This window comes from Pseudanabaena sp. SR411 (assembly GCF_002251945.1).
Lineage (GTDB): Bacteria > Cyanobacteriota > Cyanobacteriia > Pseudanabaenales > Pseudanabaenaceae > Pseudanabaena.
On record NZ_NDHW01000066.1, the window covers coordinates 1 to 52086 of the forward strand.

Annotated in this window: 48 protein-coding genes and 2 pseudogenes; 31 read left to right on the forward strand and 19 right to left on the reverse strand. The window is 40.2% G+C overall.

The window, feature by feature from the left end; genetic code table 11:
* Positions 1–286: 286 nt before the first annotated feature.
* The 19 genes from B9G53_RS05785 (at position 287) to B9G53_RS05875 (ending at position 16289) form a co-directional block, all read left to right on the forward strand.
* Entirely contained in the window at positions 287–763 is a 477-nt protein-coding gene (locus B9G53_RS05785; protein ID WP_094530111.1) for a hypothetical protein, read from the forward strand.
* A gap of 109 nt (positions 764–872) precedes the next feature.
* Positions 873–1358, forward strand: a complete 486-nt coding sequence (locus B9G53_RS05790; protein ID WP_094530113.1) for a DUF1269 domain-containing protein — start codon at positions 873–875, stop codon at positions 1356–1358.
* A 74-nt stretch (positions 1359–1432) separates the two neighbouring features.
* On the forward strand, positions 1433–1903 hold the full coding sequence (locus B9G53_RS05795) for a DUF1269 domain-containing protein (RefSeq protein WP_094530115.1): 471 nt from the start codon (positions 1433–1435) through the stop codon (positions 1901–1903).
* 331 nt (positions 1904–2234) lie between these two features.
* A complete protein-coding gene (locus B9G53_RS05800) occupies positions 2235–2426 on the forward strand; it encodes a hypothetical protein (protein WP_094530117.1) in 192 nt (63 codons plus the stop codon).
* A gap of 31 nt (positions 2427–2457) precedes the next feature.
* On the forward strand, positions 2458–3864 hold the full coding sequence (locus B9G53_RS05805) for a PRC-barrel domain-containing protein (protein ID WP_094530119.1): 1407 nt from the start codon (positions 2458–2460) through the stop codon (positions 3862–3864).
* Between the two features lie 100 nt (positions 3865–3964).
* Positions 3965–5686 carry an HAD-IIB family hydrolase gene (locus B9G53_RS05810; RefSeq protein ID WP_094530121.1) on the forward strand — a complete coding sequence of 574 codons (1722 nt, stop codon included), beginning with the start codon at positions 3965–3967 and terminating at the stop codon, positions 5684–5686.
* Between the two features lie 390 nt (positions 5687–6076).
* Positions 6077–7117, forward strand: coding sequence for an iron-containing redox enzyme family protein (locus B9G53_RS05815; RefSeq protein WP_369682994.1), 1041 nt, complete (start codon positions 6077–6079; stop codon positions 7115–7117).
* Between the two features lie 78 nt (positions 7118–7195).
* Positions 7196–7453: a DUF3891 family protein gene (locus B9G53_RS05820; RefSeq protein ID WP_176453110.1), complete on the forward strand. Its 258-nt coding sequence runs from the start codon at positions 7196–7198 to the stop codon at positions 7451–7453.
* A 14-nt stretch (positions 7454–7467) separates the two neighbouring features.
* A complete protein-coding gene (locus tag B9G53_RS05825) occupies positions 7468–8226 on the forward strand; it encodes an SAM-dependent methyltransferase (protein ID WP_094530128.1) in 759 nt (252 codons plus the stop codon).
* 212 nt (positions 8227–8438) lie between these two features.
* Positions 8439–9200: a fatty acid desaturase gene (locus B9G53_RS05830; protein WP_217901517.1), complete on the forward strand. Its 762-nt coding sequence runs from the start codon at positions 8439–8441 to the stop codon at positions 9198–9200.
* 258 nt (positions 9201–9458) lie between these two features.
* Positions 9459–10973: an FAD-dependent oxidoreductase gene (locus B9G53_RS05835; RefSeq protein ID WP_094530131.1), complete on the forward strand. Its 1515-nt coding sequence runs from the start codon at positions 9459–9461 to the stop codon at positions 10971–10973.
* A 97-nt stretch (positions 10974–11070) separates the two neighbouring features.
* The gene (gene rd, locus B9G53_RS05840) at positions 11071–11274 is read left to right on the forward strand and encodes a rubredoxin (RefSeq protein WP_094530133.1); all 204 of its coding nucleotides are present in this window, start codon (positions 11071–11073) and stop codon (positions 11272–11274) included.
* Between the two features lie 134 nt (positions 11275–11408).
* Positions 11409–11945 carry a Dps family protein gene (locus tag B9G53_RS05845; protein ID WP_094530135.1) on the forward strand — a complete coding sequence of 179 codons (537 nt, stop codon included), beginning with the start codon at positions 11409–11411 and terminating at the stop codon, positions 11943–11945.
* Between the two features lie 105 nt (positions 11946–12050).
* The gene (locus B9G53_RS05850) at positions 12051–13184 is read left to right on the forward strand and encodes an alpha/beta fold hydrolase (protein WP_094530137.1); all 1134 of its coding nucleotides are present in this window, start codon (positions 12051–12053) and stop codon (positions 13182–13184) included.
* Between the two features lie 31 nt (positions 13185–13215).
* Positions 13216–13560, forward strand: a complete 345-nt coding sequence (locus B9G53_RS05855) for a hypothetical protein (RefSeq protein ID WP_094530140.1) — start codon at positions 13216–13218, stop codon at positions 13558–13560.
* Positions 13561–13573: 13 nt separating this feature from the next.
* Positions 13574–14245: a glutathione S-transferase gene (locus B9G53_RS05860; RefSeq protein ID WP_094530142.1), complete on the forward strand. Its 672-nt coding sequence runs from the start codon at positions 13574–13576 to the stop codon at positions 14243–14245.
* A gap of 93 nt (positions 14246–14338) precedes the next feature.
* Positions 14339–14758 (forward strand): DUF1772 domain-containing protein, encoded by a 420-nt coding sequence (locus B9G53_RS05865; RefSeq protein ID WP_254923571.1) that lies wholly within the window; start codon positions 14339–14341, stop codon positions 14756–14758.
* A complete protein-coding gene (locus B9G53_RS05870; protein ID WP_094530146.1) occupies positions 14758–15030 on the forward strand; it encodes a hypothetical protein in 273 nt (90 codons plus the stop codon). Before B9G53_RS05865 ends, B9G53_RS05870 begins: the two co-directional genes overlap by 1 nt.
* Positions 15031–15554: 524 nt before the next feature.
* Positions 15555–16289, forward strand: coding sequence for a hypothetical protein (locus tag B9G53_RS05875; RefSeq protein WP_094530148.1), 735 nt, complete (start codon positions 15555–15557; stop codon positions 16287–16289).
* A gap of 115 nt (positions 16290–16404) precedes the next feature.
* Here the strand turns inward: B9G53_RS05875 and B9G53_RS05880 are convergent, their stop codons facing one another.
* On the reverse strand, positions 16405–17664 hold the full coding sequence (locus B9G53_RS05880) for an aspartate aminotransferase family protein (RefSeq protein ID WP_094530150.1): 1260 nt from the start codon (positions 17662–17664) through the stop codon (positions 16405–16407).
* A 199-nt stretch (positions 17665–17863) separates the two neighbouring features.
* Here B9G53_RS05880 and B9G53_RS05885 point away from each other — a divergent pair, with 199 nt between their 5' ends.
* The gene (locus B9G53_RS05885) at positions 17864–19549 is read left to right on the forward strand and encodes an adenylate/guanylate cyclase domain-containing protein (RefSeq protein WP_094530205.1); all 1686 of its coding nucleotides are present in this window, start codon (positions 17864–17866) and stop codon (positions 19547–19549) included.
* A gap of 19 nt (positions 19550–19568) precedes the next feature.
* Here B9G53_RS05885 and B9G53_RS05890 read toward each other — a convergent pair whose 3' ends face one another.
* Positions 19569–19709: a chlororespiratory reduction protein 7 gene (locus B9G53_RS05890; protein WP_094530207.1), complete on the reverse strand. Its 141-nt coding sequence runs from the start codon at positions 19707–19709 to the stop codon at positions 19569–19571.
* 452 nt (positions 19710–20161) lie between these two features.
* Positions 20162–20765 (reverse strand): annotated as a pseudogene (locus B9G53_RS05900) (hypothetical protein).
* Positions 20766–20968: 203 nt separating this feature from the next.
* Between B9G53_RS05900 and B9G53_RS05905 the strand changes: the two are divergent.
* The 3 genes from B9G53_RS05905 to B9G53_RS05915 all read left to right on the forward strand — a co-directional run bounded on the left by B9G53_RS05905 (position 20969) and on the right by B9G53_RS05915 (position 24942).
* Positions 20969–21886 (forward strand): NAD(+) kinase, encoded by a 918-nt coding sequence (locus B9G53_RS05905; RefSeq protein ID WP_094530154.1) that lies wholly within the window; start codon positions 20969–20971, stop codon positions 21884–21886.
* A gap of 62 nt (positions 21887–21948) precedes the next feature.
* Positions 21949–22707, forward strand: a complete 759-nt coding sequence (locus B9G53_RS05910) for a pentapeptide repeat-containing protein (protein WP_094530156.1) — start codon at positions 21949–21951, stop codon at positions 22705–22707.
* Positions 22708–22962: 255 nt separating this feature from the next.
* Positions 22963–24942, forward strand: a complete 1980-nt coding sequence (locus B9G53_RS05915) for a CHASE2 domain-containing protein (protein WP_094530158.1) — start codon at positions 22963–22965, stop codon at positions 24940–24942.
* A gap of 6 nt (positions 24943–24948) precedes the next feature.
* Here the strand turns inward: B9G53_RS05915 and B9G53_RS05920 are convergent, their stop codons facing one another.
* Positions 24949–26019, reverse strand: a complete 1071-nt coding sequence (locus B9G53_RS05920) for an undecaprenyldiphospho-muramoylpentapeptide beta-N-acetylglucosaminyltransferase (RefSeq protein WP_369682995.1) — start codon at positions 26017–26019, stop codon at positions 24949–24951.
* 293 nt (positions 26020–26312) lie between these two features.
* Between B9G53_RS05920 and B9G53_RS05925 the strand changes: the two genes are divergently transcribed.
* Positions 26313–27104, forward strand: coding sequence for a VanW family protein (locus tag B9G53_RS05925; RefSeq protein WP_094530162.1), 792 nt, complete (start codon positions 26313–26315; stop codon positions 27102–27104).
* Between the two features lie 64 nt (positions 27105–27168).
* Here the strand turns inward: B9G53_RS05925 and B9G53_RS05930 are convergent, their stop codons facing one another.
* Complete coding sequence (locus B9G53_RS05930) at positions 27169–27867, reverse strand: pirin family protein (RefSeq protein ID WP_094530164.1); 699 nt, start codon at positions 27865–27867, stop codon at positions 27169–27171.
* A gap of 53 nt (positions 27868–27920) precedes the next feature.
* On the reverse strand, positions 27921–28157 hold the full coding sequence (locus tag B9G53_RS05935; protein WP_094530166.1) for a CDGSH iron-sulfur domain-containing protein: 237 nt from the start codon (positions 28155–28157) through the stop codon (positions 27921–27923).
* A gap of 103 nt (positions 28158–28260) precedes the next feature.
* On the opposite strand from B9G53_RS05935, the gene B9G53_RS05940 reads away from it, so the two are divergent.
* The gene (locus tag B9G53_RS05940; RefSeq protein ID WP_094530168.1) at positions 28261–28641 is read left to right on the forward strand and encodes a helix-turn-helix domain-containing protein; all 381 of its coding nucleotides are present in this window, start codon (positions 28261–28263) and stop codon (positions 28639–28641) included.
* A gap of 121 nt (positions 28642–28762) precedes the next feature.
* Here B9G53_RS05940 and B9G53_RS05945 read toward each other — a convergent pair whose 3' ends face one another.
* Positions 28763–34939, reverse strand: a complete 6177-nt coding sequence (locus tag B9G53_RS05945; protein ID WP_094530170.1) for a CHAT domain-containing protein — start codon at positions 34937–34939, stop codon at positions 28763–28765.
* A 44-nt stretch (positions 34940–34983) separates the two neighbouring features.
* Positions 34984–36060, reverse strand: coding sequence for a DUF1822 family protein (locus B9G53_RS05950; RefSeq protein ID WP_094530172.1), 1077 nt, complete (start codon positions 36058–36060; stop codon positions 34984–34986).
* A gap of 206 nt (positions 36061–36266) precedes the next feature.
* On the opposite strand from B9G53_RS05950, the gene B9G53_RS27210 reads away from it, so the two are divergent.
* Both B9G53_RS27210 and B9G53_RS27215 read left to right on the forward strand, forming a co-directional pair.
* Complete coding sequence (locus B9G53_RS27210) at positions 36267–36434, forward strand: hypothetical protein (RefSeq protein WP_176453111.1); 168 nt, start codon at positions 36267–36269, stop codon at positions 36432–36434.
* 380 nt (positions 36435–36814) lie between these two features.
* On the forward strand, positions 36815–37375 hold the full coding sequence (locus B9G53_RS27215; protein ID WP_176453112.1) for a hypothetical protein: 561 nt from the start codon (positions 36815–36817) through the stop codon (positions 37373–37375).
* A 75-nt stretch (positions 37376–37450) separates the two neighbouring features.
* Here the strand turns inward: B9G53_RS27215 and B9G53_RS05955 are convergent, their stop codons facing one another.
* The 10 genes and pseudogenes from B9G53_RS05955 to B9G53_RS05995 form a co-directional block, all read right to left on the reverse strand.
* Entirely contained in the window at positions 37451–39193 is a 1743-nt protein-coding gene (locus B9G53_RS05955; RefSeq protein ID WP_094530174.1) for a DUF3352 domain-containing protein, read from the reverse strand.
* Positions 39194–39565: 372 nt separating this feature from the next.
* On the reverse strand, positions 39566–40318 hold the full coding sequence (locus B9G53_RS05960) for a M48 family metallopeptidase (protein ID WP_094530176.1): 753 nt from the start codon (positions 40316–40318) through the stop codon (positions 39566–39568).
* A 17-nt stretch (positions 40319–40335) separates the two neighbouring features.
* On the reverse strand, positions 40336–41259 hold the full coding sequence (locus B9G53_RS05965; RefSeq protein WP_141211719.1) for a hypothetical protein: 924 nt from the start codon (positions 41257–41259) through the stop codon (positions 40336–40338).
* A 301-nt stretch (positions 41260–41560) separates the two neighbouring features.
* Positions 41561–44131, reverse strand: a complete 2571-nt coding sequence (locus tag B9G53_RS05970) for a fimbria/pilus outer membrane usher protein (RefSeq protein WP_094530180.1) — start codon at positions 44129–44131, stop codon at positions 41561–41563.
* A 156-nt stretch (positions 44132–44287) separates the two neighbouring features.
* Complete coding sequence (locus B9G53_RS05975) at positions 44288–45043, reverse strand: molecular chaperone (protein ID WP_094530181.1); 756 nt, start codon at positions 45041–45043, stop codon at positions 44288–44290.
* A gap of 127 nt (positions 45044–45170) precedes the next feature.
* A complete protein-coding gene (locus B9G53_RS05980) occupies positions 45171–45632 on the reverse strand; it encodes a hypothetical protein (protein ID WP_141211720.1) in 462 nt (153 codons plus the stop codon).
* Between the two features lie 489 nt (positions 45633–46121).
* Complete coding sequence (locus B9G53_RS05985; protein ID WP_094530185.1) at positions 46122–46619, reverse strand: hypothetical protein; 498 nt, start codon at positions 46617–46619, stop codon at positions 46122–46124.
* A gap of 369 nt (positions 46620–46988) precedes the next feature.
* Positions 46989–47165 carry a hypothetical protein gene (locus B9G53_RS27220; RefSeq protein WP_176453113.1) on the reverse strand — a complete coding sequence of 59 codons (177 nt, stop codon included), beginning with the start codon at positions 47163–47165 and terminating at the stop codon, positions 46989–46991.
* 462 nt (positions 47166–47627) lie between these two features.
* Positions 47628–48197 (reverse strand): annotated as a pseudogene (locus B9G53_RS05990) (hypothetical protein); the annotation flags it as partial.
* Between the two features lie 108 nt (positions 48198–48305).
* Entirely contained in the window at positions 48306–48638 is a 333-nt protein-coding gene (locus tag B9G53_RS05995; RefSeq protein ID WP_094530189.1) for a DMT family protein, read from the reverse strand.
* 351 nt (positions 48639–48989) lie between these two features.
* On the opposite strand from B9G53_RS05995, the gene B9G53_RS06000 reads away from it, so the two are divergent.
* Together B9G53_RS06000 and hisI are read left to right on the forward strand one after the other, a co-directional pair.
* On the forward strand, positions 48990–50006 hold the full coding sequence (locus tag B9G53_RS06000; RefSeq protein WP_094530191.1) for a GTP-binding protein: 1017 nt from the start codon (positions 48990–48992) through the stop codon (positions 50004–50006).
* Between the two features lie 28 nt (positions 50007–50034).
* Positions 50035–50379, forward strand: coding sequence for a phosphoribosyl-AMP cyclohydrolase (hisI, locus tag B9G53_RS06005; RefSeq protein ID WP_094530193.1), 345 nt, complete (start codon positions 50035–50037; stop codon positions 50377–50379).
* A 62-nt stretch (positions 50380–50441) separates the two neighbouring features.
* Here hisI and B9G53_RS06010 read toward each other — a convergent pair whose 3' ends face one another.
* A complete protein-coding gene (locus B9G53_RS06010; protein WP_094530195.1) occupies positions 50442–50621 on the reverse strand; it encodes a (2Fe-2S)-binding protein in 180 nt (59 codons plus the stop codon).
* A gap of 382 nt (positions 50622–51003) precedes the next feature.
* Between B9G53_RS06010 and bfr (B9G53_RS06020) the strand changes: the two genes are divergently transcribed.
* Positions 51004–51468 (forward strand): bacterioferritin, encoded by a 465-nt coding sequence (bfr, locus tag B9G53_RS06020; RefSeq protein ID WP_094530199.1) that lies wholly within the window; start codon positions 51004–51006, stop codon positions 51466–51468.
* A gap of 64 nt (positions 51469–51532) precedes the next feature.
* Entirely contained in the window at positions 51533–52000 is a 468-nt protein-coding gene (gene bfr / locus B9G53_RS06025) for a bacterioferritin (RefSeq protein ID WP_094530201.1), read from the forward strand.
* Positions 52001–52086: the final 86 nt, after the last annotated feature.

The window sequence follows — 52086 nt, forward strand, 5'->3', positions numbered from 1 at the left end:
TGGTGCTGTCATGCACAAGCTATTGCGGCAGGTCTTTGGTGTTCTCAAGTCTCAGCGTTCTTTCGATCCTAATTTTGTCCAAATTCCCTCTTGACTTTTTGGTGCTTAAGACAGTATCTACGGGGCAAACTCTCACAACCCATTTAGGATTGCTATAGCTATTTTGTGTTTTGGTATTACAGTTTATTTCGTACTCAATCAACTCATTCATGAAGTTAAACACTGGCTTGCAATAGTGTTTATAGGAAACAGTTTCCAAGTATTAATTAAATTAGGAGGAAATTCTATGAAAGTTGCTCAATTTCTGAAGCGATTTCTGATTATGGTCGTTGTCTGTGGATTAATCTCTTTTGCCAATGTCACTCCTGCGATCGCATCTCAGGACAATCAAATCATTGACAACCTGACTATGCCGAACATTCAGAAGAAAGCTGAAGATGCATTAAAGGGTAGTACCTACGATACTAATCAAGAATATACGTCTGATGATGGATCGAATCAAGGGCTAAATGAGATTCAAGGAACTGCTGATTTCAACAAAATGAAGCGAAGTTCCAATGAAAATACACCACCTGTTGTAAAGCAAGTAGAAAAGGCTTTTGATAAAGCTGGTGACAAGATGAACTCGGCTACAGATGGCTCCTTAGATAAGGCTGGTGATGCAGCTAACTATGTTAAAGACAAGGCAGGAGATGTTCTGAACTCTCTGACTGACAAAGCTAGTGATGCCGCTAAAGCAATCAAAAACAAAGTTAAATCTTAAACAAGATTAGAACTTACTTCTTAGCAGTAAAGTTGTGTGCGGCTGAGCCGCACACAACTTTACTACTAAGAGCTTATGTATCAAGAAAAATTATAAACTGGAGAAATGAATGAGTAGTCTAATTGCGGTTGGCTTTAAAGATGAATTCACTGCTGACGCAGTTTTACTGGAACTCCGAAAGCTGCAAAAGGAGCATCTAATTGATTTAGAAGATGCGGCAGTCGTGATTAGAGATAAAGACGGAAAAGTAAAGATTAAACAAACTCAGGAACTGACTACTGCTGGAGCATTAAGTGGAGGTTTTTGGGGTCTATTATTTGGTTTCATCTTTTTTAATCCTCTTTTGGGTTGGGCTGTTGGCGCGATCGCAGGCGGGATTTCGGGAGCATTGTCAGATATTGGGATCGATGACAACTTCATCCGCGAAGTGGGTAGTACCATTGAGCCTAACACCTCTGCTATTTTTGTACTTGTAAGAAGAGCCACTCCTGACAAAGTATTAGAAGATCTCAGTAGATTTAAGGGCAAAGTTTTGAAGACTTCTCTATCTAATGAAGATGAGGAAAAGCTACAAGCCGTCCTCACTAAAGCATAATCTATAAAACAGTCGGTACTTTGTGCCGACTGTTCTCATCCTAAAATTATTCATGTTAGAAACTTAAGAAATGAATGAATACTTTAATTGCGATTGGTTTTAAAGATGAGTTTGCTGCTGATGAGGTAATACTAGAACTGCGAAAGTTAGGACGAGATAATCTAATTAACTTAGAAGATGCGGTGATCGTGATCAAAAATAAAGATGGAAAAATACGAATTAAGCAGACTCAAAGAATCACTACTGCTGGTGCATTAAGTGGAAGTTTATGGGGGATATTAGTTGGTGCGATCTTTTTTAACCCTGTTTTAGGCTTGGTAGTTGGCGCTTTAGTAGGAGCAATTTCTGGATCTTTGACAGACAACTTCATCCGAGAAGTGGGCTGTACTATTTCACCTAGTACTTCGGCGATGTTTGCGTTAGTAAGAGAATCTACTCCTGATCAAGTATTAACCGATCTCAGCAGATTTGAGGGCAAAGTTCTTAGAACTTCTCTATCGCATGAAGATGAGGCAAAGCTACAAGCTGTTTTGACAGCAGCCTAACCCATTGCATTTTAGAGCGTGTTTGAGAAGTTTTGCTTTAGCCCCCCTAGCCCCCCAATTCTGGGGGGAACCAGATTCAAGTCCCCCAGAATTGGGGGATTTAGGGGGCTAAAACATTGGCTTTAGCTAAAAACTGCATGTATATTAACTTCTCAAACACGCTCTTATTCTTGAATTGGTGCTTATTTTAGAAGTGAACTTTGTAACACTTTATTTCATATTAACCCAATTCAATCAAATCACCCAAGAGGCTAAACATTCTTCTGTAATGGTATGAACATAGAGAAGTTTAGAATTTCTCTATAGAAACATATAACTTGCGAGGAAATATATGCCTAGACTTGTAGGAAAGAAAAGTAATTCGGCTTTATATACTGGCTTAGCGATGTTGATAGCTGCGGCAGGAGTCGTCGCATTAGAATACTTTGGAGTAATTGATCTGGTTCCTAATTTTGGCAAAGATGCTGAAGTAAAGAGTAATTCGACTAGTCAACCTGTAAGAACTAACAAACCTGTCAATTAAGGTTAACTTTCACCAAATTTAGGAGAATAAAATGCGTAACGGTAAAGGGATGATTGGTAAACCTGTAGTCGCTTATGACTCAGGGGAAGAATTTAGAACAATTGTAGACCTGATTTTTGACCAAGAGAATAATCAATTATTAGGTTTCCTTGTTGATGAAGGCGGTTGGTTTAGTAATGCGTTGGTACTACCCTTAACCAATATTCAGGCGATCGGTGCTGATGCCGTAATTGTTGCCTCTAGAGAGGCGATCGCTTCTGCTACCGAATTCCCCGCAATGCAAAGTATTTTGGAAAGAGATAATATCTTGAAAGGTACGCGAATTATGACCCTTGATGGTCGTGATTTGGGAACGATGGTTGACCTTTACTTTGATGACACTACTGGTGTGATCGAAGGGTATGAAGTGTCGGGGGGTATCTTTGCCGATGCTTATTCTGGACGTTCTTTTGTACCTGCGCCTGACACTTTGAAGATTGGTGAAGATATCGCCTTTGTACCTTCAGAAACTGCGGACTTGATGCAAGAGCAAGTTGGTGGGATTAGAGGTGCGATGAATACTGCAAGTGGCAAAGTGCAGGAAATGGCACAATTTACAGGTGAAAAAGCTCAAGAAGCAGCACAATTTACGGGCGAGAAGTTCCAAGAAGCGACTACCTTTGCAGGTACTAGCTTTACTAATGCTGTTGTTGATCCTGAAGAACAAGAAACTTTTGTATTAGGAAAAGTTTCTCAAAAAACTGTAGAGACTACCGATGGTATAACCTTAATTCATGAAGGACAGGTTGTGAATTCATCACATATCTTGGCTGCTCGGAACCTGAATATGACCAACGATCTCTATCATGCAACGGGAGGACTGGTGACAGAGAGACTGGGCGAAAGATTGTCAGGGGTGGTTACAGGGCTGGGTGCAAATATCGGTATTGAGCAAGCCCAAGGTCGGCGCGTGAATAGAATGATTTTTACGCCTGAAGGCTCAGTTGTGGCTGTAGAAGGTCAAATTGTAACTCCAAAGGTCATCGAAAGAGCAAAAACTCACCATCAAGAACAAGCTCTATTAGAAGCAGTGGGTCTAACTACGGGTGATGCTTTGCGTGTTACTGGTTCCAATGTTGGACAACAAGTAAAGGATGGAGCAAAGGGACTGTGGGAGCAAGTAAAAGAAACTGCAAGCAATTTGCAGGATCATGGCACTCAAGCGATTGAAGAAAAAAGGATTAAAGGAGCTTTGGGTCGTCCTGTCACTCGCGTGATTCTCGATCGCAATGATGAGGTGATTCTCAATGTTGGCGAATTAATTACGCATCAAGCGATCGCAATTTCCCGTGATGCTGATGTCTTAGAAGTCTTACTTGATTCAGTTTATACAGAGACTCCAAATTTATCTCTAGATGATTTACGCGCTCCTGAATCTGGCAAAGCAGCTTTAAGCTAAATTAATCACAAGCCCAAAGTTGTAAAGTTTCGCTCCTTACGGAGCGAAACTTTACAACTTTGGGCAATTTGTTTTCTACAAATACTTTTATTCAAAACTTATGCACTATTTAATATTAGCCACAGATTACGATGGAACCTTAGCCAAGGATGGAAAGGTATCAGAGGCAACTCTAGATGCCCTCAAGCGCCTCCAAAAATCAGGACGCAAGCTGATCTTAGTGACAGGAAGACAGCTAGAAGATCTGATTGAAGTCTTTCCTGAGACTAGCCTATTCGATTGTGTTGTAGCTGAAAATGGAGCCGTAATCTACTTTCCCTCAACTCGCGAAGAATTACTACTTGGTGAATTACCACCTGAGAAATTTGTCAATGCTCTGCGATCCCGTAATATCGATCCCCTCTCAGTCGGTAAAGTGATTGTGGCAACATGGGAACCCAACGAAACTGAAGTACTGACTGTAATTAGAGAACTAGGATTAGATCTACAGGTGATCTTTAATAAAGGCGCAGTCATGGTCTTACCCGCAGGAGTTAACAAAGCTTCGGGGCTGAGTGCTGCTCTGGATAAGATGGGTCTATCTGTCCGCAATACAGTAGCCGTTGGTGATGCGGAAAATGATCTTTCCTTCCTGAAATTATGCGAGTTTTCTGTCGCAGTCGCGAATGCTCTACCATCGGTTAAGGGTGAAGTGGATTGGGTGACAGAAGCGAGCCGAGGAGAGGGTGTAGTCGAATTAATCGAGAGATTATTAACCCTAGACCTAACCGAAGACCTGCGAGAATCCTCAATTTTGCCAGATCGACATCGCATTGTCTTGGGTAATCTTGATGGCGATCGCGAAACCTATATTCAACCACTTAACCGCAATATTTTGTTGGCGGGAATCTCTGGTGGCGGTAAATCAACCTTAGCGACAGGATTAATTGAAAGGTTTATCGATAAGGGCTATCAGGTTTGTATTATCGATCCCGAAGGAGACTATCAAAGCTTTGATCGGACGGTCATTTTGGGAAATGCTCAGCAGATTCCTAGTTCCGCAGAAGTTTTAACCGTCTTAAGTAAGCCAGAACAAAATCTAATCGTCAATTTAATGGGAGTGAAAATTGACGATCGCCCGCTATTTCTCGCGCAACTCCTACCTTCTCTGTTAGAAATGCGGGTGCGAACTGGTCGTCCCCATTGGATCGTCATTGATGAAGTGCATCATATGTTTCCTTCATCGTGGAACGCGGCGGTGACTTTGCCTCAATCTGTTAATGGCATTTTGATGGTAACCGTTCATCCTGAGCATGTCGCAACTTCGGCTTTGTCGCTCATTGACACGGTGATTGCTGTCAAGTCTCCAATGCAGACCTTTACAGATTTTTGCAACACGGTAGGACATCAGCTACCCAATGCTCCACTTCCCTCAGAACTGGCTTCAGGCTCGGGAGTAGCTTGGTTTCTTAAAACTGAAGAACAGCCATTTCAATTTAAGGTGATCTTACCTGTGCAAGAACGTCAACGACATATGCGGAACTATGCAGAAGGGAATTTGGGCAACGATCGCTGTTTCTTTTTTAGAGGCGAAGATGACAAGTTAAATCTCAAAGCACAGAACTTGATCATGTTTATGCAACTTGCCGCAGGAGTGGATGATCGCACTTGGTTACATCATTTGCATCTGCAAGATTACTCGAATTGGCTCCAGAATTCAATTAAAGATGAATCCTTAGCGAAGGAGGTCAGCGAGATCGAAAAAACTACGGAGCTATCGCCTGCTGATAGTCGAGATCGCATAAAAACAGCGATCGAGAAACGCTACACATTACCTGCTTAAGACAATTTGGATATAGCGCTTTACGCTTTGTTAAAACCCAAAAAAAATCTTAAAAGGCTTGCAAAGCAAGCCTTTTAAGATTTTTTTGTACTATATAAAGCCTCAATAGACTGTAATCATGCATCTCAATTCTTAAGCTGCCATTAAACCTTAGACGTAATCAATCAATTCATTCACTAACTCAAATAGGACTATGTCAACCTAGTGAACTATTAGATCTAATACTTCACTAAGTTGACCTAATTTACGGTAGCGGTCTAACAATTAGTGAGTTAATTCTTTCTCAATAACATTTTTTATAAACTCTATTAAATAAATTCTATTAAAATTATGATTTCATATGCAACTTCAACATTAACAAGTAGAGTAAGGTTAGGCAACTTACAGCCTATGGTGGGCATCTGTAGTTATGAACAAGCCGATCAACAATTTGCTTGGCTTATTAATCTGCAAAATTTAGACCCGCGGGTAAAAAGAGAACCCATTCTAATTAGAGAGTTTGAAAAATTTCTCTCTTTAGCCTTAACTGAAGCGTATACAGAAAACTCGCAAGCTGAACGAGCAAATTGGTTTTTACAGCGATCGCTATATAGGATAAATCGACTCAAGCTGTTTTGGTATGACTCTTTAGAGCTATATACAAATGAGCGCTCTACTTATATTGAAGAAATACGCGATCGCATTGAATCGGTCTGGCAAGAATGGGAATTAACCCAACTAGATATCCAAAAAATCCAGCAATTAGATGTCAAGCAAGCTCTGCAAGAACGAGCAGATATAGACTTAAATCCTCCTATATCTGAGTCAAAACGTTATCTGCGAGACGGGATTGATTTAGAGGGATACAAATTGCTACTAGCGATCGCCTCTTTAGATGGATTAGTCGAAGCGAGTCGTCTTTCAAGAATTTTGGGTGGTGCTAGCAACGAAATTCAGGCAACTCTGATGCGCGTACTACTCGAAGAATATGGCAACGGTCGGCTGTCCCGTAAGCACTCTACTTTCTTTGCTCAGATGATGGCAGAATTTGGGTTGAGAACTGAACCAGAAGCTTATCTTGATCTCGTGCCGTGGCAAGTTTTGGCAAGTATCAATCACAATTTTTTGCTAACAGAACGAAAACGACATTTCCTTAGATATAACGGGGGATTGACATACTTTGAAATAGCGGGCCCTGCAATTTACACCGACTACTTGGAGGCAGCGAAACGAATGAGACTTTCAGATGCGGCGATGAGCTATTGGGAGTTACATATTCGGGAAGATGAACGTCATGGGCAATGGATGCTTACAGATGTTGCTTTCCTCCTAGCCGATATGTATCCCAATGATGCTTGGGAATTAGTACTGGGCTATGACCAAGAAAAATTGATGGGCGATCGGGCTGCGGCGGCAGTCATGACGCTAATTCAAAATTCTAATTTTAAATAACTGATGTTACCGTGAGTTGCTAAAGATCCCCCTCAATTCCCCTTTACAAGGGGGAAGAAGATAATTCTCTCCCTAATCTTGGTACAAAGACAAGTGCCAGAAGATGGGAGAGCCTTAGAGATTACCAGTGGTATCAGCCAGCAGCGTTACGATCTGCTCTGTTTGGAGAATAAACATTTAACTTTAGAACCTTGGCTCTTTGAGGATCATGAGTTTACCGTAAATGTGGAATGCTGCCATTTGTCAGATCTTAAATACGATGACAATCAAACCTTGATCAAAGCTCTCAAGCAAGCCCCGATCACCAGTCTGGAATGGATATTTTCTAAACAATAAATATTGAGAATGATATGAATAGACTTTTATTGCGTTCTAAACCGATAGTTAAAACCTATACAACTAACTATGTAGCTCAGGAGGTGTTTTTCTGTCCTGAAGAATCACTGTTTTATTCTCAATGTCTCGAGAGAATGGTTTTGAACACCTGCGAGGATTGCAACTCCATTGTGGAGTTTGGCGCAGGCGATGGCAGTCCCGTGATTAATAGTCTCCTCAAAAGTCAATTTTGTGGGTTAATTCAGGGTTATGAGTTAAACGCTAAATCCTGTGAAGTAGCTCAGTTTCGGATTGACCGCTATAACCTTAGCGACAAGTATGTTGTGCATAACTCTTGCTTTTTCCAAAGAGATTGGCAATCTGAAGGCAGCTATTTGATCTCTAATCCTCCCTATTTGCCAGCAATCACCAACGATCTCTATATGCCTACTTTGCATGGTGGAACTGACGGATCATCGATAACTAAGCAACTTCTTGGTTTGGATTGCCCAAGTGCGATGTTGATGATTTCGGCATATTCTGATCCTGTGGACACAATTGAGTATGCGATCGCCCAAGGCTATCAAGTGCAAGACTTTATGACTTCACCGATGAATTTTGGTTATTACAGTTCTGAACCCAAGGTAAAACAAAGAATAGCCGAAATGCACAGGCATGGTAAAGCTTTTTATTCCTCAAACATCTATATTCTCGCGGGTGTTCTGTTTAAGAAAAGCCACAAATTGAAAGCAGATTTGTCTATGGAATTGATTAAAATGATGACCGCCTTATAGCGCGTAAAACGCTAGATGAATCTCTTCATCTTGATGATTTTCATTAATAACTGGTGTTACGTGGAACCCTTATCCCCCTCTCCGTCAGTCTATCGTGTAACACAGCAGGGGCGAGTTTAGTTGAGAATTCTGTGCTAAAGCCAGATCTATATGCAAAACCTGCCCCTACTTTAGAAACTTCCACATAACGTCAGTAATAAATAAAACTACCTATGAATTTATCTTCAGAAAATTCCGACACTTCAGTTCATACCATATTTGATGACTCGAAAATTGGTATGGCTGGAGTAGCGATCGCTCTGTTGATTATTACAATTTGGGCGATTAGTTTTTATTTTTTATTGAATTCTGTATCGGTGAGGGAGATTTCTTTGGGTTGGGTCGGAGTGATCATACTATGGCAAACTTTTCTTTGTACTGGGCTTTTCATTACTGCTCATGATGCTATGCATGGAGCAATTTTGCCGAAGCATTATCAAACAAATAACTTTATTGGTTCTCTTGCCCTTTTGCTTTATGGCTTTTTCTCCTATGAGCAAATATCAAAAAAGCATTTGCAGCATCATCATGCTCCCGCTAGTGAATCTGATCCTGACTTTCATGACGGTACACATAAAAAAGCGATCGCTTGGTACATCTGCTTTATGCAGAGGTATTGGAGTTGGTGGCGGTTGACAATTTTACTGTTGGCATATGTCAGTATGCATAGCTTTCTGCATATTGCCTATGCCAATCTAATTCTATTTTCGGCAGTTCCCGCGATTTTAAGCTCGGTTCAGGTTTTCTACTTTGGGACTTTTCTCCCCCATCGAGAACCCATCGGTGGTTACCAAAATCCTTCTCGCGCCCAAAGTATTTATCGCCCTTTCCTATGGTCATTCCTCACTTGCTATCATTTCGGCTATCACCAAGAGCATCATCTACAACCCAATATACCTTGGTGGAAACTTCCTTCAATTATTACAAAAAGATAAAGATAGTATAAAGCGTCGCTAAAGAACCAATTTTTGATGGCACAGCTTCGCCGCACTATCAAAAATTGGTTCTTTATATTACTGCGCGTTTTTTCTTTCATTACAATTTATTTCATAATCAATCAACTCATTCAAGAAACAGAACACTGACTTGTGATAGTTAGCGAAGGACATACCTTCCAAATTCCAAAGTATTAAATTAGGAAGATATTCTATGAACTCTGCACAGTCTTTTCACACATCAGTTTTTAATTCGCCATGACAAATCTATCTGGAAAACATGCCTCCTTTTGGATTGAGTCCACTCCTGCAACTACCTATCCCTCTCTTGAAAATAGGGTTTCAGTGGATGTGGCAATCATTGGCGGCGGTATTGTCGGACTGACCGCAGCGACACTGCTAAAACGGGCTGGAAAAACCGTCGCGATCATTGAGTCTAGACAAGTTGCCGCAGGTGTCAGCGGTCATACTACTGCTAAAGTTACAGCATTACACCAATTGATATACGCTGATTTAATTAAGCAAATCGGCGAGCAAAAAGCAAAACTTTACGCAGAATCTAATCAAGCTGCGGTTGAGCAAGTAGCAACTTTTGTTGCTGAAGAGCATATTGATTGTGATTTTAGTCGTCAAAGCTCTTACACTTTTGCGGAGCCAGATAGTGAGCTAGATCAAATTAAAGATGAAGTGGAAGCCGCTCTTAAACTTGGACTTCCCGCCACCTTTGTGACAGAAACATCACTGCCCTTTGCGATCGCTGGAGCGATTAAGCTGGATAACCAAGCTCAGTTTCATGTTCGTAAATACTTGCTACATCTTGCTAAAAATATTGCTGGCGATGGCAGCTATTTATTTGAAAACACCCGAGTGCAGAAAGTTGATGAGGGTGATTCCTGTTACGTTGAGACGGATCTGGGAGTAATTACTGCTCATGATGTAATTGTCGCAACAAATCTCCCGATTTTAAACCTAGGGCTTTTCTTCGCCAAAACCTATCCCGAACGTTCCTACATCGTGGGCGCAAAAATCGATCCCTCGAACGCTCCTGTGGGAATGTATATCGGCAGTGGCGAATCTTCTCATTCGATTCGTACCACTCCCTATGAGGATGGACTACTCCTCTTAGTTGGCGGTGAAGGGCATAAAGTTGGCACAGTTACTAATACTGAGGACTGTTATCAAAAACTAGAATCCTATGCTCGCGATCGCTTCAACATTGACACATTTGCCTACCGATGGTCAAACCAAGATATGGTGTCATTTGACAAGCTTCCCTACATTGGCAACTTGACTCCTTTCAACAAACATATTTATGTTGCCACGGGATTTAGTCTCTGGGGCATGTCAAAGGGAACCATGTCTGGCATGATCCTGACTGACTTAATTCTCGGAAAAGAAAATCCCTATACAGATCTGTATGATTCACTGCGTGCGACTCCATTTGTAACAGTGGAATCGGTCAAACAAGAAGCTGATGTGGTAACTCGTTGGATCGGCGATCGCTTCAAAGGTTTGTTGTCTAATTCTTTTGCTGAGGTGGCAAAAGGTGAAGGCAAACTACTAACCATCGATAATGAGAAAGTGGCTGCTTACCGCGATGAAGAGGGAACTGTCCATGCTGTTTCCGCGACATGCACTCACCTCGCTTGTATCGTGAGTTGGAACAGCGCTGAGAAAAGTTGGGATTGCGCCTGCCACGGCGCAAGATTTAGCTGCGACGGCAAAGTGATTCAAGGACCTGCTGTCAAGGACTTGGAGCAAGTCGTTAGCTAAATTCACCACCTTGGTGGTGGGCATAGTGTGTGGCTCTTTGCACTTCACATTATGCGCTTCTAAAATCATTTTTATATTTAGGAATTTGGAGTCAAAAATGGAAAAGTATATCTGTAAAACCTGTGGATATGTCTACGATCCTGCGATCGGCGATCCAGACTCAGGAATTGAGCCTGGTATTCCCTTTGGAGCTTTGCCCGATGATTGGGTTTGTCCCAAATGCGGAACCCCCAAGGCTGACTTTGAGCCAGAAGATGCGCCAGCAACTGATGTCCCATTAATGGAACCAGCCCTAGTCTAATCTTCCATTTACAGAAGATCCCCCCCAGCCCCCCTTAAAAAGGGGGAAGAATTTTCTTCTTTCCCCTTTTTAAGGGGGATTGAGGGGGATCTCTTCGAGTCTTTAACCAACACCATTAATTCAAGAAAATCATTATGAAAACCATCAATATTGGACTAACCGATACTCAACGACAAGGCGTAATTGACCTCCTCAACAACGATTTGGCTGACAGCTATTTGCTGCTAGTCAAAACAAAAAAATATCATTGGGATGTCGTTGGCCCCCAATTTATGACCTTGCACAAACTATGGCAAGCGCATTATGAAGCCCTCACCCTCAATGTCGATGCGATCGCTGAACGGATTAGAATGCTCGGAGGCTACCCTGTTGGCACGATGGAAGGATTTCTGAAAATCTGTTCTCTCAAGGAAAATGCTGGCAAGGTTCCAACCGCAACAGGCATGGTATCGCAATTGCTAGATGATCACGAACAGGTGGTACGGAACTTGCGTGAACACATCGAGAAATGTTGTGAGAAGTTTAAAGATGATGGAACTGCTGACTTTTTGACTGGTTTAATGGAGCAGCATGAAGAGATTGCATGGATGCTTCGTTCTTTTGTCGAAGGTGAAGCGCTTGAATCCAATGGTGCAAAGCCAGAACCTAGTAAAAAAACTGTGGGAGTTTAAAAAACTCCAATATTAAACAAGAAGGGGCAATTCCTGAATTGCCCCTTCTTGTTTAATTCGTAAGGGATCATCCTGAAAGCCCAGATCAACCTAATAACTAAATATATGTCTATTTTTCCCTTAGCTCCGCTAATTGTCTTGTTGTTAGGATTACTTTCTACAGCATTGCTTGGTTTCGGTATTTATTTTGTAATTGGTTGGTTTCTGGGTTCGATCACAGTTGTCGCTTTACTTATCTCAGGGCTCGTCATGTTAGTTTTTAGCCTATTAGGACGATTTATAATCCTATGGTTGCTAGCTAGTCCAGCCGAGAATGAACCAACGCCTTCTCGTTCTAGAGAGGTTAGACAAATTCACCGACCCGATGGAAGAGATATTCACGTTGAATTCTTCGGTGATAAAAATGCTCCACCGATCATTTTTACCCACGGATGGAGTTGTAATAGTACGCATTGGTATTACATTAAACAAGCTTTAGAGGATGAATTTCGATTAATCCTATGGGATGTACCAGGGACAGGGAAATCTGAACAAATCCCTGATAATGACTATAGTATGAAGAACTTAGCGACTGATCTCGAAGCTGTCCTCGATTTAGCAGGAGATAAGCCAGCGATTATCTTTGGACATAGTATGGGTGGTATGATTTTATTAACATTCTGTCGTCTATTTCCTCAACATTTAGGAACGCGCGTGGCTGGTATTGGTTTGGTTAATACCACTTTTACTAATCCAGTACATACTGCTCCATTCGCAAATGTCTTGCGAGTCTTACAAAAGCCCTTGTTAGAGCCAATACTTTACTTGATGATTGGTTTATCGCCAATTGTCTGGGTGCAAACTTGGATGAGCTATTTGAATGGAACTGCACATATTTCTGGAAGATTTTCTTCTTTTGCGGGTCGTCCAACTATTGGACAGTTAGACTATGTAACTAATCGCTCCGCACGAGTCTCTCCCTCAGTTTTAGGGCGACAAATGTTAGGGATGATGCATTACGATGCAACTGAAGTTCTCAAGAAGATTCAGATACCAACCTTGATAATTTCTGCGAATAAAGATGGGGCTACGGTTGTCGAAGCAAGTCACTACATGCACGATCAGATAGAAGATTCAGAATTAGTGGTTCTCGCGCCTTCGGGACATATGAGTATGATGGAACAACATCAGCAATTTGTTGAGGCAGTGGCTAGTTTTGCGAGACGCTGCTCTCGTTCAGCTTTTTCTTCCGTAAACTAATGGAAAACAAATTTTTAATAAAGATTAGATAATGTTTAAACTATCTACTAAGTTATTTGTGGCACTATTGGCGATCGCAACAACATTCTTAATGCTCTATTTGCAGCCATTGTCAGCGAAGGCTATTCTGTCCGATTCAGTGACGACTCCTCAACCTGAATTGATCGCAACTGCCGAGACTGCTCCTTATCTCGAAACCGCAGTCTTGGGAGGTAAACCGATCAGTGTGCTATACGTAACTCGTGATGGTGATACGGTTTTGGTTCGTTGCTATCCAAACTATCAGCCAATCATGAAGGTTCGAGCGATGGGTAGTAACCCTGATGCAAACACTCAAAAAGAAGGAGTTGTGACCTGTCAACCTGCTTCAACATAATAAGAGAAATTTTATGATCACCGTTCACCACTTAAATAACTCTCGCTCCCAACGTGTACTTTGGCTACTAGAGGAACTTGGACTCCCATACGAAATTAAGCGCTACGAACGTGATCCCAAAACTATGTTGGCTCCCTCTTCTCTACGTGAGGTACATCCACTCGGTAAATCACCTGTGATTACTGATGGTGAACTAACCTTGGCTGAATCGGGAGCTATTGTCGAGTACTTAGTCAGATGCTATGGCAACGGACGACTAGTTCCTGCTCTAGACACGCCAGAACATTTGCGCTACACCTATTGGTTGCATTACGCCGAAGGTTCGGCGATGCCACCGCTATTGCTGAAGCTGATCTTCGATCAAATTGAGAAGAATCCTATGCCCTTTTTTGTGCGCCCGATCGCTAGATCAATTACAAATCGCGTCAAAAGCTCATTTATTGAACCTCAGATTACCCAACACCTAGATTATATGGAAACGGAGATTAGCAAAAGTACATGGTTTGCAGGCAATGAATTTACCGCAGCCGATATCCAAATCAGTTTCCCTCTAGAGGCGGCGGTAGCAAGGGCTGGACTGAACGAGAGTCGTCCAAAACTTATGGCATTTTTGAATCTCATCCACAGCCGTCCTGCATATCAGCAAGCACTAAAGCGTGGTGGAGCTTACGATCTTTTGAGTTAATCGGAATACCTATTGTGAGGCAAAGCAAAATCATTTATCCGATTTTGGCGATTCATTACGCTGATGCTGGCTTCATTTAGTCTTAGTTTGTCGATGACACATTTGCTAGAGTTACCGCAAAGAATGCAGTTTGACCAACAACTTTGGATCAGAGTGACAGTCATTGAAAATATTTATCGGTTGTTTGGAACAGTCGGTGCAGTCTTTGAAATTGCCGCTATTTTGTCCGCATTTATGCTCGTATTTCTAGTTCGTAAACATGGTTCAACATTTTATTGGACATTCTGCGGAGCAATACTCTTAGCGATCGCATTTGTGAGTTGGATTATATTTGTCGCACCAATGAATGCGGAATTTGCTATATGGTTAACGAATTCCATTCCATCAAATTGGATGCAGTATCGTGATCAATGGGAATATGCCCATGCAACTAATGCCTTTATCAAGATCATAGGACTAAGTTTTCTTGTAATCTCTATACTTGTAGAAATACCAAAAAAGCGAGCGGTTTAATGGAAGATACGTTGTTTAATAAAGTGTTTCGGGACAGCGAAGGCAAAATTGTTCTAGCACAGATGCCAAACTTACCTATTATCGTTTGGGTTGCAGCTACTGTATTAAAGCTAATTTTTACAACAGGTAAAATCAATATTGGATTAGAAGTAATCGCTTTTGGCTCTTTGTTTACTTGGGCATGGGAAGAATTATTTCAAGGCGTTAATTACTTTCGCAGAGCATTAGGGCTTCTGGTACTTATTAGTTTAATTGCTTTGAAAATCCAGTGATTTTATTAGCGATGCGATCGCGAAGATAAAATTGTAAATATTTATGGGTTTTTTATACAACTTCTGCAATTGATATATTACTCAAACAGGATTTCAGACAATAGCATGACTATACTGATATCTATTTTTGAAACAGCTACAGACATCTCGCCTGCCGATAGTCGCGATCGCCTTAAAACAGCGATCAAACAGAGCTATACCCTACCTGCTTAAAAAGCTAAGAGATTGTGCTATCCGCTAAGCGGATAGCACAATCTCTTAGCTTTTTAATATAGTGAACACTTGAATATTTGATACTTCTTAATTCTTAAGCTGCTATTAAGCTTATGTAAATTCAATCAATTCATTCATGAAGTCAAACATGGCTATGTCAAATTAGGCAATATAAGTAGCTAAGCGCAACTAAATATTTCCCCTTAAAAAGGTGTGGCGCACGCTGCGCGTGTGCCACACCTTTTTTGGGTTCTGGTTTTTTAATTATACCAAGCTACTTCCAACTGAAATAATTCACAAAGGAATAAACGATGAAACTTAATCTTCTGACTGGGCTAACTCTATTGATGATTAGTAACTTTGTGTCTGGAGTAAAAGCGGAGACAATTAGTTCTTCTAATTGTGGATGGGTAAAAGATTGTGCGATCGCAGTCAGCAAGAAAGAAGTTGCTAAATCAGTAATACCCTCAACAAAGTTAGAGAAAGTTGAAAATATCATTCAATCACCAGAAGAAAAAATATTAACAGTCGAGACTTTAACTGAGCGTTCGCAAGGTAATGCAACTAGCCTCAAAGGATCTACAAACTCCATTTCTCAAATCGTACCTCCCACTGACAGTAACGGGAATCTTATATTTAGATCTACGCGATCAGGACCAAGTTATCTGGGAGTGGGGGCTAATTTCGGTTTAACTGGAGGAAGTGATTTAGGCGGGACAAGCTTCGCAATCATTAGTAAACTTGGCTTGACTGAAGTTATATCAGTTCGTCCTAGCGTTCTCATACTAAGAGACTTTGCAACTATTTTACTTCCTGTAACTTATGATCTTGCACCTCAGCAGTCTTTTGGAGATTTGCAGTTCTCTCCCTATATAGGTGGCGGAGTTGCGATTAATACTGGCTCCAATAGTAGCGTTGGCCCCATGATTACCGCAGGGCTTGATGTTCCTCTATCGTCAAGATTTACAATCAATGTAGCTGCAAATTTAGCCTTTTTGCGTACAACTGATTTGGGCATTTTGGTTGGAATTGGATATAACTTTTAAATTTTGCGATCGCAGTTCTCCAAAATATAGCAACGCAAGAGATAGCTAGGACATAAAACCCAAAAATAGTAATGGCGGCGCTTTGCGCCGCCATTACTATTTTCGGGTTTACAGCCTAAAAACTCGCGATCGCCTGTTCGACAATAGCTAGTGCTTGATCAATCTCCTCAGCCGAAACAATTAGTGGAGGCACAAAGCGCACCACCTTCACACCCGCAGGCACTAATAACAAACCATGCTCAATTCCTGCGGCAACCACATCACGGGCTTGGATTTGGCTAGATTCTTGTAAAACCAAACCATCGATTAAGCCCCAGCCACGGACTGAAGCAATATGTTGGGGAAAGCGATCGCAAATGGCTTGCAATCCAGTCCGCAGTTGTTGACCACGTTCTCTCGCATTAGCGATCAGATTATCTTTGACCATCGTGTTGCAGACCGATAGAGCCACAGCACAAGCAAAGGGATTACCGCCAAAGGTACTCGCATGATCGCCAGCTTCAAACACATCACAACTCGCCTTACACATCATTGCACCGATGGGAATGCCGCCGCCTAAGCCCTTTGCCGAAGTGAAAATATCGGGCTGAATGCCGAGATTTTCATAACCCCAGAGCATTCCACTGCGTCCCATTCCCACTTGGACTTCATCAATAATCAGCAGAATTTTCTTCTCATCACAAATTTCCCGAATACGCGAAAAATAGGCGCGATCGCCGGGATTAACACCGCCTTCTCCTTGCAATGGTTCGAGCATGATCGCGCAGAGTCTACCTTCATATTTTTTGACGGCATCTTCGAGGGCGGCGATATCATTATAAGGAATGTAATCAAAACCTTGGACGAGGGGCGCAAAATTCTTGTGATATTTGGGCTGCCCTGTGGCGGTGACGGTGGCAAGGGTGCGTCCGTGAAAACTAGCATTTGCCGTCAAAATCAAGGGATCTTCGATACCTAGCTTGGTATGAGCATATTTACGTGCTAGTTTAATCGCTCCTTCATTAGCTTCAGCACCAGAGTTACAGAAAAATGCTTTGTCCGCACAGGAGTTTTGTACCAGCCATTTAGCCAATTGACCTTGGGGTGCAAAATAAAACAAATTAGAGGCATGGTGCAAAGTTTGGATTTGCTCAGTCACGGCTTTGACCATTGCAGGATGTGCGTGTCCCAACGTACAAGTAGCAATGCCAGCCACAAAATCCAAATATTCTTTGCCTGTGCTGTCCCAGACTCGGCAACCTGCGCCGCGCTCTAGCGCGATCGGGAAGCGAGCATAGGTACTCATCACATATTGATTAAACTCCGCGATCGCATCAGTTGCGACTTGCGGATCGGCTTGAACTTGAGATTGTACTTCTAGCGTAGTTGGCGACATGGATAAAAATGTGATAATGCTGTTAATTTCATTATGAATGATACGAGAGTTTTCGTAGGTACTTCTGTAGTGGAATTAGCGAATAAACTCAAATTTTTTATTGAAAGTTTTGCTTGGCAAAACTTTCAATAAAAAATTTGAGTTTTACTTCAGTGCTTTGCGCTGTAATGATATTGCAGTAGTCGCAGTAGGAAAAAATATGCCATACATTATTCAAAATCAAGGTACTCCCCATGAGCGCGTCTGCGATCTAAGACATGGTATAAATACGATCGGGCGCGGACTAGATAATAGTATTGTCGTAGAGGATGATGCTCGGAGTCTGTCACGTCATCATGCGGAAATTCAGGTAACAGATAAAGGGCTATATGTTACCGATTTGAATAGTAGTAATGGCACTTTTGTTAATCAGGTCAAGATTATTCAACAAAAGCTCAATCATGGGGATTTGGTGCAGTTTGGTAGTGTTGTATTTCGATTGGTTGATGAATCACAATCTGGTACAAATTCTACTAATCAAAATGCAATTCCGAATTCAGGTTTATCGATTTTAATGCGCGTTTCGCCAGAGAAATCTCGTGTGAATATGCAAGATTTGCTGCAACAGCAGAAGCTGGAAACCTCAGGCTCAGTGCTGATGATTCAAGGTACAGATGAGGTGCAGAGGACATCGGCAAAGTTACGAGTTTTGCTAGAGGTCAGCCAAGAATTAGCCTCTCCTGAAGCGTATTCAGCTTTACCTGAAAAGATTTTAGAATTATTGCTAAAAATCATGTCAGTTGATCGCGCCGTATTGTTACTGGTCGATGAGAAAACAGGATTACTAGAGCCAAAAGCCTACAGATTTAGCAATCCCAATGCGACGGCTGACCTTGATTTTTATAGTCGCAAAATAACTAACTTTGTCTTAAAACAAGGCGATGCGATCATTAGTGATGATGCTTCGCTCGATCGCCGTTTTGATAGTTCTCAGTCAATTATTCAGCAATCGATCCAAGCGGCGATGTGTGCGCCATTAAAGCCAAGAGATCACGCGATCGGCGTATTGTATGTGGATAATCTATCACGTGGTCATGCCTACCATAAAGAAGATCTAGAATTTCTCAGTAGTTTGGCAAATCAGGCGGCGATCGCGATCGAAAATGCCCATCTCTATCGCAATATGCAATCAGAAGTAATCCGCCGCACCAAATTAGAGCGATTTTTCCCGGCCGCCGTCAGCAAAAAAATTGAAGAAGGATGGGACTTAAATCGGATTATCGAAACCGAAGTGACGGCTCTATTTTCTGATATTAGCGGCTTTACAGAGATGACCGCACCCATGCAACCCCGTAAGGTTTTAGAATTCTTGAATGAATATTTCAAGGTGATGGTTGAAGATATTGTCTTCCCCTTTGGTGGCACATTGGAGAAATATATTGCTGATGCTCTCTTAGCAGTCTGGGGTTCCCCCTATCAAAAAGAAGATGATGCGATTATGGCGGTGAATGCAGCGATCGCTATGCAATGGGCGATGAAGCAATTAAATGAAGATTGGACAGAACAAGGACGCGATCTGCAAATCCAGATTCACATTGGACTAAATACGGGTATGGTTGCCGCAGGAAATATTGGTTCCGAAAATCTGATTCAGTACACCAATATTGGCGACACGATGAATGTGGCTAGCCGCATTTGTACAGCCGCAAAAGCTGGAGAAGTATTTATTTCTGAAAGTACTAAAGCGAAGATTTCCAGTCATAATCTGCCATTAGAAAAGCTGGATCTAATTAAAGTAAAGGGTAAGGAAGAGGCTTTACAGTTATATCGAGTCCTTTGGCAAAATATTGATGTTAAAGAGATGCTTAGCAAGTCCAAAACCAGTTTTTCGGCTGAAGTCTCCTAGCTAATAGGCGCAACTTGGGTTATTTATCGAGGCGGACGACGTACCATTGCCATGTACCGCGATCTCCACAGTCGAGATCGCAAGCAGCTTTAATCAAGCGCTGGACTTGCTCGTTAATTGTGGCGAGATTTTGTAAATTTATGAAATACTGACTTTGAATAGGAAGTTACAACAGCTTTCAAAGCTGGAGTTATTAGCTTGTGGGATGGTGTGGTCATCCAAAAACAGAAATAAGTTTTCTCGTAATTCTATAGCCATGTAATTTTTGCTTAGGACATAAAACCCAAAAGATGAGTGGCGGCGCAAAGCGCCGCCACTCATCTTTTGGGTTTTGATTTGTCCTAGCTATCTCTTACGTTGCTATAGATATCGCTTTTTTAATCCTGAGTCCATCTTACTGAGTCGGTAACAGAGTTAGAATAATGTCGAGGTCTCGATACAGACAGTATTGGTAACGGGTAGAGTCAGCTAAATCTGACCATCGCCTTCGCAGTACAAAAGCTCGTAGCAGTAGCTTTTTCATTCTGCCAGAGAAAATCTTGTCTCCTGCATCAATTCCATACTGACAATCTCTGAGTTGATGGGCAAGACAAACGGCACTGGTCTGGTCATTTAAGACGTGAGGGCATGAAAGCCGCGCAATGATAGTAACTCCAGCATGGAAAGCGGTCGAGAATATAGCCCGATCACCATAACTGGGGCCTTGTTTTTACCTAAGCCTAAATGCGGTCTTACCCAGTTATGAACTAATCGTTGTACTGTAACTGCTCGTTGCAATCCATCAGGATTCTTCGCATACAGGTTTTGTCTGCGGCGATATGCACTACACCGTCTTCGTAAGGCACTGTTGTTTGCCTCATTGTGATTGGTATGAAAGTCACTCTTGTCGCTAATAGCTGTATAAGGATGTTCTGGATTGAGCCTTTCGACACAACGATTGACCTGTGAGCCTTTGATTTTGATGGCGACTTTGAGGTAAACACTTGCCATTTGCCACAGTTGTTGGGCATAGCGTCTTTCTCCATCCGTAAACCATCGGATATATTGAATCATTTTTGCCCATTGCCATGCTGTTTTCGTTGCTTTAGCAAATAGTTCATTCGTTGAATCGCTTGCCGTATCCTTTGCATAAATAATTCTGGATGGCGTTTCCGTCTTGGTGGTAATCCTTGCCATTCTTGACTGTCTTTCCGCTTTGGCAGTGGGGACATTCTATGTCTTTCTCCTTGACTCTGCCTCTTTATTTTACATCTCACGTCTTAACGGACCAGTGCCTGCAGCAGTCAATGAGGATTCCTAAATAAATCCCGAATAAACTTTAATATTTCCACAACTTATCACAGGCTAAAAGCCAAGAGCTAAAGGCTATAATTACAAAACTGACAAAAATTTTTGAAATAATCTAGGTAGTCATTGAGCGTGCCAAAAGTCGGAATTATATACAACGACTCAAAACCTGTCGCTAAGCGTGTAGCCCTAGATATGAAGTTGTGGCTAGAAAAGCGCGGTATCCAGACTGTTATGGCGACAGGCAATGGCGGCATTTTGGGCTATGGCAAGCCAGATGCTCCTGTTTGTCACACTTTGATCGAGAGTTTAGTACCCTTAGGATTTGATCGTGAGATCATGTTTGCGGTGGCTTTGGGCGGCGATGGGACAGTACTATCCGCCTGTCGTCAAATTGCCCCACTCGGCTTACCAGTATTGAATGTCAACACAGGGCATATGGGTTTTTTAACGGAAACCTATTTAACTGACTGGGAAGAAGCGATCGCCCAAGTCGTCGAGGGGCAATATGTCGTTGAGCAGCGATCGATGATGACGGTGCGCGTTTACGATAGCCAAGGATTGCTCTGGGAAGCCCTATCGTTAAACGAGATGGTACTGCATCGCGAACCCTTAACCAGTATGTGTCATTTTGAGGTGCAGATTGGTCGTCACCTCCCCGTTGATATTGCCGCAGATGGCGTGATTATTTCCACCCCTACAGGCTCAACTGCCTATGCACTTTCCGCAGGTGGCCCCGTGATCGAGCCAGGGATTCCTGTATTTCAGCTTATTCCCATTTGCGCGCATTCAATGGCTTCACGGGCTTTAGTCTTTGCCAATACCGAGAAAGCGATCGTCACACCCGCCAATCGCCATCGTTTAGTGCTAGTTGTCGATGGTAATGCAGGATGTTATGTCTATCCAGACTATCGGGTTGAAGTAGAGCGATCGCAATATCCTGCAAGGTTTATCCGCTTGCAGAAAGGTGAGTTCTTTAAGGTCTTGCGTGAAAAGTTAGGCTGGGGACTACCACATATTTCTAAGCCAACTTTGGGCGAATTGACTTAAAATTCATAAGATTAGAGAGGTGCAAAGCGCCTATCTAACTTTATTAGCTTATAACAGGCGCTATGGGTCAAAGTCTTAACTTTGCAAATCAAGATTTGCGCGATCGCTCCTTTAAAAGTAGAAATCTAGTCGGCGCTGACTTTAGCGGCGCGGATATTCGTGGGTGCAATTTTTATCGCTCTCAACTTAAATCTGCTAATTTTGCAAATGTGCGGGCTGGCACGAGCCAACGTCAAACAACGATCACAGGGATTGTCACGTTTGTAATGGCGCTAATGTTTGCGGGTACGGCGATGATTGCCACCATATTGCTGATCTGCTTTGTGATCGCTTTTATATTTGGTTTAGCCTATGTCAATCGGGAAACAGTTTATTGGGTTGCCATTGTGGCGATCGTGGTGTTTGCCGTTAGTTTTGCGATCGCTTTCACTGCTAGTTTTGTAATCGCAAGTAGAAAAGGAACTTTTATAGCCATCGCCATTTCCCTGATCATGGCCTTTATGACTGGTTTCTTTGGCTCAACCTTTAGCAAAATATTGGTTGCAGGTGCATTTAATGCGATCGCCAGTTCATTGAGGTTTAATGTTTTTTCGGCTCTATTAATATTTTTAGCGATCGAGCCATTACAAATTTTCGGTAGTTTGTATTTATTTCGCCTCACAATCAATACGTCACGCATAAATACAGGCACAAAATTTCAGTATGCAGACCTAACCAAAGCCTCGTTTCATAAAGCCTCTTTAGTTAATTGTGATTTTTCCAATGCGATTATGCTTGACGTTGATTGGGAGCAAGCTCAAATATCCCGTTGTAAATTATAAAAAAAGAAGAGCTGGATGGCAGTAATGGGCGTTTCTGCAAGATCAAAGTCTCCAATTAAGGGAATTAAATTAGCAAAAATACTGCAAGACTCGTTTGTGAACATGAAGTATCGCAAGGCTAGTTTTGCTTAGAACCCAAAAGAGTAATGGCGGCGCTTCGCGCCGCCATTACTCTTTTGGGTTCGCTGTAGTAAATATTTTAGTGTTTTTGAAAATTAGTATTAAGATTTTGAGTGAGTAAATCGAAAAAATGTAATGAAAGCCAATATCAAAAAGAAATTCAAAGCATTATCAAGCCCCAAGTTTATTGGCTATGCATTGGTTGGGGCGATCGCATTATTAAGTGCGATCGCTACGGGCTTAGAACTCACTGAAGTACAGAATCTTGAACGTCAGACTCAATCAGCATTTTTTAACTGGCGTGGTTCGATCGCTCCTCCCAAAGATATTGTGATTTTGGCGATCGATGATCTCTCCTTGCGCCAAGGCGAATTTTATGATCCCAAAACCCGTCCATTTTTAGAACCATTTCGCACAACCACATGGAAGCGCGTGGTCTATGCTCAAGTCCTAGAAAAACTGGTTAAAGCTGGCGCAAAAGTAGTAGCCTTCGATATTTTATTCGTAACTCCCGGCGATCACGGGACTGCTGATGATGACAAATTTCAAGCAGCGATCGCTAAGTATGGAGAACGCGCCATATTTGCCGCTAGTTATGAATTTACGCAAATTGGTGAAGCAAATATTATGCAACTTGCCTCACCTGATGGAATTTTTCAAATAAAACCAAATACCTTAGGATTAATTAATTTTCAACCTGAAGTTACAGGCAATATTCACCGTTTGGGCGTGCAACCACCAGCGGATAGTGGTTTGCCGATTGTGCCAACTTTTGCGGAGGCAATTCTGAATGTCGCCAAAATTAGTTATCCCAAACCTAAAGGCGATGGAATTTATTTTTTTGGTGGTTCAGATACATGGGCTAATGCTCAACAACAGATTCCATTTTATTATGTGGTTGATCCTGATAATTGGAATAGTGAACAACTTAAGGGCGGTAAATTCTTTAAAGACAAAATCGTCTTGATCGGGGCAACGGCGGCTTCAAAACAGGATATCCAAAACTCGGCTATGGGTAGAATGGCGGGAATTGAGATTCATGCCAATGCGATCGCCACGCTCATGCAAAACAAAAGTATGGCAGGGCTATTCGCTAATCCCATCCAACAAGGTATCTTTACACTGCTACTTGTAGGAATTTCAGGTGGAGTTCTCTGTCGATTTAAGCGACCACTTACGCAGATATTAACCGCTTTTGGCATTGCGATCGCTTGGTTTGGGATTGGTTATGTCTGCTTCATTTACACCAGTACGATTTTACCTGTGGCAATTCCGGCGATCGCGATCGGCTTAAATGGAGTCGCCCTTTTAACGACAGGTTCGATTGCTGCTCAATTTGATAAAATCTTGCTGCGCCGCACCCTTGAGCGTTATGTCGCTGCGCCAATTGTGGAAGAGATTGTCAATCAACCTGACAGTTTTCGCGATCTTCTAGAGGGGCGCACAATCAAGGCTGCGGTGCTATTTTCCGATATTCGTGGCTTTACGACGCTATCGAGTCGTCTTCCTGCCAAAGTGCTAATCCATCAACTAAATACTTATCTGGGTGGTATGGTCGATGCAATTTTAGAATATCAAGGCACAATCGACAAATTCATTGGTGATGCGATTATGGCGGAGTTTGGCTCCCCTGTTTCGAGGGGAGAGAAAGCCGATGCGATGAATGCAATCCATGCTGCTCTAAATATGCGATCGGCTCTCATGGAACTGCGGAAGGTCTGGCAATTGGAGAATAAGATTCCTTTCTCAAATGGCATTGGTATTAACTATGGGGAAGTAACTGTCGGCAATATTGGTTCCTCTCGCCGTCTTGAATATGCGGTTATTGGCGATACGGTTAACGTGGCAAGTCGTGTGGAAGGTATGACTAAAGAACTGGAGACAGATATCGTCATTACAGGTGCGCTTTACGAAATTGTCAAGGACGAAATCGAATCTGTTGATTTTGGAGAACATGCGCTTAAAGGTCGAGTGGGGAATGTCAGGTTATATGGTGTGATAGGTCTCAAAGGTTGCGATCGCCGAATTTATGAACAAGTCCACAATGATCTTAAGCGCCATACTGCGGTGATCGATATTCTCAAAAAAGGGCAGTTACCAACACGTCGCGAATAAAGATTATTAAAATTTTGGCTTTGCTACGCTTTTAATAATCTTTACAATTTGGGCGATCGCATTCGCATCTTCGCTTTGATGCATATTCTGAATATATTCATCACGACGCTGATCAAGATCAGCGATCGCCTTTAGTAAACTCTCACTGGTTAAATCTTCTTCAAACAGAACAGCACTATAACCACGGGCTTGAAAAGACTTGGCATTAAGGATCTGATCGCCGCGACTGGATAATTTTGATAAAGGGATTAGTAAATTAGGTTTGCGTAAAGTCAGAAACTCAAATACAGCATTTGCCCCTGAACGTGATACAACTAAATCAGCGATCGCTAAAATATCGGCAAGTTCTGCTCCCAAATACTCAAATTGTTGATAGCGCGGATTTCCCGTGAGATTGACATCTAGATTCCCTTTACCACAGGCATGGACAACTTGATATTTTGACGTAAGCTCAGCTAAAACAGCACGGATAGATTGATTAATTTTTGCGGAACCTGTACTGCCACCGACCACAAATAGCACTGGAGAATCAACCTTAAATCCACAAAATTCTCTTCCTTTTTCTGCGTTCCCTAGGAGAATATCAGGACGAATTGGTAAACCTGTATGTGTAACCTTGGGAGCATATTTTGCTAAATGCTTAGCAGTTTCGGGGAAAGTAACACAGACTTTGGTGGCAAAGGGAATTGATAGACGATTGGCTAAACCAGAAGAAAAATCTGACTCATGAATAATTACAGGAACCCTTTGGAGCCAACTTGCAAAAATAACGGGAACCGTGACAAATCCACCTTTAGAAAATACAACTTGAGGCTTGATTTTGGCGATCGCAAAAAAAGCATCAAATATACCTTTAATCACTTTAAAAGGATCGATGAAGTTCTGCCAAGAAAAGTAGCGGCGCAATTTACCCGACGAAATACCGTGATAAGGGATACCAACTTCGGCAACAAGTTGTTTCTCAAGCCCATGATTAGAACCAATATATACAACCTCCCAGCCATCAGCTTTCAAACTCGAAAGCAAAGCAAGATTGGGGCTAACATGACCAGCAGTACCGCCGCCTGTCAATACAATTTTGGGTTTCTTTGCTAATTTTTGATGATCTGATGGTAAGTTCGGCTGATCTTTGGTCTGATTATTTGCGCCCACAGTTATTATTTGTCTCTAGATATTGAGAATATTGGATTTTTATAGCAATTATAGATTAATCAAAACCCAGAAATTTTTTAAAAGTGTTGCAAAGCAACACTTTTAAAAAATTTCTGGGTTTTGATTTGAGCACAAAGCGCTATAACTACAAGTTTTGAATAGATTTTATGTGAAAATTGGTTAGGACAAATAAAACTCAAATCTAAAGAGTTTAGGACATGAACCAAGTCTGGCAAAATTTCAAAAAGCCAATTCGTAATAGTCTCAAATATGCCAAAGCTTTAGTTAAAGGATATCCATTCCATTATGCTAATCGCCAAAATCCTGATGATAATGATCAATACTTATATAAATGGATAGAATCTATTACGCCTATTCCCGATCGCGGCACTTCAGAGATTCGCGCTAATCGGATTTGGAACTTACAACTTGCGGCCCAAAGGATTCATTGCCTTAATATTGCTCCTCAAAAGATTTTTAGTTTTAGCGATCGCATCGGCGCACCAACTAGAGCCAATGGATTTCGAGAAGCTCCTGTATTTGTGCGTGGTCAAGTACTAACTGACGTAGGCGGAGGATTATGTTTGATTGCTACTAATGTTTTTAATACTTTTCTGTACGCAGGCTGTGAGATTTTAGAACGACATTGCCATAGTATTGATGCCTATGGAGAATCAAGGTTTTACGAATTAGGTCAAGATGCCGCTGTGGCAAATGGATACAAGGATCTCATCGTTCGCAATCATAGCCAAATTCCTTTACAACTGCGATTTCAAGTATTAGAAAAAGAAGGTAAAGTTGAGTCCAGCCTTTGGGGTTCTGCACCCCAACCTTGGCAAATAAAGGTGGAGTCTCAAATAATTAAGCAATTACATCCACCAAATCCCCAGTATCTATCAGGTTGGATTGTGGAAACCTCGCGCTATATCAAAAACGAATTAGTGCAATCTTCGACATGGCAACGTGATTATAAGACGGTTAGCTATTATCAGCCATGTATCAAGAGTTAGCGCTTTGTGCTGACTCTTGTATAAAAAGAATGGCGGTGCTTCGCACTGCCATTCTTTTTATGGGTTAAGCCAAATCAAAAACTAGAATTTCAGCATCACCTTTACCAATCAATTTCAAATCGCCAACCCGATCGCTCGAAATCGCATCACCAGCATTTAGAAAGCGATCGCCTACTAATACACTGCCTCTAGCAACCTGTATCCATGCATAGCGATTTTGATCAACTGTATGCGTCACTTCTGCTCCATCTTCGAGAATGGAAGCATAAATATAGGCATCTTGATGAATCGTCACCGAGCGATCGCGTCCATCGGGTGAAGCAATCAATCGCAACTGGTTCAGCTTTTCTTCGCGAGAGAAAGAGATTTGCTCGTAACTAGGCTTTACGCTTTCTTGATTCGGCAAAATCCATATTTGCAATAGATGAGCAAATTCCGTTGCTGAAGGATTAAACTCACTATGGGTAATCCCTGTACCTGCGCTCATTCTCTGCACATCGCCGACGCGAATTACTGAGCCATTGCCCATACTGTCCTTATGCTCTAAAGCGCCATCGAGCATATAGGTAATGATTTCCATGTCACGATGGGGATGGGTTCCAAATCCTTTGCCACCAGCAATCTGATCTTGGTTAATCACGCGCAATGAGCGAAAGGCCATATGCTGCGGATCGTAGTAGTTGGCAAAGGAGAAGGTGTGATAGCTGTCGAGCCAACCGTGATTGGCATGTCCTCTTTCTTCTGATTTACGAATAGTCAACATAATTTTTTACCTTGGGAATAATTTGCAGCGACTAAGGCGCTGCAAATTCGTAATTAGAGTTTTGTATGCGCTCCATCACAGAATGGGGCGTTGCCTGTATGTTTGCATAAACAAAGTGCAACTTTCTTGGTCTCAGTCACTTCAAAGGCAAGCGGTGTAAATCCTGTGCCTTTATGTGCGCCGTTACAATAGGGTTGGTTGGTAGATTCGCCGCAGGTACACCAGTAATAAGTTTTGGGTTCCAGTTCCAATACAACAGGTTTCTTATCAACAATCTTAGGCTCACTCATTATTTTGTCCAAATGCGTTGATTACCGACAAATCAAATATAATGATTTACAATCTTTATGTAAAGTATGCACTTTTTTGTAAGGTACATACCAAAAAGATACTATGAAAAATTATTCTGACTCTTTTACCTTAGATTCCTTGCCTGAAAAGGATTGTATTGCTACTTACCAGAGCGATCGCCCTAGTTGCCCAGTTGAGGCGACCCTTGATGCGATCGGTGGACGATGGAAAGTTTTGATTCTGCACGAATTATTTAATGGCACGCGGCGTTTTGGTGAATTGCATCGCAGTTTGCATGGCATTACTCAAAAAATGCTGACTCAACAACTACGAGAAATGGAGCGTGATGGGTTAATTCATCGCGAAGTATATATGCAAGTTCCGCCCAAGGTTGAATATTCACTCACGGATTTAGGCAAAACCTTGCAACCTGTACTAGATGCAATGCATCTGTGGGGCAAAAAATATTTAGAACAGCAATAAAAATAGAGTTGCTTCAAGATAGGATGAAGCGCTTATTATTCTGTAATTGAAGATGCTGCTGGATACAGCTTATTTGTGAAATTTTAGATATAACTAAAGCGAAAGATTAATTTGATATTTATTAAATATGATTGCATAAATTTTTGTCTTCCTGATTAAGAGCAGAATTTGTTCTCAGGTAATTGCCTATGTAATTACAGCTTTTAATCACTAAATCATCTAGATCAAAATTCCACAAGGTTACTTCATCATTAGTAGCAGTAACAAGGATTTTTCCATCATGGCTAAACCCAACCTGCTTGACTTCATCTTTACTTGGAAAAGTTTCTAACAAGGTTCCATCTAATGTCCATAATTTAACTGATTTGTCAAGACTTCCTGAAGCCAAGAGAGTACCATTAGGACTAAAAGCTACACTATTAACTTGAGCATTATGCCCTCTAAAAATCTTTAGTAAATTACCCTCAAGGTTCCAAAGTCTCACTGTTTGATCTTTTCCTGCTGAAGCTAACATTTTATTGTCAGGACTAAACTGAACCTCAAGTATTGGATTATTATTTTGAATTGTTGTAATTAAAGTGCCATCAATACCCCAAATCTTAATAGTTTTATCTTCGCTAGTAGAGGCAAACAACTTACCATTTGGGCTATGGCTAATACTATAAATAAGGTTTTTATGTCCACTTCCAGAACTATCTGATATCTCAGAGGTTCTAACATTTCCATCAGACGAGAACCAAACGCGCATTTGATTGGCTAATACATTTAACAAATCGCCTTGAAGATTCCAAAACTCTATATCATAATCATTTCCTAGAATTAAACTTTTCCCGTCTGGAGTAAAGTCAATCGTTCTTCCATTGCCTGAGATTTTAGTTGTTGTTTTTCCTAAAATTGGCTTAACAAAAGTACCATCCTTTCCCCATAATCTGATCATGCCATCTTCGGTTACTGATGCTAAGAAATTTCCATCTGGACTAAACTTAACATCCCATACTTTATTTCCATGCCCATCTAAAGTTTTTATTAATTGACCATCAAGATTCCATAGTTTAACAGTTTTATCAGAACTAGCTGAAGCAATAGTCTTACCATCTGGACTAAACTCAACTTTCCAAACATAGCCTTGATGACCTTCAAAAGTTTTGAGGAGTTTGCCATCAGCAGTCCAAATTCTAACCTTGTTATCACCTCCAGCAGAAGCCATAGTTTGTCCATCTGGACTGAAACTAACAGAATTGTAATTTATGGGAACTGTTTCAGTATATTTAAACTTCCGTCTTGTGATAGATACTTCAAAATCATCACTATTTTTACGAGAAAGTTTTAATGTTAAATTTGCTCCAGATTCATCTTTAATTAAGTTATTAGCTTTCTCAATATCTAATTTTTTAGTCGGTTGATTACCAATATATAATATCATGTCACCTTCCCTAATCCCCACATCTTTAGCTGGAGAACTATCATAAACTCTCTTAACAGTTAAGGTATTATCCGAGTTTTTTTCGTAACTAATACCAACTGTAATTTCATTTGTTATGTCAATTGTTCCACCAAATTCAGATAGTCTTTTACCATACAAATCCCATATCTGAATGCCATCATGACCACTGGTAACAACTTTTTTTCCATCAGGCGTAAAGGCTGCATAAATAACATGCTCTTTAAATTGATTAATAGTTGTTAACAATGTACCATCAATCTTCCATATCTTCACTGTTTTGTCAAAACTAGTAGAAGCAATCATTGAATTGTCTGGACTAAAATTGATAGAAATAATTTCTTTTTGATGTCCTTTTAAAGTATTTTTTACTTGCCAATTATTATTTTTGTTTTTTGAATAAATATTTAAGTTTTTACCAATACTTAAAGCAAGCATTTTGCTATCAGAACTATATTTTACGTCTAACAGTTGATTTATATCTGACAACTCATTCGTTAACACACCATAACTACCCGATAAATCCCATAATTTTAGTTCTGTCCCCCCAACTGAAGCAAGTGATTTCCCGTCAGGGCTAAAACTTATAGCTCTTGCACCAAATTGATGACCTTCATTAATCACTTGTTTGATTGTTACATCTATATTTTTAATTAATTTGTTGTTACTAACATCCCAAATTTTAATGCTTCGATCATGGAGCTTTTCAGTTCTGTTAGCACCTCGTTTCAATAAATTTTCGGCACGCTTTTCTGGAGAAGCTTTGTCTTCAGGTGTTCGTGATATTTTCATGCTTGCATCCATTTCCGCGCCAAGAAGGTCTAAGATTGTACCTAAAGTATCATCGTAGCCAGATACTGAGGCTAGCAGTTTATCATCAGGACTAAAGCTCAGAGAATTAACAGTCTCCTTATGACCTTCAAAAGTTTTAATTAGGTTGCCATCACGATTCCATAGATTAATAGATATACCTTTAGCAATTGCAATAAATTTATCGTCATGACTAAAACTAAATTTCTTAGAACCTGTTGGAAGTGTAATTGGTTTATTTGCGTCAACTGACCAAATTTTTATAGTATGTTCTTGTCCTCCTGCTGATGCTAGAGATTTACCATCAGGACTAAAACTCAGGTCATACATAGGAGTATTATGAGCCTCAAAAGAATCTACTAAAGTTCCATCCAATTTCCATAACTTAATAGTTTTACTGCCTGTAGCAATCAACTTACCATCAGGACTAAAAACTATAGGATTAGGCATCAAAAAAGTTTTTTCTTGGGTATTTAACGTTTTCAGTTCCTTACCACCAATATTCCAAAGTTTGACAATACCATGAGCATCATTGGATGCAATAGTTTGACCATCGGGACTAAAAGCAACATTCTCAACTGCGATATCATGTCCAGAGAATATATTTATTAATTTCCCATCAATATTCCACAACTTACCAGTTTTGTCTCCTACCGATACGATCATCTTACTATTAGGGCTAAAGGCTATATCTTCTATTAGAAAATCATGTTGCAATGTTTTAACTAACTGACCATCAGGAGTCCAAATTTTAACAGTTTTATCCTGACTACCTGAAGCAATTAATTTCCCATCTGGACTAAACTTTACAACTTGAACAGAAATTTGATGTCCTTTTAGAGTTCTGATTAATTTTCCCTCAGTACTCCAAAGTTGTACTTCTTGGGAGTTACGACTTATATCTAAAAGATTAGAGTTGCCATAATAACTTCTTATATCACTATAGTTGAAAGGTGGCAATGTGAAAACAGCTACAGCAATTGTTTGCCCATCTGGACTAATACTAAACTGATTGATTTTACCACCGCCAATTTGTTGCGGATTTTTGTAATCTGGATTCTCAGTTATTTTCTCTAATTCCTCTTGTACTTGCTCTGAAGTTACTTTGGGTATGACTTCAATTGTTCTGATTAATCTTCCACTGAGATCCCATAACTTAATAGTGCCGTCATCACTAGCTGAAGCTAAAAAATTACCAGTTGGGCTAAACTCAACTCCAATAGTTTGGTTTGTATGACCTTCGATCCGATTAAATTCTCTGGTTTGATAAAGTGCTTGCTGTAAAGCCAGTGTAGTCTGACTTTGATTATCAGCATTAACTTTAAACTTGTTCTTTTGTAATAGTCTTGCGCTTCTTAGAGCGACTGTAAGTGCCTCAAGTTTCCTATTAGAGGCAAGAAGATTTTTAGAAAGACGACTAGAAGATATAACTTCAAAATTAATTCTCTGTATTTCTGCTTCAGTTTTCGCTTGTTCTTCAGCGACCAAAGCTCTTTGTCTTTGGAAACTTTGAAATGTAGCAAAACCAGCCAACCCTAAAGAAATTACTATTCCACCAATTAGGCTTAATATTGTATTACGACTTTGGCGTTCTCTATATTTCCTACTCTGATCAATAAAATATTTCTCTTCATTTGTTAACTCATCTGGACGCTCTCTTAGCCATTCAATAGATTGTGTTAGTAATAAATCCTTTAAAAGAGCTTTTTCACGCGACTTGCTAGTTGACTTAGTTTGATACATACTGAGAAAGTCACGTAAGCGTTGTTGCCATACTCTAAAGTCCCTATTATTAACTAACCAATCACTCAATCTTTGCCAATTTCCAATTAGAACTTCGTGAATAATTTCAGCAGTCTCTTCATTAGTATTAGAATTGAAATTAGTTACTATCAAACGTCGATCCGCTAATAATTGAACTAAATCCCAATTGCTTTCTCCGATCTGATTTTTTGAAGCAATTCTTCTAGTATACTCAGTACCAATCCCTATCTGTACCAATTGAATAAATACTTTTTCTGCTCTTTCTTTATCATTTGAAGTTAAATTCTGAAAAATTGATTCTGCGTATTGATTTAAGCAGTTTTCTAAACCTCCAATCTCTCTATAAGCCTGTATAGTCAATAATCCTTCTCTTTGTCTTTGCCAAAGCATTTCTAAAGTAAAAGACAGTAAAGATAAATTACTTGTTGACAGCCCCTGCCCCTCTACTTCATACTCATGAAATCCAATAGATGTAATCAATAATTCTTTTAGTCCCTTTTCTAATCCTATTTCTAGCAACTGTGCGGGTTTAACAATTGCCAACTCTAACTCATTTCGTCTCATTTGACTTAGATTAAAACAAGCACTTTGCAGGTATTCTGCTAAATCTGGATACTCAATAGCTTTACCATAAAAATCTCCTCGCAATGTAATTAACAAGGTAAACTTTTTGGTTTCTTTAATAGCTTTTAATAGACAAGATAAAAAAGCTAATCTTTCAAACTCATCACTACATAAAGTATAAATCTCTTCAAATTGATCTATAACTAACAAAAAATGTTTTTGATTGTGAACAAATAAATCTTCAATGAGGTAACTAAGTTCTATACTATTATCTTTTAATTGTTCAACTAAGCTGTTAATATCTTTGTCAGGATTTAAGTGTGATATTGATTCAGCTAGGCTATAAAAAGGAGATACCCCAACCCGTAGTGAAACAATTAAATATTCATTTTTTGATCTTAAACTTGGAATAATGCCAGCAAAAACAACCGAAGACTTACCACTACCAGAAGCTCCAACTATTGCAATAAAAGAATGTTTCTTAATTGCTTTACATAAATTCTCTGTAAAATGTTCTCTCCCAAAAAAGAAAGTAGAATCTTTCTCTTGAAATGTATTTAAACCGCGATATGGTTGACAAGTAGAAATACCCCCTAAATCTATCCATCTTGAAGGTGTTTCACCTTGATTCTGAAAAATAATAGGTAACCAGCTAGCGTAAGGATAACTACTTTCTAATTTCTTTAATTCTTGTCTAGTATGTTGGACAGATGTATATAGAGATTTCCCTGTAGTATACTCTTCTAAAAAGTAACGTAAAAAAACTGGAGCAATTCTTACTGGAAGTTCATTCTTCATGACAATAACTTGAGGCAAATATAGCTTTTCACCCTCTGTTAGTTGATAAGCTAAACCTAGGCCTGAGCAAGCTGAAATAATTGCTAATTTCAAACGTTTTTTATTTTGAATTGCTTGGTTTAATTCTTCTCTTAATTCAGAAATAGTTAGCCAATCTTTATTATTTTCATCAATCAAAATTCTGCCAAATTTTCTATCCCTAGATGTTTCACCATGTCCAGCAAAGAAAAATATATCAATAGTTTCATTTTCTAATAAATCCTTTAATTGTTTCCTTTGATTTGAGTCAACCCAAATAACTTTGGCATTGCTCTTTAATTCTAAATTAGCAATTGCTGTTTTTTGCTCCTGAATCTCTGTTTTACTACCTAATACAGCTAAAATCTTCACCTGATCCTGATGCTTTTTAGGCTCACTAACTTTTTCAAAATTAGAAGAGCTGATCGAAACTTCAACATTTAATCCTTTAAGACAATCCCATTCTTGCCAAGGAAGTTGATGAAGTTCTAAAATATTGGTTTCTAATAAAAATCTAATACTTTCCGATGGTTCTTTTAAATAACTTTCTAAGCCATCTCTAATCTCTTTGAATTCATCTTGATTTAACCATTGGTTAAAAATTCGAATTAATTGATCGCCAGCTTCTTGACATCTTTTAAATGCAGCTTCTTTGTTGCCTTCTAAATTATTTTGTAATGTTAATGCTTCAAAGTGCCATGTATTCCCCAAATAGGGAGTAATTTCTTTATAGCGCTCAACCCACTCTTTACAAGCTTTCAAAACTGCATCAGATTCAGTAAGGACTGCACTCCGCCCTTTGATTTCCTCTTTGTGCGTTAACTGATCGTCAGAGATTTTGACGATCACATTAAATCCATTGTTGTCACTAGCTGTTGCTATTAACGATATTTTTTTTGCCATAACTCAAAGAAGAAAGTGAAATCTTTCAAAGCTATACAATATCTTTAGATAGTAAAATATTCTCTTACTTCTATTCCAGATTCGATTAATTTAATTATAAATTTATCTTCATAGTCACAATTAAATCGACATTCTATGTAAGGAGCATTCTCTAGAGCGATCGCTTGTAAAGAAATATTTTCTTCATCTGTCAACATTTGTAAAGTCAGATCCTTAGGTAAGGCTTGCTGATCCTTGGGATAAACCTCTATACCAATATTAAACTGTGGTGAAGTTTCTCTTTCTCTAATAGTAATTACTAAAACTATCTGCTGAGTTAGGTCGGTTATGAGTTTAGCTCGTTTAATCTGATCACTCCAAGTTGTAGGAATTAACTGTTGAGGGTTTAATAACTCTTCAACTACTTGCCAGCCTTGATTAAAGATATTCTCTAACCATTGAGTGAGGATATTTCTTTCTTCAATAGGTATTACTCTTACCTCTAAAACAGGTACACCTAATCTTTCTGATAGTAAACCTAGATTATACAAAGCCTCAATTTTTGCACAATCGGCTTGTGAACCTTGCCAATAAGTTTTCATACACCCTTTTGTAATATGGTTTAAAAAAAGCGTATCTACCTCTATTACATTTTTAAATTGCATTTCTAAATGAGTCAATGATGCTTCGGAAATTTCAGCCTCACATTTAACAATTATTAAAGCTTGTTTTTCATTCGTTACTTTTCTATATAAACCGCAACTTTTTCGATAGCCTTTATCAACTAAGGATATTAGAATATCTTCCGAACTATTAATTTTCTTGCCTGTTAAATTTCCTATAAGAGGGTAAATTTTTCTGCTTGGCTCACTTCCAAGTGACTTCGTAGAATAAATATTTAAGTTTGAGATTTCTTGTTGTTTTATCCCAGCAAGCAAAAGACATAAATACTTTTTCTCGAATTTTCCCAGTCCTTTTTGTCTAGGTTCATCATTTTTCTTTTGAGCTTCTAAATCTTGAAATAACTTTACAATATACCATTTACATTCAGCTTCCTTGTAGTGGTCTTGAAGGTTTTCTTCTTGATAAAATTTTAAAAGTTGTATTTTGTATTTTTCTTCGTCTTCTTGTGTTGTATTCATATTAGGTTAATTATTTAAATCTTAGTAAATATTCCGACAAATAATACCAGTCTAGACTGGTATTATTTGTCGGATAAACCAGCCTAGACGGGTTTGTTTTCAATGATTATTGTGGCAAGCTAAAAACTATCAATCTAAGGAAGATTTTGAACCACAATTTTTCTTTGCTTGAAATTCTTATTTCACATTTTTGGAGGAGATTAAATATGCTTGTTGATCCACATACTACAGCAGTTGTAACAACTGCGAAAGGTGTCGCGTTGATGGGTAGTGCTATAGGCTCTTTGTTTGGTCCATTGGGTTCTGTTGTGGGAGCTAAAGTTGGCTATGTGGCTGGGGCTTGCCTAGCTGCTTCTCAAATGCGTCGTCACTAGAACATTTAATTAGACTTTAATATTCATTATTGGTTCTAATAAGAATCAATACCATTGCATCTATCAACATATTTAGAGGTAAACATATGAACCACAAAGATTACATGGATTATGTTGAACACCACGCTCATTCACATTACATGCACAATCTACCACACAACAGCCTTACTCCTCCAGATTGGGCTGATGACTCCTTTTGGCAAGGTCTTTTGGAGGGTCTTGTTAATTGGTTTAGCTAAAGATAATAATCACAAATAATTTGCAGAAAGCGTACCCTTTGAGGTGCGCTTTCTGCAAATCCAAAACACAACAAATTATTAGTGGGCAAATTTTTTAGTTCTCTAATGAACATTCACCTATTGTTATATTGTTAGTCAATTATGAAATTAATTTCTTCTAGATTTTTAGCTACTGTGTGCCTTTCTGCTTTACTAGCTAGTGCTTGTAGTAAAGCTCCCCCCCCATCAGACTCAAGCTTAGTTTCTACTAATACTTCTGATTATATTTCTAACGCTACTTCAACTCCAACTCTAAACTCTGTTGCTTGTTCTAGAGACATTTCGCAAACTCTTTCAGATCTCCAATCTTTGCCCCACAACCCTCTAGGTGCTAACAGTATGATTATGCCGCTCCAAGAAGCTAAGCTCTTAGTTAGTCACCTCAAGAATGATTCTAACTGTTCTAAGGAATATCAACAGGTATCTCAATTACTATCAAGCTATTGGTCGTTATGGATTACTTTTAACTATCAAAAAAACTTGATATTGGAGGAGGGAAACAATAGAGTATGCCGTTCTGGATGTATAGCTTTCTCTAGTGACGCTGAGAGTTGTAAAAGACAATGTGAAAGCAGTTTCCAGTCCGTAATGTCTTCTCTGGACTCTGAAAGACAATCGCATACGCAAGAATTCAATGCTTTCAAGCAGAATTCATTTCGATAGTAGACCTATTGAAAAAAGACGCACGCTATGATGTGCGTCTTTATTTTATTGCTTCGGAAGCACTTTATGCTTTATTTACTTACCGCCTTTCTTAAGAGCCAAGATTACTTCAACTTCAGCAGTCTCTGAATTTGGATAGACAGCAGTTCCCGCGATGCCACGGATAGACTCGATCAAAGCTTTTGCTTCAGGAGGAGTCTTTGCTTTCTCCGCAGGAGGCATGAAGCTCTGAACAATACTCCATGTGCGATCGGCATCGATATAGAAATAGCCAACATTGTTAGTAGGTAGAGTACTAATCACTGACTTAAAAGTAGCATCCGCATCAAGTGCAGTTGCGGGTTTTGGAACAAACAAAGACACAATGGGAGAAGCGGTGAGGAAAATCGTATCTGGTTGGCTCCAGCCATGAGCAATGATCGCACCAGCACCAGCCGCCGACCACTCAGTAACAGAGACTCCACCGACATCTTTTTTGGCTACCGTTGCACCATTTTGCTTCGCAAAATCATCCAGTTTCTTGAACAAAGATTCGGCAGCAGCACGGTTTGAAGTTTGCAACATTAGTAAAGGTGCAAGTCCTTGAGTTTGTGCCAAAATTCCTTCGGTCTTACCAGCTACAGAAGCTAGGGCAAACTCGCCATCCATCCATCCAAAGATATCTTTGTCAAGATCGAGAGCCAATGGCGAAGACTTCAGTTGCGCTCTGACTTCATCAAGCCCTTTCTTGATTTCAGGATTTTTATCTGCCGACTTAACAAATTGCTCCCATGAACTCTTGATATTAAAGCCCGTGGTCACCATAAAGGCTTGAGAAGGAATCTGACTCATAACCTTGTTAGGCGAGTTTTTGAGTGCAGCAATGGCCGCAGGGTCAAACTTACCAAGGGCTTTGAAGCGAATACCTGCATCATCAATGCCAAATCCCATATTCACAGATTTGACCTGCTTCAATTGTTCCAGTGACTCTGGGGGAATGGTCTGGGCTTCAGGATTTAGAGCGGCTAGCTCCACAATTGATGTGCCGAAGTTAGGGATATACACTTGGGCAACGGGATTTTGAATCTTGAGATCATCAGCACTTGCGGCACTTGCTAACGAAGCTTCACCTTTAAAGGTATCGATCGCCTTCTGAGTTGTTTGTTCTTGAGGGGTAACAATCAAGTAATCCCCAACCATTGCAGTTACACTGCCCTGACTACCTTCGCCATATTGGGTGATCTTCACACCTTTATAGTCAGACTGCTTTTCTTTACCACCTGCCTTAGTTTTGATTTTCTCGGTCAAAAACTTCTCAGCACCAGCTTTGTCTTTAACCTCAACTACGATCAGAATATTTGGGATAGTCTTTGCTTCAGGAGCAGCTTTATCTTGCACAAACTGAATCGAACCTGTATCGCTCATCGGTACATAGCGATTTTGAATAGCAGCTTGTGATTTTCTTGGTACAAGGCTGGCCGTTCTCCCAGAAGGTAAAATCGCAAAAGTTATATTTTTGCCAACCCAAGGCTTAATATCTTTGTCGTAGTCAACGTCACCTGATGAGAGATTTTTCCTGACTTCCGCGATCGCCTGATCGTAAAGTTTTTTGGTTTCTGGAGACAGGAACTGCTCTATTTTGGACAAGGCGGCTTCGTCGGTGGAGATAGACATAGCCATCAATGACTGTTTAGGCACAATCGTCAGTGTTCCCGAAGTGCTACTACCCGTAGGCAGAATAGATGGCTTATTTAGGAAGAAATAAGCACCTACGCCCCCTGCTACTACTACAGCCACGCCACCAATGATTGGTAGTAAATTTGGTTTTGTTTCAGTCATAAATGCATACCTCACACTTGTTAATTTCAATATGACAGTATAGTGCTTAACTTAAAATCCCCATAGACGCGATTCACCTATGTCTTGTGAGTTCGCTCACATCAACCTTAATTTTGGGAAAACTTTAGGGTCTGTACTACAGCATTTATTTACTTGTGGGGTGATACTTTCAAGCAATTATTCCTATCACAGACTAATTAAGAGTAAATAAATAGAAAATCTTCCTAAAGAATTAGCGTTAAAAATTCAGTAACTTTAAAAAATATCTACTCTCTTCCCACTCAAGAATAGGGGCGCTAAGCGCCGCACCCCTATTCTTGGGCTTATCAAACCCGAGCCAGCAAAGAACTCGCGCATAGAGTTCTTTGCTGGTTAAAAATCCAGCCATGCTGGAATGACTTGCCATGCTTGATTAAGAGATTTATCTAGTATTTTGTAATTTGGCTCAAACTTACTGACTAATTTCCAAAACTTATCTGAATGATTCATGTGAACTGTGTGACAAAGCTCATGAATTAGTACATATTCAACAACATTGGCTTCGAGAAAAAGTAGTTTGTAGTTAAGACTAATATTACGATTACCAGAGCAGCTACCCCATAAAGTCTTTTGGCTTCTTACTGCGGTAGTGCGATAGGGCAACTTAGCGCGAATGCTGACTCTGCGTAACCAACTGAATAAATGTTTTTCCGCTTTCTTCATCAGCCATTGCTTCAGAAAAAATTTGCAAGCTTCGACATCGGTAATATTCCCGTTCACAATGAGCTTTAGTTCAGATTTTTTTTCTTGGATGGCGATCGCCCTTGATTTTGTCGAAACCTCTTGATACTCAATCCGCCATTCTTCACCCAGCGATCGCAAATTGATGCTGTCAGGCAACTCATGGGGAGCCTGTGACTGAAAAAAAGCTTCACGCTGATCGAGTTTGAGTTGATTGCGAACAATCCAATCACGCTTTTTTTGAATCAGTTCAGGAACCTTGTGATGATCATAATCAGCAGGGATAACCACTTCTAAACCCGCTTCTACGGAAAGTGAAAGGCGCACAGACTTAGCGCGATCGCTTACACGCACAGTGTAGGCTGGTAAATCATCGTTAGTTAAAGATTTGGAACCAGATGCCATAGGTTTAATCTTGAGCTTTAATCTTGAATTAAAATCGTGCCTGCAAAGCGAGCATTCAAGCGATCGCGCTCACGATGGGCATTGCTACGATTGCTATAAGTCCGCACTTGAATATAGGATTTTCCCTTGAAAATAGTCACAAAAGCATCGGGCGCGAGTTCACGGATCTGTTTTAAGGTATTAGGGTTTGCATTGGGAACTAGTACCCGATAAATCGTGGCAGTAGAACTGGGCTTAGTAGGTGTAGAAATGGGGACGGAATTTGTGGGAACAGAACTTGTGGTATTTGACGACGTAATGGGGGGAGCAATTAACGAAGCGCCAATTACCTGAGCCGCTAGTCCTTGACCACGTAGCTTTGTGGCGATCGCATTGGCACTTTGTTGACTGGCTAGTGGTGCTGCCAAAATTACTGATCGATTACTAAACGTGGCAAGAACTGCACTCTTTCCAGATAGAGATTGCACCTGTTGAATTGCCATATTTGGCTCTTTGCTCAGTTCCACCAAAATTACAGATGCTTGTAAGTTTGCGGGAATATCATTCACTTTCGCAGAAAAAGAATGCACAACTGCATCTAGCCCTAATGCTCGTAGTTGATTGGCGCGAAAGGTCGAAGCTTGGGCATTGTCAAAACCACCAAAAAAAGTCATGGAGGCATTGAGATAATTACAAGGTACGGCAGCGATCGCTAAAAATTCTGGCAACTGGGGCAGTAGGTTGGCAGGGCGATCCAGTATGACGACATAGCGCCGATTTGTAATCTGTGGGCAAGTGAGGGAAGGATTTACAGTCTGGGCGATCGCGGGTGATGAGAGGCTAAGACTATCTGCCAAGCCCAAACCCGTTATAAAAATACTGCTAAAAATACTGCTAGCGATGTAATTGGCGGCGATCGCCCATGAAGATCGGCTTTTGATTCTAAGTCCTAAGGATTTCATATTGATAGACCTATTACCTCTAGAGCCGCGATTTTGGTCAGCACTTTGATCATCTTTGATCACCAATTTGTCATCAATAGTTGAGATATACCACTATATGCTGCGAATTGTCATATCCGTAGCAAACTTTCTCAGTCTGGTAGTGCTAAATAGGCAAGTATGGGCGGCGCTTCGCGCCGCCCATACTTGCCTTAATAAATCCTTTGCAACTGCAAAAAGGGGTAAGTAGTTCAATCGGCTGCTAATCGTGAAGATTACCTTGCCACAGGATTTGTGAGCAAAACCCTGTAGGTGAGTAAGATCATGGCGATCGCACTACACCCAAGTCATAAATTCCAATTTTATCTTTGGGAATGTCTATTGAGAAAATTATTGGTGGATCACTATACATTCTTAGTTCATAACTTCCAGGCTTGACACCTGTTAAAGCAAATTTTCCTGCTCTGTTAGTAAATAGTTGTAGAGGAGTCCAAGTTGGATCAGAAACAGAAATTAATTCACCCGTTAATAAAGATAAAGGTTCATCTTTGGCATTACGTAATGTACCGCGCAAAAAGATCGTTGCATCTGTACCGATTCTGATTACTGTGCCACTTTTATAGGTTGGCAAAACATTATAGTTACTCGTTCCTAAATCGTAGCCCACTGGTAAACTCGGTGCATCAATCCGCAACTTAGAAACCTGGTAAGGCGATAGATTTGGTAATACAGCCACGCCTGCCCAATCAATCTGGGCGGCATTCCCCCCGATCGCACTGGGATTAATCCCAATTACTCGACCTTGTAATGTGGGATGCGGCACTGCTAAAACAAAGCTGCCATTGACAGGACGCGAGATGCCGAAGTAGCCATCGGCAAATACCAGTGATGTGCCAAAGTCGATGCGCGTCGTATTTGTAATCTGACCAGTACGGCTAAATAGCGCGTCTTGGGAAAGTTCTAAATTTCCCCTATAGCCATTATAGGAAAGTCTACCTGTGAAATCATCGTTAGTAGGAGAAAGTGCTGTTGCTAAAGAAACATTAATTCCTTCTAGGGAATTTGGCGAACTCGCACTCCAACTTGTCCGCAAAGTTTGGCTATTTTTACTGCTTAGTTCCGCCGAAGTTTGAATAACTTGACGCTGTTGCGGCAAAACCCAGACCAAACTAATTAATGCTCTTTGTTCCTTAGGATTAACTCCATCTCCTGACTCACTGAGATTAATCGTCAGCCCTAATCCATTATTAAAGGATTTCCCTAAATTTAATCCTACTTGGTAAGAATTTGGGCGATCGCGCCCTAACTGGTAGCGAAAATTTAAGCCGCCCGATATGTCCCAAAATAGTTTTTGTTGATAATAGGCGGTCAAATCTAATACTGAAGGATTACGGAGAAAATTCGTTACCCTATCGCCAGCCAACCAAAAATTCACCCCACGATGTTCAACAGTAAAGCCAAAAGTCTGTTCTAAAGGATTGCTACTGCCTGTTTTGAGGAAGTCATAGCGTAACCTTGCCGCAATCCCTGTCCCCACCTGATTGGTATTGCTTAAAGCTGTATCCCAAGCAAAATTCCCCAAAGTAGTTGCTAAAACTCCTTCAATCCCAATTAATTGTTGATTACGATCAGCCTGTAGATATCCCCCTAATGTCAAAACATTACTAACTCCTAAACGATGGGAAGCGACCAGTGTCGGGGATGACCAGTCATAGTTTCGATTACTATTTGTGCCAAGGCTAGGAAAACCCACGCTATAGGCAAATTGTTGGACATTTGGAGCAAGTAAGTTAGCAGCGATCGCATTGGCAAAATCTAAGCGCTGGATGCGTCCAACATCATCCGTAATCACAAGTTGAACATCATTAATACCTGAACCAAGGGATAGATTGCGAATATCTTGCTGCCCTGCGGGTAATCTTAAGGTTTGTACTAGTCTTCCATTACTAAATACTTCAACTCTAGAAGGATTTTCTAGAAAGAATTCGTACTGACTAACGGGACGGGTGATTAAATAGGGTTGCAATCCATAATTGCGGGCAACCGTTACCCCAATTAGTGGGGTGCTAGTTTGATAACCTACTACTGGAACAGCCAGATCTCCTGCTACATAACGCAAAGCATTGTCTAAGTCATCACGAACAATCCGAAAATCCCCGCGTGTCCATTCTGATGAGGCTCTTTCTATAAATGAGAAATTCCCTTCCAAAACCCAATTATTCAGATTAATTGCCGTATCAAAGTTTAGATTGAGAGGTCGTCGAAATGGCTCAGAGCTGGCAATATTTGACGATACAAATTGCTCACTACCGCGTATTGTGAAATAACCGCTAAACTGACTCGGTAAAATCGCATTCGCTAGTTCTGGATCTTGAGATTGCGAATTATAGATATTAATCTTGCGCTGAGCCGCAGGTATTTGAATAAACAATTCCAATCGGCGCTCATCAAAAATCGCTTCTAATCCATTTTGGCGTAGAGCCTCAATGGAGATATTTCGCTCAGTATCTACAGCAGCTTGAAGTTTTTCGAGGATTTCAGGTCGAATAATTTCTGCAAGGCTTGACAAGAGAGGTGCAGACTGAATTTTGAGTCCTGATGTGCTACTGGGGATAAAAAGAACAAAAATTTGTCCTTTAGATTGATTATCAATAGACCAAGGCACAATGAGACGTTGTACTCCTTGAGTTGTACGCGCTCGCTTAAATACTTGCTCAAACAGTTCATCTTCAGACGGATCAGGTTCAATCTTTGGTGCAGTTTGAGGCTCGGAATTGGGTTTGTCTGGGGCGGAAGGAGTGGGGTTTACTGGGTTGGATTGAGCTAAGGCACTAGTGGGAAAAAGTAAAGCTAAACTGACGATCGCGAAGAGGATATTTTTTGTAGTGTTCATAAACTCTAAAGCGATCGCAAAATTTTAAATTTTTTTCAGCACCTTACAAGTTTACCAAATTAATCATTATTACTAAAAATGCTTGCTATGCGAGCATTTTTAGTAATAAATTGTCCTGTGATTTGATTGAACCAAGTTAATTTATGAATATTCACATTAAGGGTTATAGTCAAATGTTGCGGTGACATTGCCCTGTTGTGGCAACTCCGCAGGATAGGCAAATACAAAGCGGCGTTTATTTTTTGCCAAAATCACCTTAGAACTAATTTCTTGAAGTTGTTCAGGTTTTAGGATTACGGTTTTACCGTTACTAGTGAGATTGAGGCTAAAGTTTCTAAGACTAGCTCGTGCTGAGCCTTGGTTTTCTAAGATCAAGGCGATCGTTGATTTGCTCTGATCATTCTTTTGAACAGTCACACTATCGACAACTACCTTAGACTGTACATCCGTGGGACGGACATATAGCGAACCCATATAAGTTAAAAGGACTTCTACTTTACCCCTTGTTCCATTAGGTTTCCCAATCTCAGGTTTTTTGAGATTAATCGGAACTTGTCTTGATACCAATCGATACGCCATTTCTTGTTGCAGAGTTGGATCGCCTAGCCATGTCACCCGCACAGCTTGTCTTGTATTCGGTTTCAGAATAACTTGCGGTGGATAAATCAAAAAATCATCATCTGCTGGCTCATAACTTTCCTTGCCGTCTAAGTCCATTGACCGCTTAACTACCGACATTTCAACCGCTTCTGGCTCTGACTTATTACTAATCAGTTCATAGGACTGGGTTGCATTTGATCCTGAGGGAGTGAAAGTCCGCGAAATCGGTTCAATTTTGAAAGCCCAACTAGGTTGGATATTGGCTAATAACAGAAAAAGTGTTAGCCCAAAGCTGGGGAAAATAAATTTCATTGCTTTAAACTCATAAAAATACGGATAAAAGCTTTAAACGATCTTAAGCGATGCAAATCGCATATGTAGGGAAATGACTTAAATCGATGCAAACTCAATAAAATTCCCAGCCAACTTCTCGCCAAAACTAGGGATTGTCTAAAATGAAGATGGAAATATTTGTGCTGTACGTGCCTGGATCTTGTAGATTAGCAGGACTATAAAGAACATATAGATCGTAGTTTTGCGAACCTGTTTGGTTTGTTGAAAATGTGTAGTTATTTCCAGAAGCGATCGTAAAATCAGCAGGGCTAGGTGGATTTGCTCCAGATGCAACTATTTTTACTTGGTAGGCAATAGGAGTTTCTTGTCCTGTTTTTGTGAGGCTACCAGAGCTAATAGTAGCAGTAAAACCTTTGCTGCTATCTGTCGAAAGTAATAGGGTAGAAACTTTGACCACATGCGTCGTAGCGTCACCTTCCCCATCAAGGGGTAAGCTATTAGCTGATGATGTAACATCAGCCACTACCGAAGGAGTAGCGATCGCAGGTTGCATTCCTGTTAAAGCTATACATGTTAATAATCCTAGTGACCAAAGAGAAAGTTGCATTTCCTTAATCCTAACTTCCTTCATGCAGACTTACATCGCGTTGTGCTGAAGTAAAAACTAATATTTTTTTGAAAGCTTTGCTAAGCAACACTTTCAAAAAAATATTGTGAGTAACTGCTCAACCTAGAAGAATCAACAAAAAACAGTGTTCGTATAACTGGAAAATTGCTGACTATCTCTATAAATTAATAAATAAAACAGTAATTTATCACTTATTTAATGAGAATGGAATCATTTAGATGCTTTTTGATGCGTCAAAATGCCTGAAACCCTTATTTCTTCTAGGTTGAGCAATTACTATTGTGATTTATTTAGATTCCTAATACCAATTAACGAAAGTGTGACAACACTTTTGTTAATTAAAAACCAAACCCAGTAAGAGTTTGTAAAACTAAAAATGGCTACGCCATTTTTAGTTTTGGTATAACTTAGATGCTTGACTTGCACGGGTTGAGTTTATAATTCTCTTTAGCAGTCAAAATCTAGTTATTAATTATCCGTAACTGTCAAGGTGACAGTTGCTGCATAGTTACCAGGGTCTTGGAAAGCCGCAGTACTATACTTGATATAAAGAGCGTGAGCAGTAGTAGGGGCAGCCGCAGCCGAGGTGGTGAACACAGTCGCACCAGTTGCAACATAACTTGTTGGCGTTCCACTAGCTCCTGCAACGATACCAACGGTGAATGGTACAGGAGTCGCTACACCATTACTTAAAGTCAAAGTGCCGCTTGAAGCTACAGTTAGACCTGCACTGTTGTTTGTACCGAAAGCGAGATCAGCCGCCTTAACTTCTGTATCAATTTGAGAAGGTGCAAGATCGATCGCTGCGTTGGGATTGCTAGAAGAAATAGCAAGGGTGGAAGTAACAGTACCACCGAGAATGACATTAGTTGTATCAGCAGCAAAAGCTCCAGAAGCTGCTCCGAAAGATGTAGCGACAACAAGACCAGAAGCAACCAAAAGGCGGCGAAGTGTAGTAGATAGCATATATTTATCCTCTCTTTTTTTGTTCTAAATGGATAGTTTTTCCTATCCGTAAATCAATTTTGACTGAATAATTTTGAGAATTGATACAGAGTGTTAGATTTTCTCTTCCCCCTCTTTAGTATCTTTTCCCTCCCGTTTTCTATGTATCTAATCTATCGTCATTACCATTTGATGTATATCAGGGAATACCCTGATATTTGATTTCAAACTTATAGACATTAATTACAGTAAAAGCTAAAAGCTTAGCTAACCAACGCTTTTACGCAAAAAAAAGGGCGGGAGGGCATCCTCCCACGCTAGAGATTGCAACACAATGCCCTAAGCCCCTTAAGCAAGAGAGGTAATGGGGATGCCCCCAGACAATAACCTCTAAAAACTTTTGAGTAGATTGTTATTTACTATTTCATTTAATAAAGCTTGTTCCTGTAAATACATCATGTGTAGTTTTGCAAGGATAATTTGCATAGTTTCTACGTCAATATTCTTGATACCTTGACAGAATATTTCATGTTCTAACTTTTTTTCTGGTGGCAATCGTATATTCATAATTCTCTATCTCTCTGTAATATAGTTTTAAAAACTATCAATATCCTAATTTAAAAAAATGCTTCTGCTCCCATCTCAATCTTTCGATTAATCATTTTAGATATCCATGTTTATATATTAGCGAAATTTCTTTTTTATCAATATCAGGTATAACCCTGATATTGATAAAAATCTTTTTTTCCAAGAGCTAAAAAGCACCACTTTTCATGGTTAGGAATGATAATTTAATAAAATCCAAAAAAGCTAAAAGCGTTGATTAGCAGCGCTTTTACACAAAAAAAGGGCGGGAGGGCATCCTCCCACGATAGAGATTGCAACACAATGCCCTAAGCCCTTTAAGCAAGAGAGGTAATGGGGATGCCCCCAGACAATGAAAACTTTTAAGTAGATTGTTATTTACTAAACGCGATGTGCAACTAAGAATTAAGAATCAACCAAGTCTTCAAACTGCAAAGGATGAAGAGAAATGAGGACATGACCATGAAAGCCATAGTAATGCATGTCTTTAGCCGCACAGTAATTATAGTCCGCAATATCTTCAAAGCTACGACAACGGGATGCACGACAGAGATAACACAGAGGTATTGGTACTCCGTCAATCAGATGCACGTCATCATCTAAAGCACCTAACTGTTCAGCTAGTTTTTGTTGCAGCATTGCTTTGTACTGCCACAGATTAGCTGCCTGACGGACAAAGGTAGTACGACTTTTTAACACTGGAAACCAATCCCTCCAATGCTTACGAAAATATTTCCAGATCCCTACGTCAGTCTCTATACCCTGWTACTCAGTTACGATTTCCATCGTTAACACTTCACTGTCACTTAAGTAAATGAGCAAATTAATTACAAAATCAAACCCGTAAGTTTGCGCCCCTGCGGGGCGCAAACTTACGGGTTTGGGTAATTCTGCACAGGTACTTAAGACTGGTGCAAATCCTTTGCCTCTGACTCGTTGAGTTGCGGTTATTTCTTTGAGTAGTTCATCGATTTTGCAAAAGACGGCAATGATAAAATATTCCATAGAAAACATGATGCTCACCGCTAATGGCTAATGGCGTTAGTCCTATTTTCTAACACTCTCGACTGTGAGTTTTTTTGGCACTTTCTTAGTTGCACATCACGTCGTTTTAATAAATATTTACTTAAAAGCAACTGAAAACCATACAGCCACCATCATTAAACCAAAGGCAACCACATGATTCCATTTCATGCTTTCTCCTAAGACATTGATAGCAAAAGCAATAAAGGTAAGAATTGAGATCGCTTCTTGGATCAGTTTGAGCTGCGTAGCGGTAAATTCACCATAACCAAAACGATTTGCAGGTACTTGGAAGCAATATTCAAAAAAGGCAATGCCCCAGCTTGCCAAAATAACAAACAGTAGCGATTGATTTTGAAAAAATTTGAGGTGTCTATACCACGCAAAGGTCATGAACACATCAGAACAGATTAATAAAATTACTGTGAGCATATTGTGGTGTGTGTCACAGTTGTTGGAAAGTACAATAAGCGAAGGAGAGAAAATATGGCATTTGAATCATTGGATCTCGCAAGTTCCCAAAGTGGGTTTCGACTAGGCTGACTGTGTTCTAGCATTTTGGCTTCTTATTCTTAATATACTCAATTCTCTCCCTTCTCTCTATTTCTTTCTGGATTGTTAACAATCATGTGCTTTTTTTGTTAACAATCATGTGCGGTTACCCTGTCAAAAAATTTGTTGAGGTTGACATAGTGGTTAATGTGAGTATGATTATAAGAATGATAATCATTATCATTGCCTAAATAAAACCCCAGCACTATTCAATCCAAATTGGACAAGACTATGAAAACTCCTCAACTCGATATTCCTAAACGGGGAATGCCTGTAACGATTGTTACGGGGTTTCTGGGTAGTGGAAAAACGACACTCCTCAATCAAATTCTCAAAAATCGTCAGGATTTGAAAGTGGCGGTTTTGGTGAATGAATTTGGCGACATTAACATTGATGGGCAGTTACTTGTTGATATTGAAGATGGCATGGTGGAGCTAAGCAATGGTTGTATTTGCTGCACGATCAATGACAGCTTAGTTGATTCGGTGTATAACGTTTTGGAGAGAGAAGATCGCATTGACTATATGGTAATTGAGACTACTGGCGTTGCTGACCCTCTACCGATCGCCTTGACTTTTTTAGGAACAGAACTAAAGCACCTCACCCGCCTCGATTCTATTCTTACTGTGATTGATACGGAGACATTTACTGCTGAGCATTTTGGTAGTGAGGCGGCGCTTAGTCAGGTGCAGTATGGCGATATAGTCTTACTGAACAAGACCGATTTAGTGCCAGAAGCTCAAGTTAATGAATTAGAAGAATATCTTCGTAAGACAAAATCTAAAGCGAGAATCCTGCGATCGCAGCATGGTGAAGTTCCATTGCCCTTGATTTTAGATGTGGATCTTGCTCCAACTAGTGTCTATCAACAAGTAGAGAACGAGGATGAAGTATATGAGCATCATCATCACAAGCACGAACATCACGATCATGAACATCATCATCACCATTCCAACCATTTAGATAATGATGGATTTATTTCTGTTTCTTTCCAAAGCGATCGCCGTTTCGATTTAGACAAGTTCACCTATTTCCTTGATAAGGTAATGCCCGTTGATGTGTTTAGAGCGAAAGGCGTTCTCAGTTTTGCGGCTGAAGATCTGCGTTTTATTTTTCAATTGAGCGGAAAGCGCTACGAACTGAACTATGACCATCGTAAGAAGCCGATTGACAACCAATTAGTTCTCATTGGCAGAAATCTTGATGCACAGATGCTTCAACAACAATTACAGGAATGCTTGGTATAATTTGCTTTAATCATCTAATATCTAAAAAATGTCTGACAATTGGATTGACAATCTCAAATATGATGATCGAGGATTGATTCCTGCGATCGCGCAAGATCATCAAGATGGCACAATTTTGATGATGGCATGGATGAATCGTCATGCTTTGGAACTAACAGTGTCAACTGGTGAAGTGCATTATTGGAGCCGATCACGCCAAGAGCTATGGCATAAAGGAGCTACATCTGGGCATATCCAAAAACTTAAAAAGCTCTACTACGATTGCGATCGCGATGTGATTTTGGTCAAAATCGAGCAGGTTGGCGATATCGCCTGTCACACTGGTGAGAGAAGTTGTTTCTTTACAGAAATTCCAATCGCCTTTTGCGAGTGAGTGCGTACTTATTTACTATTGTTTACTATTGATAGCTGCTATTTTCTTACGCCAAAAGATTATTACGTTCTTGAAGGCTTACCCGCACATTGCTTCAAAACCCGATGGGCTTCTTCGGTGCAGCAGCCACAGTCCTTACCCAATAGCGTTAATTCCGATAGCATGGCGATCGAGCTAGCACCTTTGCTAACAGCTTTTTGAATATCTTTCTCAGTTACCGCATTACAAATACAAATGTACATCTTTGCTTTAATCCCTTTGAAAAAATATGTGGTAAGAACAATTGCACTTATTGAAAATAATTGTCATTATTTTCGCCTGTCTTAGATGAATTCGTCAAGTCAACAGCGATGTAAGTTTTGCTTAGGACATAAAACTCAAAAGATGAGTGGCGGCGCGAAGCGCCGTCACTCATCTTTTGAGTTTTGATTTATCCGAGCTACCTCTGGCGTTGCTCTACAACTACTTTCTTTTAGGTAATACCAAAGTACAAAATGGCGTAGCCATTTTGTACTTTGGTGTAAGTCATATAATCATCACAACTCTAGAAGTTTTGAACTTTGAATTACTGAGTCAAGTATGATAAACAAGATAACGTTACCGATTAAATTAGGATAAATCCCTATGCAAGGACATCTAGACGTAAAGCGTCAGTTAAACGATGCTCTTAAAGCTCAACTAACAGCCATTAATCAATATTTTCTTCATGCCCGAATGTGTAAAAACTGGGGTTTAAGCCAGCTTAATGATCGGGAATATCGCTATTCTATCAAGGCAATGAAGCAAGCCGACGATCTGATTGAAAGAGTGCTTTTTCTAGAGGGATTGCCCAATTTACAAAGCTTAGGTAGTCTTCGGATTGGTGAAAATATACCCGAATTACTAGACAGTGATCTTATTCTATGTAATGAAATTTTAAATGGGTTGAAATCGGCTGTAGCAACTTGTGAGACTCTACAAGATTACGTAAGTCGTGATTTGCTTGCCAAACTAATAGAAGATACTGAAGAGCAGATTGATTGGCTAGAGTCCCAAGTTTGGTTGATTGAAAACTCAGGCTTGCATAACTTCTTACAGTCGATGGTTTAGCTTTTAAAAATAGATTGCACAAGTAATCTATAAGATTCTTTTAAAAAATATAAGTGAGAAAATAATGAAAGGCAGTGAGAAGGTTTTACAGCAGTTGTCCAAGTTGTTGAGTGGTGAGTTAGCCGCACGAGATCAATACTTCACCCACTCACGCATGTACGCTGATTGGGGATTGAACAAATTGTATGAACGCATTGATCATGAAATGGCGGATGAAACCCAACATGCAACTTGGTTAATTGAGAGAATTCTGTTTTTGGAAGGTACACCTGATCTGTCACAGCAAGACGGGTTAAAGATTGGTAAAACTGTTCCCGAAATGCTAAAGAATGATTTGGACTTTGAATACAAGGTAATTGATGATCTCAAAGAGGCGATCGCGGTGTGTGAGGTTGAACAAGATTACCAGAGCCGTGACATTTTACTCAAAATACTTGTAGATACAGAACAGGATCATGCTTATTGGTTGGAAAAACAGCTAAAGCTGATCGATCAGATCGGTTTACCTAACTATTTGCAATCACAAGTTTAGTGATGTATGAGTAGCTAATCATCATGTCCCGCCCGCTTGCGGGCGGGACATGATGATTAGCCTCGGTTCGGGTTAATTTCAAAATT

Excerpts from the sequence above, each read along its gene's own strand:
- B9G53_RS05785 (WP_094530111.1), top strand. The coding sequence starts at position 287 with ATGAAAGTTGCTCAATTTCTGAAGCGATTTCTGATTATGGTCGTTGTC.
- B9G53_RS05790 (WP_094530113.1), top strand. The coding sequence starts at position 873 with ATGAGTAGTCTAATTGCGGTTGGCTTTAAAGATGAATTCACTGCTGAC.
- B9G53_RS05795 (WP_094530115.1), top strand. The coding sequence starts at position 1,433 with ATGAATACTTTAATTGCGATTGGTTTTAAAGATGAGTTTGCTGCTGAT.
- B9G53_RS05800 (WP_094530117.1), top strand. The coding sequence starts at position 2,235 with ATGCCTAGACTTGTAGGAAAGAAAAGTAATTCGGCTTTATATACTGGC.
- B9G53_RS05805 (WP_094530119.1), top strand. The coding sequence starts at position 2,458 with ATGCGTAACGGTAAAGGGATGATTGGTAAACCTGTAGTCGCTTATGAC.
- B9G53_RS05810 (WP_094530121.1), top strand. The coding sequence starts at position 3,965 with ATGCACTATTTAATATTAGCCACAGATTACGATGGAACCTTAGCCAAG.
- B9G53_RS05815 (WP_369682994.1), top strand. The coding sequence starts at position 6,077 with ATGGTGGGCATCTGTAGTTATGAACAAGCCGATCAACAATTTGCTTGG.
- B9G53_RS05825 (WP_094530128.1), top strand. The coding sequence starts at position 7,468 with ATGAATAGACTTTTATTGCGTTCTAAACCGATAGTTAAAACCTATACA.
- B9G53_RS05830 (WP_217901517.1), top strand. The coding sequence starts at position 8,439 with ATGAATTTATCTTCAGAAAATTCCGACACTTCAGTTCATACCATATTT.
- B9G53_RS05835 (WP_094530131.1), top strand. The coding sequence starts at position 9,459 with ATGACAAATCTATCTGGAAAACATGCCTCCTTTTGGATTGAGTCCACT.
- rd (WP_094530133.1), top strand. The coding sequence starts at position 11,071 with ATGGAAAAGTATATCTGTAAAACCTGTGGATATGTCTACGATCCTGCG.
- B9G53_RS05845 (WP_094530135.1), top strand. The coding sequence starts at position 11,409 with ATGAAAACCATCAATATTGGACTAACCGATACTCAACGACAAGGCGTA.
- B9G53_RS05850 (WP_094530137.1), top strand. The coding sequence starts at position 12,051 with ATGTCTATTTTTCCCTTAGCTCCGCTAATTGTCTTGTTGTTAGGATTA.
- B9G53_RS05855 (WP_094530140.1), top strand. The coding sequence starts at position 13,216 with ATGTTTAAACTATCTACTAAGTTATTTGTGGCACTATTGGCGATCGCA.
- B9G53_RS05860 (WP_094530142.1), top strand. The coding sequence starts at position 13,574 with ATGATCACCGTTCACCACTTAAATAACTCTCGCTCCCAACGTGTACTT.
- B9G53_RS05865 (WP_254923571.1), top strand. The coding sequence starts at position 14,339 with ATGACACATTTGCTAGAGTTACCGCAAAGAATGCAGTTTGACCAACAA.
- B9G53_RS05870 (WP_094530146.1), top strand. The coding sequence starts at position 14,758 with ATGGAAGATACGTTGTTTAATAAAGTGTTTCGGGACAGCGAAGGCAAA.
- B9G53_RS05875 (WP_094530148.1), top strand. The coding sequence starts at position 15,555 with ATGAAACTTAATCTTCTGACTGGGCTAACTCTATTGATGATTAGTAAC.
- B9G53_RS05880 (WP_094530150.1), bottom strand. The coding sequence starts at position 17,664 with ATGTCGCCAACTACGCTAGAAGTACAATCTCAAGTTCAAGCCGATCCG.
- B9G53_RS05885 (WP_094530205.1), top strand. The coding sequence starts at position 17,864 with ATGCCATACATTATTCAAAATCAAGGTACTCCCCATGAGCGCGTCTGC.
- B9G53_RS05910 (WP_094530156.1), top strand. The coding sequence starts at position 21,949 with ATGGGTCAAAGTCTTAACTTTGCAAATCAAGATTTGCGCGATCGCTCC.
- B9G53_RS05915 (WP_094530158.1), top strand. The coding sequence starts at position 22,963 with ATGAAAGCCAATATCAAAAAGAAATTCAAAGCATTATCAAGCCCCAAG.
- B9G53_RS05925 (WP_094530162.1), top strand. The coding sequence starts at position 26,313 with ATGAACCAAGTCTGGCAAAATTTCAAAAAGCCAATTCGTAATAGTCTC.
- B9G53_RS05930 (WP_094530164.1), bottom strand. The coding sequence starts at position 27,867 with ATGTTGACTATTCGTAAATCAGAAGAAAGAGGACATGCCAATCACGGT.
- B9G53_RS05935 (WP_094530166.1), bottom strand. The coding sequence starts at position 28,157 with ATGAGTGAGCCTAAGATTGTTGATAAGAAACCTGTTGTATTGGAACTG.
- B9G53_RS05940 (WP_094530168.1), top strand. The coding sequence starts at position 28,261 with ATGAAAAATTATTCTGACTCTTTTACCTTAGATTCCTTGCCTGAAAAG.
- B9G53_RS05945 (WP_094530170.1), bottom strand. The coding sequence starts at position 34,939 with ATGGCAAAAAAAATATCGTTAATAGCAACAGCTAGTGACAACAATGGA.
- B9G53_RS05950 (WP_094530172.1), bottom strand. The coding sequence starts at position 36,060 with ATGAATACAACACAAGAAGACGAAGAAAAATACAAAATACAACTTTTA.
- B9G53_RS27210 (WP_176453111.1), top strand. The coding sequence starts at position 36,267 with ATGCTTGTTGATCCACATACTACAGCAGTTGTAACAACTGCGAAAGGT.
- B9G53_RS27215 (WP_176453112.1), top strand. The coding sequence starts at position 36,815 with ATGAAATTAATTTCTTCTAGATTTTTAGCTACTGTGTGCCTTTCTGCT.
- B9G53_RS05955 (WP_094530174.1), bottom strand. The coding sequence starts at position 39,193 with ATGACTGAAACAAAACCAAATTTACTACCAATCATTGGTGGCGTGGCT.
- B9G53_RS05960 (WP_094530176.1), bottom strand. The coding sequence starts at position 40,318 with ATGGCATCTGGTTCCAAATCTTTAACTAACGATGATTTACCAGCCTAC.
- B9G53_RS05965 (WP_141211719.1), bottom strand. The coding sequence starts at position 41,259 with ATGAAATCCTTAGGACTTAGAATCAAAAGCCGATCTTCATGGGCGATC.
- B9G53_RS05970 (WP_094530180.1), bottom strand. The coding sequence starts at position 44,131 with ATGAACACTACAAAAAATATCCTCTTCGCGATCGTCAGTTTAGCTTTA.
- B9G53_RS05975 (WP_094530181.1), bottom strand. The coding sequence starts at position 45,043 with ATGAAATTTATTTTCCCCAGCTTTGGGCTAACACTTTTTCTGTTATTA.
- B9G53_RS05980 (WP_141211720.1), bottom strand. The coding sequence starts at position 45,632 with ATGCAACTTTCTCTTTGGTCACTAGGATTATTAACATGTATAGCTTTA.
- B9G53_RS05985 (WP_094530185.1), bottom strand. The coding sequence starts at position 46,619 with ATGCTATCTACTACACTTCGCCGCCTTTTGGTTGCTTCTGGTCTTGTT.
- B9G53_RS27220 (WP_176453113.1), bottom strand. The coding sequence starts at position 47,165 with ATGAATATACGATTGCCACCAGAAAAAAAGTTAGAACATGAAATATTC.
- B9G53_RS05995 (WP_094530189.1), bottom strand. The coding sequence starts at position 48,638 with ATGCTCACAGTAATTTTATTAATCTGTTCTGATGTGTTCATGACCTTT.
- B9G53_RS06000 (WP_094530191.1), top strand. The coding sequence starts at position 48,990 with ATGAAAACTCCTCAACTCGATATTCCTAAACGGGGAATGCCTGTAACG.
- hisI (WP_094530193.1), top strand. The coding sequence starts at position 50,035 with ATGTCTGACAATTGGATTGACAATCTCAAATATGATGATCGAGGATTG.
- B9G53_RS06010 (WP_094530195.1), bottom strand. The coding sequence starts at position 50,621 with ATGTACATTTGTATTTGTAATGCGGTAACTGAGAAAGATATTCAAAAA.
- bfr (WP_094530199.1), top strand. The coding sequence starts at position 51,004 with ATGCAAGGACATCTAGACGTAAAGCGTCAGTTAAACGATGCTCTTAAA.
- bfr (WP_094530201.1), top strand. The coding sequence starts at position 51,533 with ATGAAAGGCAGTGAGAAGGTTTTACAGCAGTTGTCCAAGTTGTTGAGT.